This window comes from Pseudomonas sp. TH07 (assembly GCF_016651285.1).
GTDB lineage: Bacteria > Pseudomonadota > Gammaproteobacteria > Pseudomonadales > Pseudomonadaceae > Aquipseudomonas.
On record NZ_JAEKED010000001.1, the window covers coordinates 2,666,486 to 2,720,031 of the forward strand.

Here is a 53,546-nt window from a genome sequence, read left to right on the forward strand (position 1 = left end):
GAAAACCTGCGAGCTGCGGGTGGGCTGCAAGGCAACCCACCTGGTCAAGGCTTCAGCGCAGACCGCGTTGAGTCTCGTCCAGCTCGCGGATGTACTTGAAGATTTTACGGCTCGACGCCGGTGGCTTGTTATGCGCCAGTTCGTGCTGGGCCTGACGGATCAGGGAGCGCAATTGCTGGCGATCAGCCTCGGGGTAGTCGATGACAAACTTCTCCAGCACGCCGTCATCGCCTGCGATCAAGCGATCGCGCCAGCGTTCCAGGCCGTGGAAGCGTTCGTTGTACTGCCGGGTGGAGGCATCGAGTTGATCGAGCAAGACCAGAATGGCGGCAGTGTCCTGATCGCGCATCAGCTTGCCGATGAACATGAGGTGCCGTTTACGCGCGATATTCGCGGTGTGCTTGGGCGCATCGGCCAGGGCCCGGCGCATGGCGTCGGTCAAAGGCAGTTTTGCCAGCAAGTCAGGCTTGAGTGTTGTAAGGCGCTCGCCGAGGTCAACCAGAGCATGCAGCTCGCGTTTGACCTGGGATTTGCTTTTCTCCCCATCGAGGGAGTCGTCGTAAGAATCAACCATGGTGGCAGTCCGCAAAGAAACGCCGCCATGATAACCAGTCGGGGGCCGCTTGTCCGGCCCGGTCGCTCGAAGGCCTTAACCGAAAGCAGAATTTGAGTGGAGAACACCATGAGTGCAGCAGAAAGCGTCGGCCCACAAGCTTTGCCGGCACTGCAGGAACAAGTCGAGCAGATCATTGCCGAAGCCAAGCGCCAGGGCGCCAGTGCCTGTGAAGTGGCGGTGTCCCTGGAGCAGGGCCTGTCGACCTCGGTGCGCCAGCGCGAAGTCGAGACCGTGGAGTTCAACCGCGACCAGGGCTTTGGCATCACCCTCTATGTGGGGCAGCGCAAAGGCTCGGCCAGCACCTCGGCCAGTGGCCCGGATGCGATCCGCGAAACCGTGGCCGCCGCGTTGGCCATCGCCAAGCACACCTCGGAAGACGAGGCCTCGGGCCTGGCCGATGCGTCCTTGATGGCCACCAACCTGCAGGATTTCGACCTTTTCCACGCCTGGGACATCACTCCCGAACAAGCCATTGAACAGGCCCTGGCCTGCGAAGCGGCGGCCTTTGCTGCCGACAGCCGGATCAAGAATGCCGATGGCACCACCTTGAGCACCCATCAAGGCTGCCGCGTGTATGGCAACAGCCATGGGTTTGTCGGCGGTTACGCCTCGACTCGTCATAGCCTGAGCTGCGTGATGATCGCTGAAGCCGATGGCCAGATGCAGCGCGACTATTGGTACGACGTGAGCCGCCAGGGCGAATTGCTGGCTGACCCGGTCAGCATCGGTCAGCGCGCTGCACAACGGGCCGCGAGCCGCCTGGGCGCGCGCCCGGTCCCGACCTGTGAAGTGCCGGTGCTGTTCTCCGCGGAGCTGGCCGGCGGCCTGTTCGGCAGTTTCCTGGGGGCGATTTCGGGGGGCAATCTGTACCGCAAATCGTCGTTCCTCGAAGGCGCCCTGGGCCAGCAGTTGTTCCCGCAGTGGCTGACCATCGATGAGCGGCCGCACCTGATGCGCGCCATGGGCAGCTCGGCGTTCGACGGCGACGGCCTGGCCACCTATGCCAAGCCGTTCGTTCAGGACGGCGAGCTGGTGTCCTACATCCTCGGCACCTATTCCGGTCGCAAACTCGGCCTGCCCAGCACCGCCAACGCCGGCGGCGTGCACAACCTGTTCATCACCCATGGCGATGAAGACCAGGCGGCACTGCTGCGGCGCATGGGGCGCGGACTGTTGGTGACCGAGCTGATGGGACACGGCCTGAATATGGTCACTGGCGATTACTCCCGTGGCGCGGCCGGGTTCTGGGTCGAGAACGGCGAGATCCAGTTCGCAGTCCAGGAAGTGACCATTGCCGGCAATATGCGTGACATGTTCAAGCAGATCGTCGCCGTAGGTAACGATCTGGAGCTGCGTAGCAACATCCGCACCGGCTCGGTACTGATCGAACGCATGACCGTCGCCGGCAGCTAAACGCTCCTGCTGTCACCGAAACGCGCCTTCCTTTGCGGGATGGCGCGTTTTTTTTTGCTCGGGATTTACCGGTGATCTGCGCTGTGAATTCCGGCATGTGGCTGCAACCCGTCGCGGCGGATTCTGCAATGGCCGAGACGACCGCGCTTGTTTTGATTCTCAATATCATTTAATAATAAATCTCATTATTGAATGAGCCCAGGTCATGAGTTCTGCCTTGCACGAGCAGCCTTACCTCGAAAGCTGGCGCTGGATGAGTCGCCAGATCCGTTGCGCCCTCGATCCGGACGAGCCGCGTCTGATCGAGCATTACCTGGCCGAAGGGCGCTATCTGGCCTGTTGCACGGCTACCTCGCCCTGGACTGTGGCCGAAACTTCTTTGCGGCTCCTGCTCGACACCGCCGCCGATACGGCCCTGCCCTGGCATTGGCGCAGCCAGTGCATGGACCAGGCCTGGCGGCCGTTGCGCGACCTGGAGCGCCTGTCCCTGTGCAAATGCCGGCTCAAACGCTGGCAAAGCTATGCCTGGCAGTTGGCGACCTGCTCGCTGCAGCCTTCCATCCCTCTGAATGAACTGGTGCAAGGATTTCCCGATGAGTAATACCCGTATCGAACGCGACAGCATGGGCGAGTTGCAGGTCCCGGAGCAGGCGCTGTATGGCGCCCAGACCCAGCGCGCGGTGGATAACTTTCCGATCAGCCACCAACGCATGCCGGCGCAGTTCATTCGCGCCCTGATCCTGGCCAAGGCCGCAGCGGCCCGGGCCAACGTCGAGCTCGAGCAAATCAGCCCTGCCCAGGGCAAGGCCATCGTCGACGCCGCCCAGGGCTTGCTGGAAGGCGACTACATGCAGCATTTCCCGGTGGATATCTTCCAGACCGGCTCCGGCACCAGCTCCAACATGAACGCCAACGAAGTGATCGCGACGCTGGCCAGCCGCCTGCTGGGTGAGCCGGTCAACCCGAATGACCACGTGAACTGCGGACAGAGCAGCAACGACATCATCCCCACCACCATCCATGTCAGCGCGGCACTGACCCTGCATGAGCAGTTGCTGCCGGCGCTGCTACACCTGGTGCAGGTCATCGAACGCAAGGCCGTGGAGGTGCACCCGTTCATCAAGACTGGCCGCACCCACCTGATGGACGCCATGCCGGTGCGCATGAGCCAGGTCCTGGAAGGTTGGGCGCAACAACTCAAGGCCAATATCGGCCACCTGCAGGACTTGCTGCCAAGCCTGCAAGCCCTGGCCCAGGGCGGCACTGCGGTGGGCACCGGGATCAACGCTCACCCGCAATTTGCCGCGCGCTTCAGCCAGCAACTGAGCAAGCTGACCCAGGTGCAATTCACTCCAGGTAAAAACCTGTTCGCCCTGATCGGCTCCCAGGACACCGCCGTTGCGGTTTCCGGTCAGCTCAAGGCGGTTGCCGTGTCCCTGATGAAAATCGCCAACGACCTGCGCTGGATGAACTCGGGCCCCCTGGCCGGCCTCGGTGAGATCGAGCTGGAAGCCTTGCAGCCGGGCAGTTCGATCATGCCGGGCAAGGTCAATCCGGTGATTCCTGAAGCCACGGCCATGGTTGCGGCACAGGTGATCGGCAACGACTCGGTGATTACCGTCGCCGGCCAGTCGGGCAACTTCGAATTGAACGTGATGCTGCCGATCATTGCGCAAAACCTGCTGAGCAGCATCGAGTTGATGGCCAATGCCAGCCGCCTGCTGGCGGACAAGGCCATCGCCAGCTTCAAGGTCAACGAGGCCAAAATCAAAGAAGCGTTGGCGCGCAACCCGATCCTGGTCACCGCGCTGAACCCGATCATCGGTTACCAGAAGGCCGCCGAGATCGCCAAGACCGCTTACAAGCAAGGGCGCCCGGTCATCGACGTGGCGCTTGAACACACCGACCTGTCGCGCAGCCAACTGGAAGTTCTGCTGGATCCGGAAAAGCTCACCGCGGGCGGCGTTTAACTCCCCCCGTCACTGCTTTGGAGGCTCACCATGGAGCACTGGAAACGCACGATCGAAAGGGCCAATCGCTTCTTCACCCAAGGCGATCTGGTGGACGCTCGCGAGTATTACCTGCAGGCGCTGGCCCTGGCCCAGGTGTTGTTCGAGCGTTGGTCGAATGCCGACGAAGCGGTGGCGGCCTGCGTCATTTCCCATCACAACCTGGCGGATCTGCATCTGCGCCTGAACCAGCCGGAGGAGAGCGCGGAGTACCTGTGCGCCATCCATCAGCGGCTGTTGCAGACCATGCAGGATGCGCGCCTGGCCCCGGCCTTGCGCGAGGCGGCATTGCGCCAGAGCAGCAAGACCTATGTCGAGCTGCTCAATTTCATCAGCGAGCACGGCGAATACCCGCGTACCCACCGCTTGCTGGAGAGCAATGTCGCGCAACTGGCCTCCGGCCCCGCGACCTCGAACGGCCCTTATTACGGAGTACATTGATATGTCTTTTACCTTGCCTGCCTTGCCCTACGCCTATGACGCCCTGGAACCGCATATCGATGCGCAGACCATGGAAATCCACTACACCAAGCACCACCAGACCTACATCAACAACCTCAACGCGGCTGTCGAAGGCACCGAGTGGGCTGACTGGTCGGTAGAAAAGCTGGTGGCCAGCGTTCAGCAGTTGCCGGAAAAACTGCGTGCCGCGGTGATCAACCAGGGCGGCGGACATGCCAACCACTCGTTGTTCTGGGCAGTCATGGCGCCCAATGGCGGTGGCAAGCCGGAGGGCGACCTGGGGCGTGCAATCGACGAGCAGTTGGGGGGCTTCGAGAGTTTCAAGGAAGCCTTCACCAAAGCCGCACTGACCCGCTTTGGCAGCGGCTGGGCCTGGCTCAGCGTGACGCCGCAAAAGACCCTGGTGGTGGAAAGCAGCGGTAACCAGGACAGCCCGCTGATGAACGGCAATACGCCGATCCTCGGCCTGGACGTGTGGGAGCACGCCTACTACCTGCGCTACCAGAACCGTCGCCCGGAATACATCAACGCGTTCTACAACGTCGTCCATTGGCCGGAAGTCGCTCAGCGCTACCAGGCCGCGCTGGTTTGAACCCTCACCATAAAAAGATCTAAGGCCGACTATGGGCACTGAAACACTGGCGATCAGCAGCGTGCGAATGTTTCGTTATGCGTTTGGTTCGTTGTTGCTGTTGGCGGGTACCGCATTGCTGGTGGCCAAGGGCCTGAGCTGGCTGGATCTGGAGCCGAAACTGTTGCGGGCCCTGGAAGGTGGGGCGCTCTGTGCCCTGGGCACGGCATTGGGGGCGGTCCCGGTGCTGGTCATTCGCAAGATGCCCCAGGCGCTCAACGACACGCTGCTGGGTTTCGGTGCCGGGGTGATGCTTGCGGCGACGGCGTTTTCCCTGATTGTGCCGGGAATTGCCGCCGCCACGAGCCTTGGCCTGTCGCCATGGGGCTCCAGCGGACTGATCAGCCTGGGCATCATGCTCGGTGCCTTCGGCCTGTTTCTGGTGGACCGCAAGGTCTCGGGGGCCAGCCCGGAAATGCTGGTTGGCACACCGGGGCATCCGGTGATTCCTCCGCGTATCTGGCTGTTTGTGTTCGCGATCATCGCCCACAACATCCCGGAAGGCATGGCGGTGGGGGTGTCTGCCGGTGGCGGCATGCCCGACGCCGACAGCCTGGCCATGGGCATCGCATTGCAGGATGTGCCGGAAGGCCTGGTCATCGCGCTGGTGTTGGCGGGGGCCGGGATGTCGCGGGTCAAGGCATTCCTGATTGGCGCGGCCTCAGGCCTGGTCGAACCGGTGTTTGCCTTGCTCTGCGCCTGGCTGGTGAGCCTGGCCGAGATCCTGTTGCCCCTGGGCCTGGCGCTGGCCGCAGGCGCCATGTTGCTGGTGGTGACCCACGAAGTGATTCCCGAGTCGCGGCGCAACGGTCACGAGAAGCTTGCGAGCCTGGGGCTGTGCATCGGTTTCTGTCTGATGATGGTGATGGATACGGCGCTGGCCTGACGAGCTAAATAGAGGCCTGGCCTGGTGCGCGTCGGCTGGACAGTCGACGCGCCGAGGGCGTTGCTTACTCGCCTTCGTCGAAATAATTGTTGATCAATGCCACCAGCGCATCCAGCGCTTCCTGCTCTTGCTCGCCTTCGGTTTTCAGATGAATGCGGGTGCCTTTGCCTGCCGCCAACATCATCATTGCCATGATGCTTTTACCGTCGACCATGGACTCGGGAGTCCTGCCCGCCCTGATCTGGCACGGAAACTGGCCGGCCACACCGACAAATTTTGCAGAGGCCCGGGCATGCAAGCCCAGTTTGTTGATGATTTCAATTTCCAGAGCAGGCATCGCGGTGGTGGTCCTTTCAGCTAAGGTCGCGGTGGCGAACCTGGACGTTCTTCAGGGATTGTTGCAGGACCTGGCCCAGGCGTTCGGTCAGGTAGACCGAGCGGTGATGCCCGCCCGTGCAGCCAATGGCAATAGTGACGTAAGCGCGGTTGCTGGCGGCAAAGCGTGGCAACCATTTGAGCAGGTAGCTGGAGATGTCCTGGAACATGTCTTCGACATCGGGCTGTGCGGCCAGATAATCGGCTACAGGCTGGTCCAGTCCTGACTGGTCGCGCAATTCGGGCTTCCAGTAGGGGTTGGGCAGGCAGCGCACGTCGAACACCAGGTCGGCATCCACCGGCATGCCCCGCTTGAAGCCAAAGGACTCCACCAGAAACGCGGTGCCCGGCTCCGGCTGGTTCAGCAGGCGCAACTTGATGGTGTCGCGCAGCTGATACAGGTTCAGATTAGTGGTGTTGATGGTCAGGTCGGCCAGGTCGACGATCGGGCCCAGGAGTTGGGTTTCGTCCTGAATCGCCTCGGCCAGGGAGCGATTGGCGCTGCTCAGCGGGTGGCGGCGGCGGGTTTCCGAGAACCGCTTGAGCAGGGTCTCCTCGTCGGCGTCCAGGTACAGCACATCGCACTGGATGTGCCGGCTGCGCACTTCTTCCAACAGCTCGGGGAAGCGTGACAGGTGGCTTGGCAGGTTGCGCGCATCGATCGATACCGCCACCAGCGGTTGCGCCAGCTCGGTGTGGATCAACGCACGCTCGGCCAACTCCGGCAGCAGGCCTGCCGGCAAGTTGTCGATGCAGTAGTAGCCGTTATCCTCCAGGACAGCGAGGGCGGTACTTTTACCGGAGCCGGAGCGGCCGCTGACAATGATCAAGCGCATGGTTACTGACCGTTCTGCTCGTCCAGGACTACCTGATACAGGGCTTGGTTGCTGTCGGCGCTGCGCAGCCTGTCACGCACTTCCTTGCGATCAAGCATGCTGGCGATCTGCCGCAGCAGTTCCAGGTGCGCATCGGTGGCAGCTTCGGGGACCAGCAGTACGAACAGCAGGTCGACCGGAGCGCCGTCGATGGCGTCGAAATCGATGGGAGCGTCCAGGTGCATCAACGCACTGATGGGCGACTCGCAGCCTTTGAGGCGGCAATGTGGAATGGCGATGCCGTTGCCAAAACCGGTGGAACCGAGTTTTTCACGGGCAATCAGGCTCTCGAAGACATCCTGCATCTCCAGATCCGGCACTTCACGGCTGATCAGGTTGGCAATTTGTTCGAGGGCGCGTTTTTTACTGCCGCCCGGCACGTTCACGAGGGAACGGCCGGGGGTCAGGATACTTTCAAGTCGGATCATGGGAGGGGAGTGTTAGCGACCCGTGCCTTGGAGAAGGTGGAGTTGCTTTTCCTTATGCTTTTTCAGTTGGCGGTCCAGCTTATCCGTGAGCAGGTCGATCGCGGCATACATATCGTCATGTTCTGCATTGGCGACAACCTCCCCACCGTGGATGTGCAAGGTGGCTTCGATTTTCTGCTTCAGTTTCTCGACAGCCATCGTTACCTGCACATTGGTAATCTTGTCAAAGTGCCGCTCCAGTCGGTCGAGTTTTTCGCCGATGTAAGCGCGCAGGGGCTCGGTCACTTCCAGTTGGTGTCCACTGATGTTGACTTGCATACAGCTTCTCCTTCGTTGCCAGTGCATAAAGCGGCAGGCTGGGTTGCCTGCCACTGGAACGCTGTGGCGAGCCCGGCGGTTACATCAACCGCTTCCGTTCGCTGGAAGGCGCGATCCCAAGGGATTCGCGGTACTTGGCGACGGTACGACGGGCTACCTGAATGCCTTGTGCCTCCAGTAAACCAGCGATCTTGCTGTCACTCAACGGCTTTTTCTGATTTTCCGCGGCCACCAGTTTTTTGATGATCGCGCGAATCGCCGTGGACGAGCATTCACCGCCTTCGGAGGTACTTACGTGGCTGGAGAAAAAGTATTTCAGTTCATAAATACCCCGTGGGGTATGCATGAATTTTTGCGTGGTCACCCGGGAAATCGTCGATTCGTGCATGCCCACCGCTTCGGCGATGTCGTGCAGGACCAACGGCTTCATCGCTTCGTCGCCGTACTCGAGGAAGCCGCGCTGATGCTCGACGATCTGGGTCGCGACTTTCATCAGGGTTTCGTTGCGGCTTTGCAGGCTCTTGATGAACCAGCGGGCCTCTTGCAGCTGATTGCGCATGAAAGTGTTGTCGGCGCTGCTGTCGGCACGGCGCACGAAGCCTGCGTACTGCGGGTTGACCCGCAGGCGCGGTACTGATTCCTGGTTCAGCTCGACCAGCCAGCGCTCGTTGTCCTTGCGTACGATCACGTCAGGGACCACGTACTCGGCCTCGGCAGACTCGATCTGCGAGCCGGGACGCGGGTTCAGACTCTGTACCAGTTCGATAACCTGGCGCAGCTCGTCTTCCTTGAGCTTCATGCGGCGCATCAGTTGGCTGTAGTCGCGGCTGCCCAGCAGGTCGATGTAGTCGCTGACCAGGCGTTGTGCCTCGCTCAGCCAAGGCGTCTTGGCTGGCAGCTGGCGCAGTTGTAACAACAGGCACTCACCCAGGGTGCGTGCGCCGATGCCGGCCGGCTCGAATTGCTGGATGCGGTGCAGGACGGCTTCGATCTCGTCCAGCTCGATGTCCAGCTCCGGATCGAAGGCTTCGAGGATTTCCTCGAGGGTTTCGTCCAGGTAGCCCTGGTTATTGATGCAGTCGATCAGGGTTACGGCAATCAGGCGGTCGGTGTCGGACATCGGCGCCAGGTTCAGTTGCCACAGCAGGTGGCTCTGCAGGCTTTCGCCGGCCGAGGTGCGGGTGGTGAAGTCCCACTCGTCATCATCGTTGCTGGGCAGGCTGCTGGCGCTGGTCTGGTAAACGTCTTCCCAGGCGGTATCCACTGGCAATTCGTTGGGAATGCGCTCGTTCCACTCGCCGTCCTCGAGGTTGTCCACCGTGGGGGCGGTTTCCTGGTAGGAGGGTTCCTGGATGTCGGTGTTGGGTTTTTGCTCGGCGTTGTCGGCCAGAGGGTCGGTGTTGTCGAAGTCGTCGCCTTCTTCCTGGCGTTCGAGCATCGGATTGGACTCCAAGGCCTCCTGGATTTCCTGTTGCAGGTCCAGGGTCGACAATTGGAGCAGGCGGATGGCCTGTTGCAGCTGCGGTGTCATCGTCAGCTGCTGGCCCATTCTCAGGACTAGCGATGGTTTCATGGCAGGGGCTTAACACCTTATTCGCCGGCGCACATGCGCCATCCACTACAGGGCGCGTGAGCGCCAAACATAAGCAAATTATATGCCTGAAACTGAAGTGTTTGCCTAGAGCGCGGTAACAATAAAATTTGTAGGGATTTATTGAAGGTGGCGCTCTGGCGACTAGCCAAACACCTCAGTGCTTACAGGCGGAACTCATGGCCCAGATACACTTCCTTGACCAATTCGTTGGCCAGGATGGTTTCGGGCGTGCCCTCGGCGATCAGCTGACCGTCGCTGACGATGTAGGCGGTTTCGCAGATATCGAGGGTTTCCCGGACATTGTGGTCGGTGATCAGTACACCAATGCCCTTGGCCTTGAGGTGATGGATGATCTGCTTGATGTCGCCGACCGAGATCGGGTCCACGCCGGCGAAAGGTTCGTCGAGCAGGATGAATTTCGGCGATGTGGCCAGGGCGCGGGCGATTTCCACCCGGCGGCGTTCACCACCGGACAGGCTCATGCCGAGGTTGTCGCGAATGTGGTGGATGTGGAACTCCTGGAGCAGGCTTTCCAGTTCCTTGCGGCGGCCGGCCTTGTCGAGCTCCTTGCGGGTCTCGAGGATGGCCATGATGTTGTCGGCGACCGACAGCTTGCGAAAGATCGACGCTTCCTGGGGCAGGTAGCCGATGCCGGCACGGGCGCGGCCGTGCATGGGCTGGTGGCTGACGTCGAGGTCGTCGATCAGCACACGGCCCTGATCGGCCTGGACCAGGCCGACGATCATGTAGAAGCAGGTGGTCTTGCCGGCGCCGTTGGGGCCGAGCAGGCCGACGATCTGACCGCTGTCGATGGACAGGCTGACGTCACGCACGACCTGACGGCTCTTGTAGCTCTTGGCCAGATGCTGAGCTTTCAGAGTTGCCATTACTGGGCCTTTTGCTCGTCAGTTTTCTTTTTCGGCTGGATGACCATATCGATCCGCGGACGTGGCGCGGTGACCGAGCTGCCATTGGCGCGACCGGCGTTGGCGACCTGCTTGACGGTGTCGTAGACGATTTTCTCGCCTTCGGTGGTGTTGCCGTCGTTGATCACCTTGGCCTTGTCGATCAGTACGATGCGGTTTTGCGCAGCGTGGTACTGAATGGTCACGGCGTAGGCCTGTACCGGTTTGGGGTCGGTGGCTTTCTGCAACTGCTCGAAATACGCCAGGTTGCCCACCGAGGTCACCACGTCGATTTCACCGGACGCGGTGCGGGTGATGGTCACGGTATTGCCGGTGATCTTCATCGAGCCCTGGGTGATGATCACATCGCCCTTGTAGGTGGCGATGCCCTGGCGGTCATCGAGTTGCGCGTCATCGGCCTGAATACGGATAGGTTGTTGGCTATCGTTCGGCAGAGCCCAGGCGCTCACGCTTCCCAGTGCTGCGCCCAGACTGAGCAAAATAGGGAGGGTTTTAACGAGCCTCATACTGTCCTCTTACGTTCGATAGCAGGTTCATCCTGCCGTCTTTCAAATACGCTTTCATTCCCTTGGCCGTAGTCACGCCCCCGGCGCCGTCGATTCTAACGGCTTGCTCGGTCTGCGCATATTGCTTCTGCGGGAATACTGTCATGCGGGTAGTGGTAATCAGTACCGTGCGATTTTTCTCATCGGTGCGTGCGACCCGTACCGAATCGATCAGCTCGACTTCAGTGCCGTCCGGGTTGACCTCGCCGCGTTCGCTCTGGACATGCCAGGGAAAGGTGGTGCCGCGGTACATCTGCAGGTCCGGCTTGGTCAGCAGGGTAACTTCGGTGGCCTTCAGGTGCTCGACCTTGTCGGACGTCATCTCGTACTGCATTTTGCCGTCGGGCAGGTACTGCACGCTGCGGGCGTTGACCGCGTAATAGTCGATGGCGCTCTCGTCGACCTGTGCCACTGGCTTGTCGAGGAAGCGTTCCGGACTGATATTCCAGTAGCCGACGGCCGCGAACAACGCGGCAAGGACCCCGAACAGCAGAATGTTGCGAATCTTTTTGCTCAGCATAAAAGGCTCTATAAGTAGGCGGCGTTGGCCGCTTCAAGGCTGCCTTGGGCGCGCAGGATCAGCTCGCAGAATTCGCGCGCGGCACCTTCGCCGCCACGGGCCTGGGTGATGCCGTGGGCGTGTTCGCGGACGAAACTTGCAGCATTGGCCACGGCCATGCCCAGGCCGACGCGGCGGATTACCGGCAAGTCCGGCAGATCGTCACCGAGGTAGGCGACCTGGTCATAGCTTAGGCCGAGTTGGCCAAGTAGCTCGTCGAGTACCACCAGCTTGTCTTCGCGGCCTTGGTACAGATGGGGAATTCCCAGGTTCTTGGCCCGGCGCTCGACCACCGGAGTCTTGCGTCCGCTGATGATTGCGGTCTGCACGCCAGCGGCCATCAGCATCTTGATGCCCTGGCCGTCGAGGGTGTTGAAGGTCTTGAACTCGCTGCCGTCTTCGAGGAAGTACAGGCGACCGTCGGTCAGTACGCCGTCGACGTCAAAAATCGCCAGCTTGATGTTTTTGCCACGTTGCAGCAGGTCGGCACTCATCACATTACTCCGGCACGCAGCAGGTCGGACAGGTTGAAGGCGCCGATAGGTCGGTCCTCCTTGTCCACCACTACCAGTGCGTTGATTCGATGGTCTTCCATGATTTTCAGCGCTTCGGCTGCCAGCATATCGGCACGAGCGGTCTTGCCATGAAGGGTCATGACTTCATCGATGGTCGCATGGTGGATATCAATGGTGCGATCCAGGGTGCGGCGCAGGTCACCGTCCGTGAAGATCCCGGCCAGGCGCCCGTCGGCCTCGATGATCGCGGTCATGCCCAGGCCCTTGCGGGTCATTTCCATGAGCGCGTCCTTGAGCAGGGTGCCGCGTTGCACCAGGGGCAGTTCGCTGCCGGCGTGCATCACGTTCTCGACTTTCAGCAGCAGGCGACGACCCAGGGCGCCGCCCGGATGGGAAAACGCGAAGTCTTCGGCGGTAAAGCCGCGGGCTTCCAGCAGTGCCACGGCCAGGGCGTCGCCCATGACCAGGGCGGCAGTGGTGGAAGAGGTCGGCGCCAGGTTCAGCGGGCAGGCTTCGTGTTCAACGTGGACGTTGAGATTGACCTCGGCGGCCTTGGCCAGCGGTGAGTCCGGGTTGCCGGTGAGGCTGATGAGCTGGATGCCCAGGCGCTTGATCAGCGGCAACAGGGTCACGATTTCATTGGTCGAGCCCGAATTGGACAGGGCCAGGATTACGTCGTCCCGGGTAATCATGCCCATGTCGCCATGGCTGGCTTCGGCCGGGTGGACAAAAAACGCCGTGGTGCCGGTGCTGGCCAGGGTCGCGGCGATCTTGTTGCCGATATGCCCGGATTTGCCCATGCCGACCACGACTACGCGGCCTTTGCTGGCCAGAATCATCTCGCAAGCGCGTACGAAATCAGCGTCGATAAGGGGCAGCAGGGCTTCTACTGCTTCAACTTCGAGGCGGATGGTGCGTTGTGCCGATTGAATCAGGTCGCTGGATTGGCTCATGTCAGAAATCGTATAGCCTGATGAAAAGGCGGCGATTATAGCGGTAATGATCAATTCCCTCACGCAAGTTCGTCAGCCTTTCTTGGGGGTAACTAAGGAAAGGCCTGGTTTTTTGCCTGTCGTGTGGCTGAATAGCCGAGGCTTCGGCCTTGGGGGCTCCGTATCAGCAATGATATAGTTCGCCGCCAGTTCGGCCTGCCCCGGGTGAATCAACTCCCGGCAGGGAGCCTAGCGCCCGAGTGATAGGCTGCATCGCAAGGAGTTTAGATGAGTGCCGATAACGCCTACGCGGTCGAGCTGAAGGGGCTGTCCTTCAAGCGCGGTACGCGCAGCATCTTCAATAACGTGGATATTCGTATTCCGCGGGGCAAGGTCACCGGGATCATGGGGCCTTCCGGTTGCGGAAAGACCACCCTGCTGCGCCTGATGGGCGCGCAATTACGCCCCAGCGCCGGTGAAGTGTGGGTCAACGGCCAGAATCTGCCGGAGCTCTCACGCAGCGACCTGTTCGACGCACGCAAGCAAATGGGCGTGCTGTTCCAGAGTGGCGCGCTTTTTACCGATCTGGACGTGTTCGAGAACGTTGCATTCCCGCTGCGGGTCCATACCCAGCTGCCGGATGAAATGATCCGCGACATCGTCCTGCTCAAGCTGCAGGCGGTCGGGCTGCGTGGCGCCATCGAATTGATGCCCGATGAGCTGTCCGGCGGCATGAAGCGTCGCGTGGCATTGGCCCGGGCGATCGCCCTGGACCCGCAGATCCTCATGTATGACGAGCCGTTCGTGGGCCAGGACCCGATTGCCATGGGGGTTCTGGTGCGCCTGATTCGCCTGCTCAACGACGCGCTGGGCATTACCAGCATCGTTGTGTCACACGATCTTGCAGAAACCGCGAGCATTGCCGATTACATCTATGTGGTCGGCGATGGCCAGGTATTGGGGCAGGGCACGCCCGATGAGCTGATGGGGTCCGATAATCCGCGCATCCGCCAGTTTATGAAAGGCGACCCCGACGGTCCGGTACCCTTTCACTTTCCAGCGCCGGACTACCGCGCAGATCTTCTGGGGAAGCGCTGATGCGCAAGATATCTTTAGTGGAGAGGGTTCGCCTCTTCGGTCGTTCGGGCATCGATGTGGTTTCGGTGCTAGGGCGTTCCACGCTGTTTCTGTTTCACGCCTTGCTGGGGCGCGGCGGCATCGGCGGCAGTTTTGGCCTGTTGATCAAGCAACTGCATGCCGTGGGCGTGATGTCGCTGGTGATCATTGTGGTCTCCGGGGTATTCATCGGCATGGTGTTGGCGCTGCAAGGCTTCAATATCCTGTCCAGCTACGGGTCGGAGCAGGCAGTAGGGCAGATGGTCGCCCTGACGCTGTTGCGCGAACTGGGGCCGGTGGTGACTGCGCTGCTGTTCGCCGGGCGTGCCGGATCGGCGCTGACGGCGGAAATCGGCAACATGAAATCTACTGAGCAGCTGTCCAGCCTGGAAATGATTGGCGTGGACCCGCTCAAATACATCGTCGCCCCGCGTTTGTGGGCCGGCTTCATTTCCCTGCCGTTGCTGGCGATCATTTTCAGCGTGGTCGGGATCTGGGGTGGTTCGTGGGTGGCCGTCGATTGGTTGGGAGTCTATGAGGGTTCCTACTGGTCGAACATGCAAAATAGCGTGACGTTCAGCGGTGACGTGCTCAATGGTGTTATTAAAAGCATTGTCTTTGCGTTCGTCGTGACATGGATCGCCGTATTCCAAGGTTATGACTGTGAGCCCACTTCAGAAGGGATCAGTCGTGCCACTACCAAGACCGTGGTGTATGCCTCATTGGCTGTACTCGGCCTGGACTTTATTCTGACCGCCTTGATGTTTGGAGATTTCTGATGCAAAACCGCACCCTGGAAATCGGTGTCGGCCTTTTCTTGCTGGCTGGCATCCTGGCTTTGCTGTTGCTGGCGCTGCGGGTCAGTGGCCTGTCCCCGAGCGCAGCCACCGATACTTATAAACTTTATGCCTATTTCGACAATATCGCCGGTTTGACTGTCAGAGCCAAAGTGACCATGGCCGGTGTGACCATCGGCAAGGTCACGGCTATCGATCTGGATCGCGACAGTTTCACCGGTCGTGTGACGCTGCAAGTGGAAAAGCGCGTAGATAACCTGCCGACTGACTCCACTGCATCTATTCTCACGGCTGGCCTGTTGGGTGAGAAATACATCGGTATCAGCGTCGGTGGGGAAGAAGCCTTGCTCAAGGATGGCGGGACCATCCATGACACCCAGTCGTCGCTGGTACTTGAGGACCTGATCGGTAAATTCCTGCTCAATACCGTTAGCAAAGACGCCAAATGAGGAGTTTTTCCATGATCTCTACCTTGCGACGTGGCCTGTTGGTATTACTCGCGGCACTGCCGTTGATGGCTAACGCCGTGGCTGCGCCTTCCGCGCACGAACTGGTTCAGGACACCACTACCCGGTTGCTCGCCGATCTGGCGGCCAACAAAGAGAAGTACAAGCAGAGCCCAAGCGAGTTCTACCAGGCGCTCAACGGCATCGTTGGCCCGGTGGTGGATGCCGATGGCATTTCGCGCAGCATCATGACCGTGAAGTACTCGCGCAAGGCCACCCCGGAGCAGATGGCGCGCTTCCAGGAAAACTTCAAGCGCAGCCTGATGCAGTTCTATGGCAATGCGTTGCTCGAGTACAACAACCAGGGCATCACCGTATCTCCGGCCAAGGATGAAAGCGGTACCCGCACCAGCGTCGACATGCAGGTCAAGGGCAACAACGGCTCGATCTACCCTGTGTCCTACACCCTTGAGAAAATCAACGGTGAGTGGAAAGTGCGTAACGTGATCATCAACGGCATCAATATCGGCAAGCTATTCCGTGATCAGTTCGCTGATGCCATGCAGCGCAATGGCAACGACCTGGACAAAACCATCAACGGTTGGGCCGGTGAAGTGGCCAAGGCCAAGGAAGTGACCGAAGACGCCGCGCAGAAGGCCGCGCAATGAGCGAGTCGGCCGTCCGCCAGGGGAATGCTGGCGAATTGCTGCTTAGCGGAGTGCTGGATTACCGCAGCGGCCCGGGCCTGCGCAAGCAGGGTCAGTCGCTGATCAAGGCCAGCCAGGACGCCACATTGGTGCTCGATTGCTCGGCGGTGACCAAGTCCAGCAGCGTCGGTCTGGCGCTGCTGCTGGCGTTCATGCGTGATGGGCTGGCGGCTGGCAAGGCCGTCAGCGTTCGTGGATTGCCCGAAGACATGCGTGAAATTGCCCAGGTCTCCGGCCTCACCGAAATCCTGACCCATCCGTAATAACCCACCTTTATAGAAGCCCCCCGTCAGAGTCCTGCTATGCGGGGTTCGCAGGCGCGGGGCTTTTTTGTATGATGTGCGACCCGCGCGCACAGGGCGCCGATTGAGGTTGAGCATGCAGGCCACCGAAGTGAAGAGCTTTCTTGAGGGAAAGCTGTCCGAGACTCTTTTATCAGTACAGGTAGAAGTTGAGGGCGAAGGCTGCAACTTTCAGCTGAACGTGATTAGTGACGAACTGGTGGCTTTGAGCCCGGTCAAGCGTCAGCAGAGCATCTATGCCCATTTGAACCCATGGATCGCCGATGGCAGCATCCACGCGGTCACTATGAAATTTTTCAGCAGCGCGGCCTGGGCCGAGCGCACCTGAGCCCAAGGGCGTCGAGATTCTTATGGATAAATTGATTATTACCGGCGGTGTTCGTCTTGATGGCGAAATCCGCATCTCCGGGGCGAAGAACTCCGCCCTGCCGATTCTGGCTGCTACCCTGCTGTGCGATGGCCCGGTGACTGTGGCCAACCTGCCGCACTTGCACGACATCACCACCATGATCGAGCTGTTCGGTCGCATGGGCATCGAACCGGTGATCGACGAGAAGCTCAGCGTCGAAATCGACCCGCGCACCATCAAGACCCTGATCGCACCGTACGAGCTGGTGAAAACCATGCGTGCCTCGATCCTGGTACTGGGCCCGATGGTTGCCCGTTTCGGCGAAGCCGAAGTGGCCCTGCCTGGCGGTTGCGCCATCGGTTCGCGTCCGGTCGACCTGCACATCCGTGGCCTGGAAGCCATGGGCGCGGTGATTGACGTCGAAGGCGGCTACATCAAGGCCAAGGCCCCTGAGGGCGGCCTGCGCGGTGCGCACTTCTTCTTCGACACCGTCAGTGTGACCGGTACCGAAAACATCATGATGGCGGCCGCTCTGGCCAAAGGCCGCAGTGTGCTACAAAACGCCGCTCGCGAACCTGAAGTCATCGACCTGGCGAACTTCCTGATCGCCATGGGCGCCAAGATCAGCGGCGCCGGCACCGACACCATCACCATCGATGGCGTCGAGCGTCTGCACCCGGCCACCTACAAGGTGATGCCGGACCGTATCGAGACCGGCACCTACCTGGTGGCTGCAGCCGTTACCGGCGGCCGCGTCAAGGTCAAGGACACCGATCCGACCATCCTCGAAGCCGTGCTGGAAAAACTGCGCGAAGCCGGTGCTGAAATCACCTGCGGCGAAGACTGGATCGAACTGAACATGCACGGCAAGCGGCCGAAAGCCGTGAACGTGCGCACCGCTCCGTACCCGGCGTTCCCGACCGACATGCAGGCGCAGTTCATCTCCCTCAACGCGATTGCCGAAGGCACTGGCGCGGTGATCGAGACCATCTTCGAAAACCGCTTCATGCACGTTTACGAACTGCACCGCATGGGCGCCAAGATCCAGGTCGAAGGCAACACGGCCATCGTCACGGGCACCGAGAAGCTCAAGGGTGCGCCTGTCATGGCCACCGACCTGCGTGCTTCGGCCAGCCTGGTGATTTCGGCCCTGATCGCCGAAGGCGACACCCTGATCGACCGCATCTACCACATCGACCGTGGTTACGAGTGCATCGAAGAGAAACTGCAGATGCTCGGCGCCAAGATCCGCCGCGTACCGGGCTAGTTTCTGCTGCAATTGTGGCGAGGGAGCTTGCTCCCGTTGGGCTGCGCAGCAGTCCCGCTGTTGGGGCCGCTTTGCGACCCAGCGGGAGCAAGCTCCCTCGCCACAGTTTGCTGTTAACTGATTTGCTTCATCGAGGCTGTAATGGCCTCGATGCGTGTCCGGCGCCGTTTGCGACCGGGCATCAGTAGCCTGATAAGGACTGACGTTTCCCATGTTGACCATCGCACTGTCCAAGGGCCGCATTCTGGACGACACCCTGCCGCTTCTGGCTGAAGCGGGTATCGTGCCGACCGAGAATCCGGACAAGAGCCGCAAGCTGATCATCCCCACGACCCAGGCCGATGTGCGCCTGCTGATCGTGCGTGCCACCGACGTGCCGACTTACGTCGAGCATGGTGCTGCAGACCTGGGCGTGGCCGGTAAAGATGTGTTGATGGAATACGGCGGCCAGGGCCTGTATGAGCCCCTGGACCTGCGTATCGCCCTGTGCAAGCTGATGACCGCGGGCCGGGTCGGCGATGTCGAGCCCAAGGGCCGGCTGCGGGTGGCGACCAAGTTCGTCAACGTTGCCAAGCGTTACTACGCCGAGCAGGGCCGCCAGGTCGACATCATCAAGCTCTACGGCTCCATGGAGCTGGCGCCGCTGATTGGCTTGGCCGACAAGATCATCGACGTGGTCGACACCGGCAACACCTTGCGCGCCAATGGCCTGGAACCCCAGGATTTCATTGCCGACATCAGCTCCCGGCTGATCGTCAACAAGGCATCGATGAAAATGCAACACGCCCGTATCCAGGCGTTGATCGACACCCTGCGCAAAGCAGTGGAGTCGCGACACCGCGGCTGATTTACCCGCGCAACCTTGAGTTGCGCCCGTCTATCCGCCTCATAGCCAGAATTCTCAGGTGCCCAAGCGGATCGAATGGTAGCTTCGGGCGCCTGAGTTTTTGCCATTCCTATGAGGCTCTCGCTATGACCGCACCGACTGCAATTCGCCGACTCAACGCTGCTGACCCGGATTTCGCGCATCATCTGGATCATCTGCTGAGCTGGGAAAGTGTGTCTGACGACTCGGTCAATCAGCGGGTGCTGGATATCATCAAGGCCGTGCGCGAGCGTGGCGATGCGGCGCTGGTGGAGTTCACCGAAAAGTTCGATGGCCTGCAAGTGGCGTCCATGGCCGACCTGATCCTGCCGCGCGAGCGCCTGGAACTGGCCTTGACCCGCATCACCGTGGCCCAGCGCGAAGCCCTGGAAAAGGCTGCGGCTCGGGTGCGCAGCTACCACGAAAAACAGAAACAGGATTCCTGGACCTACACCGAGGCCGACGGCACGGTGCTGGGCCAGAAAGTCACCCCTCTGGACCGTGCCGGGCTCTATGTGCCGGGTGGCAAGGCGTCCTATCCGTCTTCGGTGCTGATGAACGCGATTCCGGCCAAGGTCGCCGGTGTCGCCGAAGTGGTGATGGTGGTGCCCACCCCGCGTGGCGAGCTCAATGAGCTGGTGCTGGCCGCGGCCTGCATTGCCGGGGTCGACCGGGTCTTCACCATCGGTGGCGCCCAGGCGGTAGCCGCCCTGGCCTACGGCACTGAAAGCGTGCCTCGGGTGGACAAGGTGGTGGGGCCGGGCAACATCTATGTCGCCACCGCCAAGCGCCACGTCTTTGGCCAGGTGGGGATCGACATGATCGCCGGCCCGTCGGAGATCCTGGTGGTGTGCGATGGCCAGACCGATCCGGACTGGATCGCCATGGACCTGTTCTCCCAGGCCGAGCACGACGAGGACGCCCAGGCGATCCTGGTCAGCCCGGATGCCGAGTTCCTCGACCGCGTGGCGGCGAGCATCGCCAAGCTGCTGCCGACCATGGAGCGCGCCGAAATCATCAACACCTCGATCAACGGCCGTGGCGCCCTGATCAAGGTGCGCGACATGCAGCAGGCGATCGACGTCGCCAACCGCATTGCCCCGGAACACCTGGAGCTGTCGGTGGCTGACCCGCAAGCCTGGCTGCCGCAGATTCGCCACGCTGGCGCGATCTTCATGGGACGCCACACCTCGGAGGCCCTGGGCGACTATTGCGCGGGCCCGAACCACGTGTTGCCGACCTCCGGCACCGCGCGTTTCTCGTCGCCGCTGGGGGTTTATGACTTCCAGAAACGTTCGTCGATCATCTTCTGCTCCGAGCAGGGGGCTTCCGAACTGGGCAAGACCGCTTCCGTGCTGGCCCGTGGCGAGTCGCTGACCGCCCACGCCCGCAGCGCCGAGTACCGCATCGTCGACGATCAAGAGCAGGGGCAATGAGCATGAGCAAATTCTGGAGTCCGTTCGTCAAGGATCTGGTGCCTTATGTGCCGGGCGAACAGCCGAAACTGGCCAAGCTGGTCAAACTCAACACCAACGAAAACCCCTACGGCCCATCGCCCAAGGCGCTGGCGGCGATGCGCGCCGAGCTGAACGACAACCTGCGCCTCTACCCGGACCCCAACAGCGACCTGCTCAAGCACGCCGTCGCCGAGTATTACGGGGTGCAGGCCAGCCAGGTGTTCCTTGGCAATGGTTCCGACGAAGTGCTGGCACATATCTTCCACGGTCTGTTCCAACACGAGCAGCCGCTGCTGTTTCCCGATATCAGCTACAGCTTCTACCCGGTGTATTGCGGGCTGTATGGCATCCCGTTCGAAGCGGTGGCGCTGGATGAGCAGTTCCAGATTCGCGCGGCAGACTACGCCCGGGCCAATGGCGGGATCATCTTCCCCAACCCCAACGCGCCCACCGGTTGCCTGTTGGCGCTGGAGGCGATCGAGCAGATCCTCAAGGCCAGCCCGGACTCAGTGGTGGTGGTGGATGAGGCCTATATCGACTTTGGCGGCCAGACCGCGATCAGCCTGGTGGACCGTTACCCGAACCTGCTGGTGACCCAGACCCTGTCCAAGTCTCGTTCCCTGGCGGGCCTGCGGGTCGGTCTGGCGGTGGGCCATCCGGACCTGATCGAGGCCCTGGAGCGGATCAAGAACAGCTTCAACTCCTACCCGCTGGATCGCCTGGCGATTGTCGGCGCCGCCGCGGCATTCGAGGATCGTGAGTACTTCGAGCAGACCTGCAAGCAGGTGATCGACAGTCGCGGGCACGTGGTGGCGCAGTTGCAGGCCAAGGGGTTTGAAGTCCTGCCGTCGGCGGCCAACTTCATCTTTGCCCGTCACCCGCAGCACGACGCCGCCGGCCTTGCGGCCAAGCTGCGTGAGCAGGGGGTGATCGTGCGTCACTTCAAACAGGAACGCATTGCGCAGTTCCTGCGTATCACCATCGGCACCCCGGAGCAGAACCAGGCGCTGATCGACGGCCTGGGCGAGCTGTAGAGCGCTGCCGGCCTGAGGCATCAGCCGCCGCAATGGCGGCTGATGCGGGCTGCAGGCTTATTCGTGATGGGGTTCGCCGAGGAAGGTCAGGGAACTGAACAACCCGCGTGACGCCACATCCGGGTTGTCTTTCACCGGGACTTCCACCTGCGCCGCAATCACGTTCAACCCCTCATTGCGCACAATCACCCGAGCCCGGCCTTCGGCATCGGTTTCGCTGCTCAAGGTGTTGGGCGCGTTGCGATAGTCACCTATCAGCTTGACCCCGGCCACGGGCTTGCCGTCGAGCAGCACCCGAACCGGCAGGGCGTTGCCCGGGCCGACAGTCAGCGGGTCGACTTCCGGGCGGATCAATAGCTTGATCTGCTGCAACTGGGGCAACTTGGCCCCGGGCTGGTAAATCGCCAAGCTGTACTTGAAGGTCTGGGTCGATGCCACCGCGCCGGGCACTGTGCGGCGTCCCTGGTTGACCCACTTCTGGTCCGCGGTCTGCGACCACATGCCGTTATCCAGCGCCACTGCCATGATTGCCGGCGGCTTCAGTGGCGACAGGCGTCCGTGGTCGGGCAGGCGCTGGACCGTCACCGGGATCATTTTGCCGCTGCCATCAAAGGCCCAGGCGCCACTGATTTTTTGCGCGTTGAAGGCGTTGTCTTCGGCGCCGTGGCCGTAGACGACCTCAATATTGCCGCGTCGTTGTTCGGTCCACAGACCGTGGGCCGAGGCCTGGGCAACGAACAGCAAGCCGAGCAGTCCGCAGAGGGCGCGTGAGGGGAGGGGGTGCATGGCGAATTCCTTTTACAGGTTGAGTGTCAGGCTGACGGTGAAATTGCGCGGCTCGCCGGGGTTGACCCAGTAGTTGCTGTAGGAGCGCTCGTAGTATTTTTCGTCGAACAGGTTGTTCAGGTTCAGGCCCAGGGTCAGTTCGTCGCTGGCCTTGTAGTGCGCCAGCAGGTCGACCGTGTGGTACGCCGGCAACTCGAAGTTGCCTCCGGCTTCACCCGAGCGGTCACCGACGTAGGTGAAGGCCGCGCCTGCGTCGGAGCCGCGCAGCCAGCCATTCTGGAATTCATACACCCCCAGCAGGCTGCCGCTGCGCTTGGCCACGCCCAGGATCCGGCTGCCGGCGGGAATCGCCTGGTCGCCCTTGGTGACCTCGGCATCGATGTAGGCCAGGGCGCCGATCACCCGTACCGCGTCCGTCAGTTGCCCGCTCAGTTGCAGGTCGACACCCTGGCTGCGGGCCCGGCCCATGGCGCGGCTGGAGTCGGTGCCTGGGTCCAGCGCCAGGACGTTTTTCTTTTCGATGTGGAACGCGGCGAGGGTGGCGCTCAGGCGCTCGTCGAACAGCTCGCTCTTGAGTCCGGCCTCATAGCCGACACCTTCTTCGGGGGTGAACGACTTGCCGGCCGCGTCCAGGCCATTGTTCGGCTTGAAGGAGGTCGAGGCGTTGGCAAACAGGCCCAGTTGCGGGGTCAGCTGGTAGAGCAGGCCGACTCGTTGGGTCAAGGCGTCGTGGGTCTGGCGGCTGGTCTTGCCGCTGACATGGTTATCGATGGCCTGCTCGAAATGCTCGAAACGTACGCCGATCAGGCCACGCAGGCGTTCGCTGAAGATGATCTGATCCTGCAGGTTCAGCGCCTGGCTGCGCACATGCTCGAAGAAATCGGTGCCGGAGGGCAGGCCCGCCGGTTTCGTCTGGCCGTAGACCGGGTGGTAGATATCGATGGCATAGTCGCCGCCGGCGCGGGTGGTGACGCGCTCGTTCTTGCGGTAGTCCTCGTACTCGCTGCCGATCAGCAGCTCATGCTGCCAGCTGCCAAGGTCGAAACGGCCGCGCAGTTCCAGCTGGCTGATGCTGTCGTGCCACGAGGTGTCGCGCTCGCGATAGCGGCGGTTGACGCTGTGGCCGTTGGGGTTCAGCGGACGGCTTTCCGAGGCAAAGCCCCATAGCTGGCCTTGCTTGTAGTGGCTGGCCAGGCGCAATGACCAGGCGTCATTGAGCTGATGCTCAAGGGCCGCTTGCAGCAGGTTGTTGTGGTTGTCGATGTCGCCGTCGTTGGGTTCGCCAAGAAAGGTCGAGCGCGAAACGCCACTCCAGCGATTATTGGGGGCGACGATGCCCCGATCGAAGGTGGAGCTGTGGCGAACCAACTCGCTTTCCAGGGTCAGGCGGGTGTCCGGGTCCAGTTGCCAGCTGAAGGAGGGCGCGACGAAAACCCGCTTGCTGTCGACGTGATCGCGAAAGCTGTGATTGTCCTCCACCGCCAGATTGACCCGCGACAGCAGTTTGCCTTGCTCGTCGAGCGGGGTATTGAGGTCGAGGGCGGTGCGATAGCGGTCCCAACTGCCGGCGCTGGTCTGCAGGGTGGCAAAGGCCTCGGGCTGGGGTTTCTTGGTCACGATATTCACCGTGCCCCCTGGGTCGCCACGCCCGTAAAGGCTGGCGGCAGGGCCCTTGAGCACTTCAATGCGCTCGATATTGGCCGCGTCCGGGGTGCTGGGATAACCGCGGTTGGCGCTGAAACCGTCCTTGTAGAACTCTGAAGTGGTGAAGCCGCGCACGCTGTATTCGTAGAGGGTCAGGCCGCCGAAGTTGTTCTGCTTGGAAACCCCGCCGGCGAATTCCAGGGCGCGCTCGACATGGTTGCTGCCCAGGTCCGTGAGCACGCTGGCGGGGATGACGCTGATGGATTGCGGGATGTCGCGGAGCGCGGTGTCGGTCTTGGTCGCGCCGCTGGAATAGGTGGCGCGATAACCTTTGTGCGGTTCGCTGGCCGAGGGAAATTCAGAGGTGACGCTGATGGCGTCCAGTTCAACGGTTTGCGGTTCTTCGGCGAAGACAGGATCCCCCAGCAGGCCCAGGGTCAGGCCTGCCAGGGAGACGATTTTGCGAGACGTCATGGCATCGTTCCAATAGCGATATTGAAACAATATAACATGACCAATGAGAATGCATGCTTTTAACCGGGGTCGCCCCCGGTCGGCACTTACTCTTGTTCTTTAACCGGTGCTGGCGGTGGGCGCAGGCCGATTTCGGCGGTGAGTTTGAGCTCCTTGCCATTGCGCATCACCAGGATGCTGACCTTGTCGCTGGGTTTGATCCGCGCCACCTGGTTCATCGAGCGTCGACCGTCGCCTGCCGGCTCGCCATCGATGCTCAGGATGACGTCACCCAGCTGCATGCCGGCCTTCTGCGCCGGGCCATCGCGGAAGATCCCCGCGACCACGATCCCCGGGCGTCCGGACAGGCCAAAGGATTCCGCCAGCTCCTGAGTCAAGGGCTGCACCTCGATCCCCAGCCAGCCACGGATCACCTGGCCGTGCTCGATGATCGACTTCATCACCTCCATGGCCAGTTTGATCGGGATGGCAAAGCCGATGCCCTGGGAGCCGCCGGACTTGGAGAAGATTGCGGTGTTGATGCCGGTCAGGTTGCCGTTGGCGTCCACCAGGGCGCCGCCGGAGTTGCCCGGGTTGATGGCGGCGTCGGTCTGGATGAAGTCTTCGTAGTTGTTCAGGCCCAACTGGTTGCGTCCGGTGGCGCTGATGATGCCCATAGTCACCGTCTGGCCGACCCCGAACGGGTTGCCGATGGCCAGCGCGACGTCGCCGACGCGGATATTTTCCGAGCGGCCGATGGTGATCGATGGCAGGTTCTTCAGGTCGATCTTGAGCACCGCGAGGTCGGTTTCCGGATCGCTGCCGATGACGTGGGCCAGGGTTTCGCGACCATCCTTGAGTGCCACCACAATCTGCTCGGCGCCGGTGGTTACATGGTTGTTGGTCAGCAGATAGCCTTCCGGGCTCATGATCACCCCCGAACCCAGGCTCGACTCCATGCGCTGCTGCTTGGGCAGGTTGTCGCCGAAGAAGCGCCGGAACTGCGGGTCTTCAAATAGTGGATGGGCGGTTTTGTTGATCACCTTGGTGGTGTAGAGGTTGACCACCGCCGGTGCGGCGATGACCACTGCATCGGCATAGGACACCGGGCCTTGCTGGGTGCTGGTGGTCTGCGGCGCCTGCTGCAGGTTGACGTCCAGGCTGGGCAGCCCGACCCATTGCGGGTAACGCTGGATAATCAGCAGCGCGATAAGCACGCCGGCCAGCAGCGGCCAGCCAAAAAAACGCAGAGCCTTGAGCATTGAGCAAGTCCTGGGTGGTTACGAAGGACCGCACACGGCCCATAATGTCGCGCATTATACGAGGCCACGCGCGCCTCTGAACGGGATATTTAGGAGTCTTTTATGGCCGTTGCCCTGAGCACCCTGGTAGAAGAAGCGGACCGATATCTGGGCAGTTCGCGGATCGCCGATTATTGCCCCAACGGCCTGCAGGTCGAAGGCCGGCCGCAGGTGATGCGCATTGTCAGCGGGGTCACCGCAAGCCAGGCGCTGCTCGACGCCGCGGTCGAGGCCAAGGCTGACCTGGTGCTGGTGCACCATGGTTATTTCTGGAAAGGCGAGAACCCCTGCATCACCGGTATGAAGCAGCGTAGGTTGAAAACCCTGCTCAAGCACGACATCAGCTTGCTGGCCTATCACCTGCCGCTGGACCTGCACCCGGAGGTCGGCAACAACGTGCAACTGGCGCGGCAGCTGGACATCACCGTCGAAGGCCCGCTGGACCCGGAAAACCCGAAAATCGTCGGCCTGGTGGGCTCCTTGAACGAGCCGATGACCGCCCGTGACTTTGCCCGTCGCGTGCAGGAAGCCATGGGCCGCGAGCCGTTGCTGATCGAAGGCAGCGAGATGATCCGCCGCGTGGGCTGGTGCACCGGTGGTGGCCAGGGTTACATCGACCAGGCGGTGCTGGCCGGGGTCGACCTGTACCTGAGCGGCGAAGCCTCGGAGCAGACCTTCCACAGCGCCCGGGAAAACGACATCAGCTTTATCGCCGCCGGCCACCATGCCACTGAACGCTACGGGGTACAGGCACTGGGCGACTACCTGGCGCGGCGTTTTGCCCTGGAGCATCTGTTTATCGACTGCCCGAATCCGATCTGATCCTCGGCGGTGAAAGGCTCGGTCGAGCCCTAACGAGGCGATATATTCATATATCGTTTCGTTCTATCTGGCGGCCTGATTAGAAGATGACGCTGTGCTAGCATGCCCCGCTCGAACACGGCCCGATGGCCGTCCATAAGAAAGCTTTCGTGAGTAGCCATGGTCGACAAACTGACGCATCTGAAACAGCTGGAGGCGGAAAGCATCCACATCATCCGCGAGGTGGCCGCCGAGTTCGATAACCCGGTGATGCTGTACTCCATCGGTAAAGACTCCGCCGTGATGTTGCATCTGGCCCGCAAGGCGTTCTTCCCCGGCAAACTGCCGTTCCCGGTGATGCACGTCGACACCCAGTGGAAATTCCAGGAGATGTACAGGTTCCGCGACAAGATGGTCGAGGAACTGGGCCTGGACCTGATCACCCACGTCAACCCGGACGGTGTGGCGCAGGGCATCAACCCTTTCACCCACGGCAGTGCCAAGCACACCGATATCATGAAGACCGAAGGCCTGAAACAGGCCCTCGACAAGTACGGCTTCGATGCCGCCTTCGGTGGTGCCCGTCGCGATGAAGAGAAATCCCGTGCCAAAGAGCGCGTGTACTCGTTCCGCGACAGCAAGCACCGCTGGGACCCGAAGAACCAGCGCCCCGAGTTGTGGAATGTCTACAACGGCAAGGTCAACAAGGGCGAATCGATCCGCGTGTTCCCGTTGTCGAACTGGACCGAGCTGGATATCTGGCAGTACATCTACCTCGAAGGCATCCCGATCGTGCCGCTGTACTTCGCCGCCGAACGCGAAGTGATCGAGAAGAACGGCACCCTGATCATGATTGACGACGAGCGGATCCTCGAACACCTGTCCGATGAAGACAAAGCCCGTATCGTCAAAAAGAAAGTACGTTTCCGTACCCTTGGCTGCTACCCGTTGACGGGCGCGGTGGAGTCCGAGGCCGAAAGCCTGACGGACATCATCCAGGAAATGCTCCTGACGCGAACTTCCGAGCGCCAGGGCCGGGTCATCGACCACGATGGCGCAGGCTCGATGGAAGACAAAAAACGTCAAGGTTATTTCTAAGGGGCTGTCATGTCGCATCAATCTGATTTGATCAGCGAGGACATCCTCGCTTACCTGGGCCAGCACGAACGTAAAGAGCTGCTGCGCTTTCTGACCTGCGGTAACGTCGACGACGGCAAGAGCACGCTGATCGGGCGCTTGCTGCACGACTCGAAGATGATCTACGAAGATCACCTGGAAGCCATTACCCGCGACTCGAAGAAAGTCGGTACCACCGGTGACGACATCGACCTGGCGTTGCTGGTCGACGGCCTGCAGGCCGAGCGTGAGCAGGGCATCACCATTGATGTCGCTTACCGTTATTTCTCCACCGCCAAGCGCAAATTCATCATTGCCGACACCCCCGGCCATGAGCAGTACACCCGCAACATGGCGACCGGCGCGTCCACCTGCGACCTGGCGATCATCCTGGTGGATGCTCGCTACGGCGTGCAGACCCAGACCCGCCGCCACAGCTTCATCGCCTCGTTGCTGGGCATCAAGCACATCGTTGTGGCCATCAACAAGATGGACCTCAAGGGCTTTGCCCAAGGTGTGTTCGAGTCGATCAAGGCCGACTACCTGAAGTTCGCCGAAGGCCTGAAGATGCAGCCCACCAGCATGCATTTCGTGCCGATGTCGGCCCTCAAGGGCGACAACGTGGTGAACAAGTCCGAGCGTTCGCCGTGGTACACCGGCCAGTCGCTGATGGAAATCCTCGAAACCGTGGAAGTGGCCGGCGATCGCAACTTCACCGACCTGCGCTTCCCGGTGCAGTACGTGAATCGTCCGAACCTTAACTTCCGTGGTTTTGCCGGCACCCTGGCCAGTGGCATTGTGCACAAGGGCGACGAGATCGTCGTGCTGCCGTCGGGCAAGAGCAGCCGGGTCAAGTCCATCGTCACCTTCGAAGGTGAGCTGGAGCATGCAGGTCCGGGTCAGGCGGTGACGCTGACCATGGAAGACGAAATTGATATCTCCCGTGGCGACCTGCTGGTACACGCCGACAACGTGCCGCCGGTGACCGACAGCTTTGAAGCCATGCTGGTGTGGATGGCTGAAGAGCCGATGCTGCCGGGCAAGAAGTACGACATCAAGCGCGCCACCAGTTACGTGCCGGGCTCGATTGCCAGCATCGTCAACAAGGTCGACGTCAACACCCTGGAAGAAGGCCCGGCCAGTGCCTTGCAGCTGAACGAGATCGGCAAGGTCAAGATCAGTCTCGACGCGCCGATCGCTCTCGACGGCTACGAAAGCAACCGCACCACTGGTGCCTTTATCATCATCGACCGCTTGACCAACGGCACTGTGGGCGCCGGCATGATTGTCGCCCAGCCGCTGGCCCATGGCAGCGCCACGCACCATGGCAAGCTGGCCCATGTAGCGACCGAAGAACGCGCCCAGCGCTTTGGCCAGCAGCCGGCCACCGTGCTGTTCAGCGGCCTGTCGGGCGCAGGCAAGAGCACCCTGGCCTATGCGGTTGAACGCAAGTTGTTCGACATGGGCCGTGCGGTGTTTGTCCTGGATGGCCAGAACCTGCGTCATGACCTGAACAAGGGCTTGCCGCAGGACCGTGCCGGGCGTACCGAGAACTGGCGTCGTGCGGCGCACGTTGCCCGTCAGTTCAACGAAGCCGGCCTGCTGACCCTGGCCGCCTTTGTCGCTCCGGACGCCGAAGGGCGTGAGCAGGCCAAGGCGCTGATCGGCAAGGAGCGTTTGCTGACCATCTACGTGCAGGCGTCGCCAGCGGTGTGTGCCGAGCGTGATCCACAAGGTCTGTACGCTGCCGGTGGCGACAACATCCCGGGTGAGTCCTTCCCGTACGATGTGCCGTGGAATGCCGACCTGGTGATCGACACCCAAGCACTGTCGCTGGAAGAAAGCGTCAAGCAGGTGCTGGATCTGTTGCGCCAGCGCGGCGCGATTTGAAGCAGTAGCCGCTACGAGCTTCACGCTTGAAGCGGCAAGAAAAAGCCCGCAGCCGATCACTCGACTGCGGGCTTTTTTGTGGGCAGGTGATTAGTGACTGGCCGGGTATTGGCGGTGCATTTTTTCCAGCAACGCATCCTTGTCCAGCCACAGCTGGTTGATCCAGCTCTGGAATTGCTGGCGGTACTCGGCGTCCTGTTCGTAGTTCTTGCCAATGAACTGGGGCGGGATCGGCAGTTCTTCGAAATGCACGACCACCTCTTTCACCCTGCCGCACAGCAGGTCCCAGTAACCCGGACGACCGCCGGGGTAGTGGATGGTGACGTTGACGATCGATTTCAGTTGTTCGCCCATGGCATCCAGCACAAAGGCGATGCCGCCGGCCTTGGGCTTGAGCAAGTAGCGAAAGGGCGATTGCTGCTGTGCGTGTTTGCCCTCGGTAAAGCGCGTGCCCTCGGCAAAATTGAACATTCCCACCGGGTTGTTGCGAAACTTCGCACAGGTCTTGCGGGTGGTTTCCAGATCCTGGCCTTTTTTCTCCGGGTGCTTTTCCAGGTAGGCCTTGGTGTAGCGCTTCATGAACGGGAAACCCAGGGCCCACCAGGCCAGGCCAATGACCGGGACCCAGATCAGTTCCTGCTTGAGAAAGAACTTCAGCGGACGGATGCGCCGGTTGAGTACGTATTGCAGGACCATGATGTCGACCCAGCTCTGGTGGTTGCTGGTGACCAGGTAGGAGTGCTGGTAGTCCAGGCCCTCAAGCCCGCTGAGGTGCCAGCGGGTGCGGCAGATGAGTTTCATCCAGGCATTGTTGTTGCTGATCCAGGCTTCGTGGGTATGGCTCATCAGCCAATCGGTGAAGCGCTGGGTGAGGGCGAACGGCAGCAGCTTGAAGATCGCCACGCAGAACAGGAACGAGCACAGCAGGATGGTGTTCAACGCCAGTAACAACGACGCGATCACCCCGCGCACGGCGGCAGGCAGGAATTCCAGCATTTAGATATCCACAGGTCGGTTGGCGGCTTGAATCGCGGTCAGGGCGATGGTGTAGACGATGTCGTCCACCTGCGCCCCACGGGGCAGGTCGTTTACCGGTTTGCGCAGGCCTTGCAGCATCGGCCCCAGGCTGACGCAGTCGGCACTGCGTTGCACCGCCTTGTGGGTGGTGTTGCCGGTGTTCAGGTCGGGGAACACAAACACCGTGGCCTTGCCCGCCACCTGGCTGTTGGGCGCCAGTTGATGGGCAACCGCTTCGTTGGCCGCGGCATCGTATTGCAGCGGTCCGTCGATCAGCAGGGTGCTTTGGGCTTCGTGGGCGAGCAGGGTGGCTTCGCGGACTTTTTCCACTTCCTCACCGCTGGCCGAGTCGCCGCTGGAGTAGCTGATCATCGCCACCCGTGGGGTGATCCCGAAGGCCGCCGCCGAGTCGGCGCTTTGCAGGGCGATCTCGGCCAGTTCGCTAGCGCTTGGGTGCGGATTCATCACGCAGTCGCCGTAGACCAGCACCTGCTCGGGGAACAGCATGAAGAACACCGAGGACACCAGGGTGCAGCCCGGGGCGGTCTTGATCAGTTGCAGCGCCGGGCGAATGGTGTTGGCAGTGGAGTGAATGACCCCGGACACCAGGCCATCGACTTCATCCAGGGCCAGCATCATGGTGCCGATGACCACTGGGTCTTCCAGTTGCTGTTCGGCCATCGGTGCGTTGAGGTTTTTGCTCTTGCGCAGCGCCACCATCGGCTCGACGTAGCGTTCGCGAATCAGGTCCGGGTCGAGAATCTCCAGGCCTTCGGGCAGTTCGATGCCGTGGGCACGGGCCACGGCTTGGACATCTTCCGGCTTGGCCAGCAACACGCAACGCGCAATGCCACGGGCCTGGCAGATGGCCGCCGCCTGCACGGTCAGGGGTTCGCTGCCTTCAGGCAGGACGATGCGCTTGTTGGCTTCCTGGGCACGCTGGATCAACTGATAGCGGAACACCGCCGGGGACAGGCGCATTTCCCGTGGGGTGCCGCAGCGTTGGTGCAGCCAGCGGGCATCGAGGTGGCTGGCGACGAAGTCGGTGATGATTTCCGCGCGCTCGCGGTCGTCGATGGGGATTTCCTTGTTCAGCCCGTTGAGCTGATTGGCGGTGTCGTAGGAGCCGGAACTCACCGACAGCACCGGCAGGCCAGCGTTGAGGGCGCCGCGGCACAGCTCCATGATCCGTGGGTCGGGCAGGGTATCGCTGGTCAGCAGCAGGCCGGCCAGGGGGACGCCGTTGATGGCGGCCAGGCTTACCGCGAGGATGATGTCGTCGCGATCGCCGGGAGTCACCACCAGCACGCCGGGCTTGAGCAGTTCCACGGTGTTGCGCATGGTGCGCGCGCAAATGATGATTTTGGTCATGCGCCGGGTTTCATAGTCGCCGGCGTTGAGTACCTGGGCGCCCATCAGGTCGGCCACGTCACGGGTGCGCGGGGCGTTCAGCTCCGGTTGGAACGGAATGCAGCCCAGCAGGCGGAAATCACCGCTGCGCAAGAGCGGCGAGTGTTCCTTCAGGCGGGCGGCGAAGGCCTCCATGCTTTCGTCGGTACGCACCTTGTTGAGGATCACCCCCAGCACTTTCGGGTCGCGCGGGCCGCCAAACAGTTGGGCCTGCAACTCGACACGCCCGGAGAGCTCGGTGAGCACTTCGTTTTCCGGGGCGGAGACCAGGATCACCTCGGCATCCAGGCTTTTCGCCAGGTGCAGGTTGACCCGAGCCGCGTAGCTGGCGCTGCGGGTCGGCACCATGCCTTCGACGATCAGCACGTCTTTGCCGACGGCCGCTTCCTGGTAGAGGGTGATGATTTCTTCGAGCAGCTCATCCAGCTGGCCGTCGCCCAGCATGCGCTCGACATGGGCCAGGCCCAGGGGTTGCGGGGGCTTGAGGCCGTGGGTGCGGGCTATCAGTTCGGTGGAGCGCTCGGGGCCGGTGTCGCCCGGATGGGGCTGGGCAATGGGTTTGAAAAAGCCGACTTTGAGCCCGGCCCGTTCCAGCGTACGCACCAGCCCGAGGCTGATGGAGGTCAGACCCACACCAAAATCGGTGGGTGCGATAAAAAAAGTTTGCATGCGGGTTCTCGAAGGGTGCATGGCAAAGGTGGCGGTCTATGTCTGGCCGCCTACCTGATAGTCAGACGCTAAGGTTATCGTTATCCAGGCCCTGAGCACACCAGCCGCAGGCAAAGGGTTGGCCTATTTTTTTCTGCCGTTGCGCGGCGTCGGTGACCCAGGCCCGTGATTGCCAGGGTGGCTGGTGGCGCAGATGCTGGGTGTGGCCGCAGGAAAGCTCGGCGACCCAGTGCTGATCTTCGTCCTGATGAAAACCAGTGACCGTCGGCGGCTTCGTTCGAGCCCGTCCGTCCGGGTTCTGTTCGCTTTCGGGCAAATCCTTGTTTAGACTTGTCCGTTCTTCATTCTTATGCAAAAGGTCTCGCCCCCATGCTGATCGCCGCCAACAAGGCTGTCTCCATCGACTATACCCTGACCAACGACGCTGGTGAGGTCATCGACAGCTCAGCCGGCGGCGCGCCGCTGGTCTACCTGCAAGGTGCAGGCAACATCATTCCAGGCCTGGAAAAAGCCCTGGAAGGCAAGAAAGTCGGTGATGAACTGACCGTTGCCGTAGAACCTGAAGATGCCTACGGCGAATACGCTGCCGAACTGGTCAGCACCCTGAGCCGCAGCATGTTCGAAGGCGTAGACGAGCTGGAAGTGGGCATGCAGTTCCACGCTTCCGCTCCGGACGGCCAGATGCAGATCGTGACCATCCGTGATCTGGACGGCGACGATGTGACCGTTGACGGCAACCACCCGTTGGCCGGCCAGCGTCTGAACTTCCAGGTGAAAATCGTCGACATCCGTGACGCCAGCCAGGAAGAAATCGCCCATGGTCACGTCCATGGCGAAGGTGGTCATCACCACTGATTTTCTGCGCTAAGCTCAAGTTGACTGGAGAGGCGCCCGAGGGCGCCTTTTTAGTCCGCGACGGTTGTTGCCGGCGAGTGAGTGTGACTGTCGGGTGCTGTTTTTCTGCAAGAACACGGGAATCTGGAGTTCGTCATGAGTGCTTTTCACGACCTTAAATTGAAAGCCCTGGATGGTCAGGAGCTACCGCTCGCGCCCTTCAAGGGGCACGTCGTGCTGGTGGTCAACGTCGCCTCCAAGTGTGGTCTGACACCACAGTATGCGGCGTTGGAAAACCTCTACCAGCAATACAAAGACCAGGGTTTCAGCGTGCTGGGCCTGCCGTGCAATCAGTTTGCCGGCCAGGAACCAGGCACCGAGCAGGAAATCCAGGAGTTCTGCAGCCTCAACTATGGCGTGACCTTTCCACTGAGCAGCAAGCTGGAGGTGAACGGTCCGGAACGTCATCAGCTGTACCGTCTGCTGGCGGGTGAGGGGGCTGAGTTTCCGGGAGATATCACCTGGAATTTCGAGAAGTTCCTGCTGGGCAAGGACGGCCGCGTCCTGGCGCGTTTCTCGCCGCGCACCGCACCGGATGACCCCACCGTGATTCAGGCGATTGAAAAAGCCTTGAGCTGATAGACACTGCCGGGCCTCGCTGCCCGGCTGGTTTCCTGCCTTGCAACGACACGTCGTGTGTCGATCCCCTCTCGCACTTTTGCACCTTAATCACCCTGATCAATAGTGCTGTGCGGCGCTTTGATCGAAGAATATTATCCCCATCATAAGCTCGCCGCTGCCTGGCTCTGGCCAACGGCTGCCCGCCGAATTGAATCCGCTTATCCATGGAGTGCCGCATGTCCGCTCAAGCCCTGTTCAAACCGTTTCAGCTCGGCTCCCTGGAGCTGCCGACCCGCGTGGTGATGGCGCCCATGACCCGTTCGTTCTCCCCGGGCGGCGTGCCGAACTCGAAAGTCATCGAGTACTACCGGCGCCGTGCGGCGGCCGGTGTGGGCCTGATCATCACCGAAGGCACCACGGTCGACCACAAGGCTTCCAACGGTTACCCCAACGTGCCGCACTTCTACGGCGAAGCGGCGCTGGCCGGCTGGAAGAAAGTCGTGGACGCGGTGCACGCCGAAGGCGGAAAAATCGTCCCGCAGCTGTGGCATGTGGGCAGCGTACGGCGCATCGGCACCGAGCCGGATGCCAGCGTGCCGGGTTATGGCCCGACGGAAAAACTCAAGGACGGCCAGGTCGTGGTCCACGGCATGACTCACCAGGATATCCAGGAGGTGATCGCAGCCTTCGCCCAGGCCGCCAAGGATGCCCAGAGCATCGGCATGGACGGCGTAGAGATCCACGGCGCCCACGGTTACCTGGTGGACCAGTTTTTCTGGGAGGGCAGCAACCAGCGTACCGACGAATACGGTGGCAGCCTGGCCAAGCGCTCGCGGTTTGCCATTGAGTTGATTCAAGCCGTGCGGGCCGCAGTGGGGCCGGGCTTCCCGATCATTCTGCGTTTTTCGCAATGGAAGCAGCAGGACTACAGCGCTCGCCTGGTACAAACCCCGGAGGCCCTGGGTGAGTTCCTGCAACCGTTGGCGGACGCGGGTGTGGATATCTTTCACTGCTCGACGCGGCGCTTCTGGGAGCCGGAGTTCGACGGCTCGCCACTGAACCTGGCCGGCTGGACTCGCAAGCTCACCGGCAAGCCGACCATCACCGTGGGCAGCGTGGGCCTGGATGGCGAGTTCCTGCAATTCATGGTCAACACCGACAAGATCGCGCAGCCGGCCAGTCTGGAGAAGCTGCTGGAGCGCCTGAACAACGACGAATTCGACCTGGTCGCCGTGGGCCGCGCTTTGCTGGTCGACCCGGATTGGGCGCAAAAAGTCCGCGAAGGACGTGAACAGGACATCCTGCCGTTCAGCCGCGAGGCCCTGACCACCCTGGTCTAGGCGACGCGCTGATCACCGGCCTGCGCAAGGCCGGCCGGTGAGGCTTCACGTCAGGGTCGAACCCTTCACCACCACCGGTTCCTCAAGGCAGGCCCCACGCAGTTGGCTTTCAAACTGCTCGATAATTGCCGGCCATCCCTGGCGGCTGGCGTGTTGTCGGGCGTTGAGCCGCACCCGGCGCAGGCTCTCTGCCTCCTCCAGCAGCCAATTGGCCGCATCGCAAAACGCCCCTTCATCGCCCGGCATCGCCAGCACCCCGTTATAGCCGTGACGGATATGGGCCGCCGCTGCCGCCTGGTCGTAGGCCACCACGCCCAGCCCCGAGGCCAGGGCCTCCAGCACCACGTTGCCGAAGGTTTCAGTGAGGCTGGGGAATAGAAACAGGTCGCCGGACGCATAGTGGCTGGCCAGGGCTTCACCGCGCTGGGCGCCGCAGAAAATGGCTTCGGGCAACTCCTTTTCCAGGGCCGCCCGTTGTGGGCCATCGCCGACCACGATCAATTTCATCCGCCGTTGTGGATAAGTCGTCTTCAAACTGTCGAAGCAGCGCCTGAGCAGGCCGAGGTTTTTCTCCGGGGCCAGGCGCCCGACATGAATCACCGCGAGCTCGTCATTGCCCAGGCCCCAGCTTTCACGCAGGCCGTTGAGGCGCTTGCTCGGGTGGAACAGTTGGCTGTCGACGCCTCGGGACAGCAACTCCAGGCGTTCGAAATGGCGACGCTCCAGTTCCAGGCGCTGGCTGGCGCTGGGCACCAGAGTCAACTTGGAGCGGTTGTGAAACCAGCGCAGGTAATGGGTCAATAGCCGTGTCAGCAAGCTCAGGCCGTATTGGCTGGAGTATTGCTGAAAGTTGGTGTGAAAGCCGCTGACGACGCTGATCCCCAGGCGCCGTGCGGCGCGCAGGGCCGATAAACCCAAGGGACCTTCGGTGGCGATGTACAGCACGTCCGGGCGCTGGCGTTTCCAGCGCCGCAACAGCTTGTGCATCGACGACTGGCCCCATTGCAGCCCCGGGTAACCCGGCAGCGGCCAGCCGCGGCAGAGCAGCAGGCCATCGTCGCTGAGGCGGCTCTGGTCGCAGCCCTGGCGTGGGCGGATCAGATCGACCTGATGCCCGCGCGCGCGCAAACCATCACACAGGCGGCCCAGGGTATTGGCCACGCCATTGATTTCCGGAGGGAAGGTTTCGGTGATGAGGGTGATATGCAGAGCTGTCGTCATGACCTCAGTGTCGGCTGAGGCCATGTCTTCATTGTGACGTTGCGATGATGGATTTGTGACCCGCTCAGCCTTTCTGGGTCAGCAGATTCTCGGCGCCGCGCTCGCGGACCCAGAACAACGTGGCTCCGGCCACTGCCGCCGGCATCATCAGGATATTGACGAACGGGATCAGCAGCGCCAGGTAGACGATGCCGCCGAAGCTCATGCTCTGCCAGCGCTTCTGCCGCAGCCAGGCGAGCATTTCGTTCCAGCCCAGCTTGTGGTTGTCCGCCGGGTAGTCGATGTACTGGATGGCCATCATCCAGATGCCGAAGATCAGCCACAGCGGGGCGGCGATCAGGTTGACCACGGGGATGAACGAAAGGATGAACAGGCCCAGGGCCCGCGGCAGGAAATAACCCAGTTTGCGCATTTCCCGGGACAAGGTGCGCGGCACCATGGCGATCAGTTCCCCCCAACTGAAGGGCGGGAAGTCATCGGTGCCGCGCACCACCACTTCGACCTTCTCGGCCAGAAAGCCGTTGAACGGTGCGGCAATGATGTTGGCGAGCATGGTGAAGCTGAAAAACACCATCAGCGCTACCAGCACCACAAACAATGGCCAGATGACATAACTGAGAAAACTCAGCCAGTCCGGCAGCGACGGCATCAGGCCATCGACCCAGATGCTGAAGTAATGGCCGGCCAGGTAGATCAATCCGACGAGCAGCACCAGATTGATCATCAGGGGCAGCAGGACGAACAAACGCAGGCCGGGGCTTAGGACCAGCTTCAGGCCTTCGCGCAGGTATTGCGGGCCGGACAGAACAGGGGCGGGCATAAGGAGCTCCGAGCAGTGTGGAAACGCGCCGACCTTACCGGCTTTGCCAGGCGGGCGAAAGCGGGGTGATCAGGTCGACATCAGCTGTAACAAAGGCGCCGTCAAATACGCAGGCACCGGATAGAGACCGCCTATGAGCTGGATTGTTAATCCGTATTTCCTTAATCTTCGCCCCCTCTATACGCTTCACCCATTATTTTTCGGACTTGCGAGCCCAAGCCTTCCCCAAGTGCTTTCGCGGTCCTTTTTTATTCCAGCCGGTCATCCGGCGTTCCGCGCCCGGTTATCCGGCCCGGTTGATAGGAGTGAGTCATGTCTGATGTACGTCATTCGCGTGTGATTATTCTGGGTTCCGGCCCTGCCGGTTACAGCGCCGCGGTCTACGCTGCCCGTGCCAACCTGAAGCCGCTGCTGATCACCGGCATGCAGGCCGGCGGCCAGCTGACCACCACCACCGAAGTCGACAACTGGCCGGGCGACGTCCACGGCCTGACCGGCCCGGCGCTGATGGAGCGGATGAAAGAGCACGCCGAGCGTTTCGAGACTGAAATCGTTTTCGACCACATCAATGCCGTCGACTTCGCTTCCAAGCCTTACAGCCTGACCGGCGACAGCGCCACCTACACCTGCGACGCGCTGATCATCGCCACTGGCGCCAGCGCCCGTTACCTGGGCCTGCCGTCGGAAGAAGCGTTCATGGGCAAGGGCGTTTCCGCTTGCGCCACCTGCGACGGTTTCTTCTACCGCAACAAGCCGGTGGCTGTGGTCGGCGGTGGCAACACTGCGGTTGAAGAGGCCCTGTACCTGGCCAACATCGCCAGCACTGTGACCCTGATCCACCGTCGCGAAACCTTCCGCGCCGAGAAGATCCTGATCGACAAGCTCAACGCCCGGGTGGCCGAGGGCAAGATCATCCTCAAGCTCAACGCCAACCTCGACGAGGTGCTGGGCGACAACATGGGCGTGACCGGTGCGCGCCTGAAGAACAACGACGGCAGCTTCGACGAGCTGAAGGTCGACGGCGTGTTCATCGCCATCGGCCACACCCCGAACACCTCGTTGTTCGAAGGTCAGCTGACACTCAAGGATGGCTACCTGGTGGTGCAGGGCGGTCGTGACGGCAACGCCACTGCCACCAGCGTTGAAGGCATCTTCGCGGCCGGCGACGTGGCTGACCACGTGTACCGTCAGGCGATCACCTCGGCTGGCGCCGGCTGCATGGCGGCCCTGGATACCGAGCGCTACCTGGACGGCCTGCAGAACGCTTCGTTCTAAGGCCGTTGCCATAAAAAAACCGGCGCAAGCCGGTTTTTTTATGGACGATTCAACGGTCGCCGTTGCGGGTCAGGCTTTGCGCGTCAGCGGCGCGCTGGCGAATTTGACCCCGGCCAGGCCGTGGGCGATCAGCGCGCGGATATTGCCGTGATCGCTGCCTTCAGGGGTGGCCAGCACCGCACGGTAATGCTCACCGAAGGCCAGCAGGGCCTCTTCATCGCTCAAACCTTCAAGCAACGCCAGGCCCAGGGTCTTGCACGAACCTTCATTCTGCCCGGCGCTGCTTTCCAGGCCTCCATTGTCGAAGGCCTGGGGCTGATAGTCGTAATGCGCAGCGATAAAGCCCAGAGTGTCGGCGAAGGCGTGTTCGCCGCTGTTGAGGCTGGTGCGCAGGGTGTTCAGGTCAGTCATGCTGTTTTCCTTTGGCAAACGCCGCTTGCTGCTCGGCGCTGGCTTCTTTCTGGTATTTGGCTTTGTACTCGGCGTAGGGCATGCCATACACCACTTCACGGGCGTCATCGAGGCTGAGCTCGATCTGACGTTCATCAGCCTCGGCCTTGTACCACTTGGACAGGCAATTGCGGCAGAAGCCGGCGAGGTTCATCAGGTCGATGTTCTGCACGTCCTTGCGGCTGTCCAGGTGGGCAACCAGGCGGCGAAAGGCGGCGGCTTCAAGTTCCAGGCGTTCTTGGGAAGTCATGGGATTCACTGGCAGAAGAAGTGGGGGAAAGCTTCAAGCGGCAAGCTGCACGTTGAAGCCGGTCCGTTTTGAACGTGCCGCTTGCGGCTAGCGGCTTGCCGCCAAGGTTATGGACACCGATTCGGCAAAGCGCAGAGCGTGGGGCTTGTCGACTTCGACCTCGGCATAGAGCACCGATTCGTTGGCCATGACCAGGTCCAGCAATTCCTGGGTCAGGCGCTCAAGCAGGGCGAAACGGTTGCCCTCCACGTGGGCGATGATCGCCTTGGTGATGGTGCGGTAGTTCAGGGCGTGGTCGATATCGTTATCGCGCACGGCGTCCTGAGCGGCATAGAGGATGGTCAGGTTGATCAACACATCCTGCTTGTTGAGGATCTCTTCCTCATTGATGCCGATAAAGGTCCGCAGGCACAGGTCCTTGACCCGGATGCGTGCCATTCCTGGCTGAAGTTGTGGCATTGCTACTTGCTCCGTCCAATCAATTGCAGGAATTCCTGGCGCGTGGTGCTCGATTCGCGAAACGCGCCGAGCATCACCGAGGTGTGCATGGTCGAATTCTGTTTCTCGACGCCGCGCATCATCATGCACATGTGCTTGGCTTCGATCACCACCGCGACGCCGGCGGCCTGGGTCACCTGTTGCACGGCGTCGGCGATTTCCCGGGTGAGATTTTCCTGGATCTGCAGGCGTCGGGCAAACATGTCGACGATCCGCGCGATTTTCGACAGCCCCAGCACCTTGCCGGTCGGAATGTAAGCAACATGGGCCTTGCCGATGAAGGGCAGCAGGTGATGCTCACACAGGGAATACAGCTCGATATCGGCGACGATCACCATTTCATCGCTGTCGGAGGCGAACAGGGCGCCGTTGACGATCTCGTCCACCGACTGCGCATAGCCATGACACAGATACTGCATGGCCTTGGCCGCGCGCTTGGGGGTGTCCAGCAAGCCCTCGCGGTCCGGGTTTTCGCCGATGCCCTTGAGTATCTCGCGGTAGTGCTGGGGCAGGGATAAAGTCATACAACATCCTCGAAGGAAGGCTTATTTGACATGCCGTCCGCCGTTGACGGTCAGGGTCGTGCCGGTGACGTAAGGGTTGTCCAGCAGGTAGCGCAGGCTCTGGTAGATCACTTCACTGCCGGGCTCGATGCCCAGCGCGGACTTGGCCAGGGCTTTGGCGCGGTACGCCGCGTCGTCGTCGGGGTTGAACAATAACAGGGCCGGGGCGATGCCGTTGACCTTGATCTGCGGCGCGTACTTGGCCGCGAACGACAAGGTCAGGCTTTCCAGCCCGGCTTTGCTGGCGCAGTAAGCGATGTGCTTGCTGCTGCCCTTGCGCGTCACGTCATCGCTGATGTGCACGATGTCTGCAACCGTCGAGCGCTGCAGCAGCTCGGCGCAATGCAGGTTGATCAGGTAGGGCGCCAGCATGTGCACGCCGAACATCCGGGTGAAGGCCTCGGCCTCGTCGCCGGCGCTTTCTGCCAGCCACTCGGAAGCGTTGTGCACGATGGCGCGCAGGCGGTCGGTGTGGGTTTTCAGCTGGTTGATGAAGGCGAGGATGCCGGCTTCGTCGGACAGGTCGGCAAACAGCACGGTCGCGCCCTGGTTGCGCAGGACGTCGACCCCCGGGCGTTCGGTGCGGTAGGTGACGATCACCGGGTGGCCGTCTTCCAGCAGCCGCCGTGCGCAATGCAAGCCGACTCGCTGGCTGGCGCCAGTGATCAGGATCGGGGCAGGGGAAGCATTCATGAACGGCTCGCGTCGCGGGTGGAGCAAAACTATACCAGCGACGGCCGGGCAATGCAGGCGACCGCTCGGCGGCCGCCGGGGCTCAAGGGTTCTGGGTCGAGGCTGCGGCAGGCAGCGGACGCGGCGCGCTGCTGTTGAGCCAGCCGGACAGCAGGTGAGTCGACAGCGGAATAAACAGATAAACCATCAGTGGCGTCAGGGCCAGGGTGCTGACGAATACCCGGCTCAACAGCCCCAGGTCGGCAAGCAGCGGGCCGAGGACGAAATTGAACAGCAGGGACACCGGAAAGAACGCCAGCCAGATGGCCACTGCCTGTTTCCAGCGTGGCGGACGCTGGCCGATGGCGCCGAACCAGCCATCGATGCCGCTGACCCGATGTTCCGACGGGTGCGCGAACAGGTCGCCGCCACGTCCCAGCCAGGCCGTACGCGAAGCGGAATGCTCCCAGGCATGCAGGGTCTGTTCGTCGGCGAAACGGAAGATGATCTGGAATTCGTCATCGTCGGGCGGCGGGGCGAGCACGCCGGAGCCCAGGTAGCCGGGGAAGTCGGTGGCCAGTTGTTCGCCTTCGCGCAGCCAGGCGATCAGGTCCTGATAGCGACCATTGGCGACGCGACGCGCAACCATGAGGGTGACGGGTGAGGTAGACATTATGTATCTCCGTAAAACCAATGCGTTGCCTGGGTAAGGCAAACACCAGATACGGCCCGGGGTGGTGGGCGCGCCTGGCTCTTCACAAAAACAAGCAAGGATTATTCCTGATTGCGTCAAATACGCCAGCGTCAGCGGTCGATTTTCTGTTTATTGAGGCGCAAGCACTCAGGGGGAGTAGAATGGCCGCCACTTTGTTGATCGGTGTTTCTGCCCAGATGCCCGTTACTACTGAACTTGCCCGTGCTCACCAGCCCGCCAGCGCAGTCGCGCAGGAGGACCTGTTTCCGATTCGTGAAGTCTCGCGGCGTACCGGTATCAACCCGGTCACCTTGCGGGCATGGGAGCGGCGCTATGGCCTGATCCAGCCGACACGCACCGAAAGTGGGCACCGCCTGTATTCCACGGCCGATGTCGAGACAGTGCGTGAAATCCTCAGTTGGATCGAACGCGGCGTCGCGGTGAGCAAGGTCGGCAAGATCCTGGCCAAGACCCAGGCTGCCCAGTCCCTGCCCAGCGTGTTGGCGGACACCAGCCTGGCCGGCGAGTACAAGCAGTGGTGCAGCCAGCTGAAAGTAGCGGTGAGCGCTTTTGACGAGGCCCAGTTGGAGCGGCTTTATGGGCAGATTTTTTCCAGTTATGCGCTGCCGGTGGTGTTCCAGGACATCCTGATGCCGTTCTGGAAGCAGCTGTTACAGCATCAGGAGCCCTTCGGCCACACCAGCGAGTGGCTGTTTCTGGATGGGTTTCTGCGTTCGCGCATGACCCAGCGCCTGCTGCTGCAACGCGGCAGCCAGACGCGTCGGGTGCTGTTGACGGCCCTCGGCGAGCACTGCCACGAGCTGGAGTTGCTGGTGGCGGCGCTGATACTGGGCAACGACGAGATTGGCGTCAGCGTGTTGGGCCTGGGCGTGCCCTTCGACGAGTTGACCCTGGTCTGTGAAAAAATCCAACCGGCGGCGCTGGTGCTGTTCTCCAGCCGGGCGCCGACCACCGAGTTGCCACGCCGCCTGGTCCGCTTGGCCATGACCCTCAACTGCCCGGTGCTGCTGGCGGGTGATACCGCAGAGCTGGCCCAGGAAAGCCTGCAGGCGTCGGCGGTGGGCTGTCTGGGCAATGACGGACGCTTGATGCCGCAGCGCTTGCGGCAGTTTCTCGGCGGCAAGCTGGACACCTGAGGCGTCCGCGACGGGTTCAAATATGCAGGTCGGGGTGGGTCAGGCGGTGCTGTTGCAGGATGTATTGGCGCAGGCGCTCGGTCTGATCCTTGTCGGACTGGTTCAGGCGATAGGCATAGCAGCCCTTGGCGGTCTGGCGTTCGAAGGTGCCGCGCAGGGCGATGCGTTCATAGCCTGAGGGGCTGAACCACAAGGCAAACTGCCGAGGCGGCTTGCTGCGACCGCGCACTTCCAGCAACACACCCTTGAACGAAACCTCACGCACCCAGAGCGCGCCGGGCTGGCCGCGCACATTCTGCAGCGCCACCGGCTGCTCCAGGTTCAGGCGCCAGGGCCGGACCATGGGCCCGTCTTCAAAGATGCTGGGCACGCCCAGACGCAAATGCAGCGCATGAAATTCATCCTCCACCAATTGCAGGGGGAAGGTCATTTGCTGGTTGTCGAAATGGGCCTGGATCGTCACCTGTTCATTGGCTGCCAGGTGCGTGAGCAGGTCGCGGATCTGTGCTCCGCCATTGACCAGCAGGCTGGACGTCGCATCCCGCGTGTTGAGTTGCGGGTTGTGCTGCATGGTCTGAATGAAGTCCAGTTCATCCTGGGTCAGGAGGGCGTCACGCTGCATGATGCTGCTCGGAAGGGAAAGGTTACGAAATCACTGCGGATTCGATGAATAAGAACATTAAATCTTCAGCCCGTTGGTGCCATTCGTCGCTTTCAACCCCGCCAGCTCAGCCTGGACTTCAGCCAACTGGCCTTCGACCTGGGCTAGGCGTTGTTGCGCCTTGACCTGCACCGTCACATCTTTCTGCACGCCAATGAAATAGGTCAGTTGATCGTGTTCATTGAACACCGGGGTAATCGACAGCTCATTCCAGAAATGGCTGCCGTCCTTGCGGTAGTTGCGCAGCACCTGGCGACATGGCCGGCCCTGGCCCAGGGCTTGGCGGATCGCCTCCAGCCCGGGCTGGTCACGGTCTCCGGACTGCAGGAAGCGGCAGTCCTGATACAGCACTTCATCGGCGCTGTAGCCGGTCAGCTTCTCGAACGCCGGGTTGACGTAAATAACGATGTTGTCTTCGCCTTCCTGTTCGGCGACCACAATCCCGTCATTGGAGGCGTTGATCACCAGTTGCAGCAGGTGGGCGTTGATCATTACAGGTGTCCGCATTTATCGGCAGTGCCGGCATTCTAAGACATGCCGGCAAGCTGTCCACTGGCCATGAGTGCTAAAGGATCGGATTGTACCGTTCAGCTGGTAATATCCCAGGCTTTTACTCAGTTACAGGATCAGATTGATGAAAGTCGCCATCCTTTCCGGCTCGGTGTACGGCACCGCTGAAGAAGTCGCCCGGCACGCCGCCAAGCTGCTCAACGCCGCAGGTTTCGAGGCCTGGCACAACCCGCGTGCGACCCTGGCGGACGTCCAGGCCTTCGCGCCCGAGGCATTTCTTGCCGTGACTTCGACCACCGGCATGGGCGAGTTGCCGGACAACCTGCAACCTTTGTATTCGGCAATCCGTGATCAATTGCCGGCCGCCTGGCGCGGTCTGCCCGGCGCGGTGATCGGCCTGGGCGACGCCTGCTATGGCGATACCTATTGCGGCGGCGGGGAACAACTGCGTGAGCTGTTCGCCGAGCTTGGAGTGCGCGAAGTGCTGGAGATGCTGCGCCTGGACGCCAGCGAAAGCGTGACCCCGGAAACCGACGCCGAGCCCTGGCTGGCCGAGCTGGTCAACGTACTGCGCGGTTGACCGAGCGCTCGCGCAGCAGCGCCAGCCAGGCCTGGGCGGCCTTGGACAGGTACGCTCCCTGACGCCAGATAAAGGCGATGTCCCAGCGCAGATAGTCGGGCGCCTGCAACGTCAGGCGCACCAGGCCCGGGCGCACCAGGCCACGGGCCACGACGCTGGGCAGCAGCACCACGCCCTGGCCGGCCACCACCAGTGCAGCGAGAAAGTCGGCCTGGCCGCTGCGCCCCCCTTCGCGCGGGGTAAAGCCCACTTGCTGGCAGGCCTGCAGCAGGCGGTCGTTAAGCACGAAGCTGCGCTGATAGAGCAGAAACGGCGTATCGGCCAACTCTTCCAGGCGTACCTGGGCATTCATCGCCAGTGGGTGATCGGCCGGCAGCAGCGCGTCCAGCGGTTCGTCGCAGAACGGCTGATAGGCAAACAGCGGGTCCTTGGGCGTGAGGCTGCCGCCGATCTCCAGTTCTCCATTGAGCACGGCCTGCTCGATGTTCAGGCTGCCGCCTTCGAGCAACTGCACGTTGATGTTCGGGTAGCGCCGCCGGTATTCGGCAAACAGGCTGGCGAACAGCGCATCGCTGCCCAGCAGCGGCAAGCCCAGGCGCAATTCGCCCCGTGCCAGCTGGCTCAAGTCATCCAGTTCGCTGAGCAACTCGTTGCGCAGGCGCAGCATGCCTTCGGCCCGTTGCAGCACCACGGTGCCGGCCGCCGTCAGGTGGATATGGGAACCGAGACGATCCAGCAGCGGCGTGCCCAGGCTCTGTTCCAGCTGGGCGATCTGCTTGCTGACCGCCGATTGGCTGATGTGCAAGGTCTTGGCGGCCTGGGTGAAGCCACCCTGATGAATCACTTCGACGAAGCTGCGCAGTTGTTTGAAGTCCATGGTCTTGATTCCATATTGGAATGGCTTCCAGTCTAACAATTCGCTTCGGTGATGGCAGGTGCTTGCCTAAAATACAGGCCTGCGAGGACCGAATTCCATGAACGCTGCACTGTTGAAACACCTGGGGCGCCTGCTCGGCGAATTGGCGGTATTGCTGGGTATTTATCTGCTGGGCTGCCAGTTGGCCCTGTGGCTGGCGTGGCCGATACCCGGTGGCGTCATCGGCCTGGCCTTGTTGCTGCTGTGCTTTGCCCTGGGCTGGGTCAAGCCGGCGGCGCTGCAACTGGGCGCCGGCCTACTGATGGCCGAGATGCTGCTGTTTTTCATTCCGGCACTGATGAGCCTGCTCGACTATGGCGGCCTGCTGCGCGATGACGGCTGGCGGATCCTGCTGGTGATCGCGGTTAGCACCTTGATGGTGATGCTGGTCACGGCCTTTACCGTCGAGTGGGTGTGCCGTTGGAGGATGCGCCATGAAGCTTGAGCTGATGCCGATGTTCTGGCTGGCGCTGACCCTGGGCGCCTACCTGTTCAGTCGCTGGCTGTACAAGCGTACCGGTCGCTACCTGTTGTCGCCGCTAATCCTGGTACCGGTGTTGTTGCTGGCGATCGCCGTGCCGTTGCACACCGCCTATGCCGAGTATTCCGCCAACACCCATTGGCTGATGCTGGTGCTGGGACCGGTGACGGTGGCGTTCGCCGTGCCGATCTGGCAGCAGCGGCAGCTGTTGATACGCCACTGGTCGGCGCTGCTGCTGGGTATGCTGGCGGGCAGCGCGGCCTCGATTGCCAGCTCTTACGGCCTGGCCCATGCCCTGGCCCTGGACAGTTCGGTGACCCTGTCGCTGGTGCCGCGTTCGATCACCACGCCCTTTGCCATGCCCCTGGCCCGGGACCTGGGTGGGGTGCCGGAACTGACGGCGGTGTTCGTGATGTTCACCGGGGTGTTCGGGGCGATGCTCGGGGGTGTGCTGCTGCGCTGGTTACCCCTGCGCAGCGCCCTGGCCCGTGGCGCATTGTTTGGCGTCGGTGCCCATGGCGCCGGTGTCAGCCGGGCCCATGAGGTAGGGGGAGAGGAAGGCTCTGTGGCGGGGCTGGTGATGGTCCTGACCGGCTTGCTCAACCTGTTTGCCGCACCCTTATTGGCGTCGTTGCTTTGACGCCGATTTGTACCGATTGGTACCAAAACGAACACTGACTCGCTCGGCCAGTAAGCTGGCTGCCAATGCAACTACCTGAAGCCGGGTGCCTGACTAGACTGCTTCCACGTTCACACAATAATAAGAACATCCCATCGAGGAGCTTGCCGTGAGTCTAGCCACCGTTCAAACGTCCCAGAGTGTGAAAGACCAGGTCAGCGCCGCCGAATGGCAGACCCGCGTCGACCTGGCTGCCTGCTATCGGTTGGTGGCGATGCATGGTTGGGATGACCTGATCTTCACCCACATTTCAGCCAAGGTGCCCGGCACCGAAGATTTCCTGATCAACCCCTTCGGCTTGATGTTTCACGAGATCACCGCCTCCAGCCTGGTGAAGGTCGATCAGGCCGGCAACAAGCTGATGGACAGCCCCTACGAGATCAACCCGGCCGGTTACACCATCCACAGCGCGGTGCACGAAGTGCGTCACGACGTGGTGTGTGTGCTGCACACCCACACCGCGGCGGGCGTCGCGGTCTCGGCGCAGAAGCAGGGCGTACTGCCCATCAGCCAGCAGTCGCTGTTCGTGTTGTCGAGCCTGGCCTATCACGCCTATGAAGGGGTGGCGCTGAACCCTGAGGAGAAGGCGCGGTTGCAGGCGGACCTGGGCGAAAACAACTTTCTGATGCTGCATAACCACGGCCTGCTGACCTGTGGCGGCACCATCGCCGACACCTTCCTGATGATGTTCACCTTCCAGCGCGCCTGCGATATCCAGGTGCTGGCGCAGAACGGCGGCGCGGAGCTGATTGCCATCGAGCCGCAGATTCTCGCGGGGGCCAAGGCGATGCTCGCCGGGGTCACCAAAAGCGCTCAGGGCATGGGCGGCCTGCTGGCCTGGCCGGCGCTGCTGCGCAAACTCGATAAACAAGACCCGGGTTACAAACTCTAATGCCACTGGCCGAGATCCCTCTGTGCGTCTGGCGCAAACGCGGGCATAGCTTCGTGTTTCGCGGTCAGACCATTCGTTACTGGACGGCAGGCCAGGGAGAGCCGCTGCTTTTGATCCACGGGTTTCCTACGGCCAGCTGGGATTGGCATTACCTGTGGCAACCCCTGGCTCAACGCTACCGGGTGATCGCCTGCGACATGTTGGGTTTTGGCGACTCGGACAAGCCGCTGGACCATGAATACAGCCTGCTGGAACAGGCCGACCTGCAGCTGGCGCTGTTGCAACACCTGAAGATCACGGCGCCCGTGCACCTGCTGGCCCACGACTACGGCGACAGCGTGGCCCAGGAGCTCCTGGCCCGGCACTACGAAACCCGGGCCAATATCGCCAGTTGCGTGTTCCTCAACGGCGGCCTGTTTCCCGAAACCCATCGCCCGGTGTTGATGCAGAAGCTGCTGCTCAGCCCCGTGGGTTGGATGATCGGCCGGGCGTTCAGTCGCGATGCGCTGGTCAAGAGCTTGACCCAGATTTTCGGGCCGCACACGTGGCCCAGCGAAAGCGCCCTGGATGATTTCTGGAGCCTGGTGCAAAGCAATCAGGGGCCCCGAATCCTGCACAAGCTGATCGGCTACATCCCCGAGCGGCGGGTGCAGCGCGACCGCTGGGTCAGGGCCATGCAGCGCGGTGAAGTGCCCCTGCGGCTGATTGACGGCGGCTTCGATCCGGTCTCCGGGGCGCACATGCTGGAGCTCTATCGTCGACTGATTCCCGACCCGGACACCGTGCTGCTGCCCGAGATCGGCCATTACCCGCAGACCGAGGCCCCGGTGCAGGTGCTCAAGCACTACCTGGCCTTTCGCGAGAACCTGGTGCTGCCGCCGCGCCAGTTTGCCTGTTCCTGAACCCTGGTGCCCCGGGCCTGGCGCCTGGGGTATTTCGGCCAATCATCCCCCAGCCTTATTGCCCACCATTCAGCCCTGGCCGGGTTTGTTGTGGGCACCGTCTGGCTGCCGGACACTCGTGCCCATTGTCCATGGGTCCTGCTGGAGTTCGGTATGAGTGAGTCTGTGCGCTTCGAAGATAAAGTCGTGATCGTCACCGGGGCCGGCGGCGGCCTGGGCCAGGCCCATGCGCTGCTGTTCGCCAGGCACGGGGCGAAAGTGCTGGTCAACGACCTCGGCGGTTCGGCCCAGGGCGAGGGGGCCAATGCTTCGGCGGCGGACCGCGTCGTGGCGCAGATTCGCGAAGCCGGCGGGATTGCCGAAGCCAACCATGACTCGGTGACCGATGGCGACAAGATCGTGCAGAACGCTCTGGATGTGTTCGGCCGGGTCGATGTGGTGGTGAACAACGCCGGCATCCTGCGCGACAAGACCTTCCACAAAATGGAGGACGCCGACTGGGATCTGGTATACCGCGTGCACGTCGAGGGCGCCTACAAGGTGACCCGCGCCGCCTGGCCCCATTTGCGCGAGCAGGCTTACGGGCGGGTGATTTTCACCGCGTCCACCTCGGGCATCTATGGCAACTTCGGCCAGTCCAACTACGGCATGGCCAAGCTGGGGCTCTACGGCCTGACCCGGACCCTGGCCATTGAAGGCCGCAAGAACAACATCCTGGTCAATGCCATCGCGCCCACTGGCGGTACACGCATGACCGAGGGCCTGATTCCGCCGCAAGTCTTCGAGCAGCTCAAGCCGGAGCTGGTCAGCCCGCTGGTGGTGTACCTGGCCAGCGAAAACTGCCAGGAGACCTCGGGGTTGTTCGAGGTCGGCGGCGGCTGGATCGGCAAGGTGCGCTGGGAGCGCAGCCTGGGGGCCGGCTTCGATCCGCGGGTCGGTTTTTCGCCTGAAGATGTGGCGGCCCACTGGCAGCAGATCTGCGATTTCGAAGGCGCAGCCCACCCCCAGGACAACATCGAGGCGCTGAAGGAGATGATGCAGAATCTGCAAAAGTACGCGATCTGATGCACCGCGCCGCCCGCGCCCGGCCTCGCCCATGGGGCGGTGCCCGGCCGGCGGTTGTACTCCTGAGGCATTCGTCTCTATGCTCGTCGAGCATTGAATGCACAAGGAGTGGTGTTTATGTACGAGTCAAAAGATCAGCCTGTGTTATCCCGCCTGTTGTTTTTGCGTCGGTTGCTGCTTCACGCCCTGATGGTGATGGCCTTGATCGGGTTCTCGATTGGCCTGGGCATCGGCGGCCATTTGTATTTCGAAGAGGGCATGTCGATCCATGACGCCCTGATCAACGCCGCCATGATGCTCGGCGGAATTGGCCCCGCCAACATGCCGCTGACCCCCGGCGGCAAGCTGTTTCTCGCCAGTTACGGGCTCTACGCCAACATCGTCTTCGCCGCCGCCATCGGCCTGATGCTGACCCCGGTGGCGCATCGTCTGCTGCACAAGTTTCATTACGACGGCGACGACGCCGCTTGACCCGACCCGTGTTCGCCCTTTTATTGCGCGCATAAAAAAGGCCGCTGCAAGAGCAGCGGCCGAAGTCAGACGTTAGATCAAGGAGCTACAAATCAACGTCAGTGAACCCGGGGTAACGGTCTGAAACTGAGCTTCAAACCCGTTGAAAACTGTCGATTCAAACGTGCCGAACTCACACGTTGAAGGGGCTTCAGAAGGCGCTTTGCCTTGAGAGCGAGGCCATAGTAAGGGGTGTCTCGGCGGGGAAAAATAGCGAATCAGGACAAGGACTGTTACAGCCTGAGCAACAGTGGTGCAGACGGGCCGACCGCGCCCCGTGATGGCGCAATCCATGTTCCTGATGGGGCGCCATCCAGCCCGTGGATACGCCGCGCAAAGCCCCGTGCGGTGGGTGCTGTCATCCTTTCGAGCGACAACACGAATACCTCCTTGGTGCGCTTATCGCTCTCCTGTGGCGGCAGTAGGGTGAGGCCTTCTGTCACTCACCGGGGAAGACGCATGACAAAAACAACAATGCGCGCCATCTTCACGCCGCAGGCCCTGGCCGTCGCGGTGGCCATGGGCTGCTGCGGTCAGGCGCAAGCGGTCGCGTTCAATATCGGCGAGATCGAAGGGCACTTCGATTCATCGCTGTCCGTCGGCGCCAGCTGGGGCATGCGCAATGCCGACAAGGATTACGTGGGGACCGTCAATGGCGGCACCGCCCAGTCGTCCACCGGTGATGACGGACGCCTGAACTTCAAAAAGGGCGAGACCTTCTCGAAAATCTTCAAGGGCCTGCATGACCTGGAGCTCAAGTACGGCGACAGCGGCGTGTTTGTGCGCGGCAAGTACTGGTACGACTTCGAACTCAAGGACGAAGACCGAGAGTTCAAGCCCATCAGCGACCACAACCGCAAGGAGGGCGCCAAGTCGTCCGGGGCGCAGATCCTCGACGCCTTTGTCTACCACAACTATTCCATTGCCGACCTGCCGGGCACCGTGCGCGCCGGCAAGCAGGTGGTCAGCTGGGGCGAGAGCACCTTTATCGGCAACTCCATCAACAGCATCAACCCGGTGGACGTTTCGGCATTCCGCCGACCGGGGGCCGAGATCAAGGAAGGGCTGGTCCCGGTCAATATGCTGTTTGCGTCCCAGGGGCTGACCAACCAGCTGACGGTCGAAGGGTTTTACCAGCTGGAGTGGGACCAGACCGTGGTCGACAACTGCGGCACCTTCTTCGGCAACGATGTGGTGGCGGATGGCTGCACCACCGGCTACACCGTCGGCAGCCCGGGGGTGGCGGGTTTGCAACCGGTGGCGGCTGCGTTTGGCCAGGGCTTCCAGGTCACCCGTGAGGGGGTGATCCTGCCCCGTGGCGGCGACCGTGATGCCCGTGACTCCGGGCAATGGGGCGCAGCCCTGCGCTGGCTCGGCGATGACACCGAGTACGGCCTGTACTTCATGAACTATCACTCGCGGGGCCCGGTGGTCAGCACCACCACGGCCAATGTCAGCCCGACGACCCTGGCCGCCATTGGTGCCGCCGGCGCCGCCGCCGCGCCCACGGTCCCCGGCGCGGGCGCGGGCCTGGTGCAAAGCGTGATGCTCGGGCGCGGCCAGTATTACCTGGAGTACCCGGAAGACATTCGCCTGTACGGCGCGAGCTTCTCCACCACCTTGCCCACCGGCACCGCCTGGAGCGGGGAAATCAGCTACCGGCCCAACGCACCGGTGCAAATCAATACCAATGACGTGACCCTGGCCCTGCTCAACCCGATTGCCGGTGGTGCGGCATCGCCGATCCAGACCACCTTCGGTGCCGACAACACCGGTTACCGGCGTAAGGAAATCACCCAGCTGCAAAGCAGCATGACCCAGTTTTTTGACAACGTGATAGGCGCCGATCGCCTGACCCTGGTGGGTGAGGCCGCCATTGTGCGGGTCGGCGGCCTGGAGTCGAAAACCAAGCTGCGCTACGGGCGCGATTCGGTCTACGGCCAGTACGGGTTCAACGGCGACACCGACGGTTTCGTGACTGCCACGTCCTGGGGTTATCGCGCGCGGGCGATTCTCGATTACAGCAACGTGATCGCCGGGATCAACCTCAAGCCCAACCTGTCGTGGTCCCACGACGTCAAGGGCTACGGCCCCAACGGCCTGTTCAACGAAGGCGCCAAGGCCGTCAGCCTCGGGGTCGATGCCGATTATCGCAACACCTATACCGCCAGCCTCAGCTACACCGATTTTTTTGGCGGTGACTACAACACCCTCACCGACCGCGACTTCCTCGCGTTGAGCTTCGGCGTGAACTTCTGATCAAGCATGAGAAGGACAACTTTATGCGCAAGATGATTTTGCAATGCGGGGCCCTGGCCTTGAGCCTGCTGGCAGCCAACGTGATGGCGGCCGTCACGCCGCAGGAAGCCGACAAACTCGGCACCAGCCTGACCCCGCTGGGAGCGGAGAAGGCCGGCAATGCCGACGGCTCGATTCCGGCCTGGACCGGCGGCATTCCGAAAAACGCCGGGGCGGTGGACAGCAAGGGCTTTCTCGCCGACCCGTTCGCCAATGAAAAACCGCTGTTCGTGATCACTGCGGCCACGGTCGACAAGTACAAGGACAAGCTGTCGGACGGTCAGGTGGCGATGTTCAAGCGCTACCCGGAAACCTACAAGATCCCGGTCTACCCGAGCCATCGCACCGTGGGCCTGCCGCCGGATATCTACGAGTCAGCCAAGCGCAGCGCGCTGAATGTGACCACGATCAATGAGGGCAACGGCCTGGCCAATTTCACCGGCAACCGTTACTACGCCTTTCCGATTCCGAAGAACGGCGTCGAGGTGCTGTGGAACCACATCACCCGTTACCACGGCGGCAACCTCAAACGCATCATCACCCAGGCCACCCCGCAGACCAACGGCAGCTACACGCCGATCCGCTTCGAGGAAGAAGTGGCAGTGCCGCAGCAGATTCCCGACCTGGACCCGGAAAAAGGCGCCAACGTGCTGACCTTCTTCAAGCAGTCGGTGACGGCCCCGGCGCGCCTGGCCGGTAACGTGCTGCTGGTGCACGAGACCCTGGACCAGGTCAAGGAACCGCGCTCGGCCTGGATCTACAACGCTGGCCAGCGTCGGGTGCGGCGTGCCCCGCAAGTGGCCTATGACGGGCCGGGTACGGCCTCCGACGGGCTGCGCACCTCGGACAACTTCGACATGTTCTCCGGCGCGCCGGATCGCTACGACTGGAAGCTGGTGGGCAAGAAGGAGATGTACATCCCCTACAACAGCTACAAGCTGGATTCGCCAAGCCTCAAGTACGACGACATCATCAAGGCCGGGCATATTAACCAGGACCTGACCCGCTATGAGCTGCACCGGGTATGGGAGGTGGTCGGCACGGTCAAGCCCAACGAACGGCATATCTACGCCAAGCGCCATATGTACCTCGACGAGGACAGCTGGCAGGTGGCGCTGGTCGACCATTACGACGGTCGCGGCCAAC

General features: G+C 61.7%; 61 protein-coding genes (1 of these 61 cut by a window edge). 33 read left to right on the forward strand and 28 right to left on the reverse strand.

Going from position 1 to position 53,546, the window contains the following annotated elements:
* Nucleotides 1–52 precede the first annotated feature (52 nt).
* Complete coding sequence (yjgA, locus tag JFU57_RS12380) at nt 53–574, reverse strand: ribosome biogenesis factor YjgA (protein ID WP_020297131.1); 522 nt, start codon at nt 572–574, stop codon at nt 53–55.
* 108 nt (nt 575–682) lie between these two features.
* Here yjgA and pmbA point away from each other — a divergent pair, with 108 nt between their 5' ends.
* From pmbA to JFU57_RS12410, 6 genes are all read left to right on the forward strand, one after another.
* Entirely contained in the window at nt 683–2,029 is a 1,347-nt protein-coding gene (gene pmbA / locus JFU57_RS12385; RefSeq protein ID WP_020297132.1) for a metalloprotease PmbA, read from the forward strand.
* A gap of 205 nt (nt 2,030–2,234) precedes the next feature.
* Nucleotides 2,235–2,630, forward strand: coding sequence for a hypothetical protein (locus JFU57_RS12390; protein ID WP_020297133.1), 396 nt, complete (start codon nt 2,235–2,237; stop codon nt 2,628–2,630).
* On the forward strand, nt 2,623–3,999 hold the full coding sequence (locus JFU57_RS12395; RefSeq protein WP_201129463.1) for a class II fumarate hydratase: 1,377 nt from the start codon (nt 2,623–2,625) through the stop codon (nt 3,997–3,999). The genes JFU57_RS12390 and JFU57_RS12395 overlap by 8 nt, the downstream gene beginning before the upstream one ends.
* Nucleotides 4,000–4,029: 30 nt before the next feature.
* The gene (locus tag JFU57_RS12400; RefSeq protein WP_020297135.1) at nt 4,030–4,479 is read left to right on the forward strand and encodes a hypothetical protein; all 450 of its coding nucleotides are present in this window, start codon (nt 4,030–4,032) and stop codon (nt 4,477–4,479) included.
* Nucleotide 4,480: 1 nt separating this feature from the next.
* On the forward strand, nt 4,481–5,092 hold the full coding sequence (locus JFU57_RS12405; RefSeq protein ID WP_020297136.1) for a superoxide dismutase: 612 nt from the start codon (nt 4,481–4,483) through the stop codon (nt 5,090–5,092).
* Nucleotides 5,093–5,123: 31 nt separating this feature from the next.
* The gene (locus tag JFU57_RS12410; RefSeq protein ID WP_201129465.1) at nt 5,124–6,017 is read left to right on the forward strand and encodes a ZIP family metal transporter; all 894 of its coding nucleotides are present in this window, start codon (nt 5,124–5,126) and stop codon (nt 6,015–6,017) included.
* Nucleotides 6,018–6,081: 64 nt separating this feature from the next.
* Here JFU57_RS12410 and JFU57_RS12415 read toward each other — a convergent pair whose 3' ends face one another.
* The 10 genes from JFU57_RS12415 to JFU57_RS12460 all read right to left on the reverse strand — a co-directional run bounded on the left by JFU57_RS12415 (nt 6,082) and on the right by JFU57_RS12460 (nt 13,105).
* A complete protein-coding gene (locus tag JFU57_RS12415; protein ID WP_201129467.1) occupies nt 6,082–6,354 on the reverse strand; it encodes an HPr family phosphocarrier protein in 273 nt (90 codons plus the stop codon).
* A gap of 16 nt (nt 6,355–6,370) precedes the next feature.
* Entirely contained in the window at nt 6,371–7,228 is an 858-nt protein-coding gene (rapZ, locus tag JFU57_RS12420; protein ID WP_020297139.1) for an RNase adapter RapZ, read from the reverse strand.
* Between the two features lie 2 nt (nt 7,229–7,230).
* The gene (ptsN, locus tag JFU57_RS12425; protein WP_020297140.1) at nt 7,231–7,695 is read right to left on the reverse strand and encodes a PTS IIA-like nitrogen regulatory protein PtsN; all 465 of its coding nucleotides are present in this window, start codon (nt 7,693–7,695) and stop codon (nt 7,231–7,233) included.
* 12 nt (nt 7,696–7,707) lie between these two features.
* Nucleotides 7,708–8,013 carry a ribosome hibernation-promoting factor, HPF/YfiA family gene (gene hpf / locus JFU57_RS12430; RefSeq protein WP_016966642.1) on the reverse strand — a complete coding sequence of 102 codons (306 nt, stop codon included), beginning with the start codon at nt 8,011–8,013 and terminating at the stop codon, nt 7,708–7,710.
* A 79-nt stretch (nt 8,014–8,092) separates the two neighbouring features.
* Entirely contained in the window at nt 8,093–9,586 is a 1,494-nt protein-coding gene (locus JFU57_RS12435) for an RNA polymerase factor sigma-54 (protein WP_020297141.1), read from the reverse strand.
* 182 nt (nt 9,587–9,768) lie between these two features.
* Nucleotides 9,769–10,494: an LPS export ABC transporter ATP-binding protein gene (gene lptB, locus JFU57_RS12440; protein WP_078469843.1), complete on the reverse strand. Its 726-nt coding sequence runs from the start codon at nt 10,492–10,494 to the stop codon at nt 9,769–9,771.
* Nucleotides 10,494–11,039, reverse strand: coding sequence for a lipopolysaccharide transport periplasmic protein LptA (lptA, locus tag JFU57_RS12445; protein ID WP_043229373.1), 546 nt, complete (start codon nt 11,037–11,039; stop codon nt 10,494–10,496). Before lptA ends, lptB begins: the two co-directional genes overlap by 1 nt.
* Nucleotides 11,026–11,598 carry an LPS export ABC transporter periplasmic protein LptC gene (lptC, locus tag JFU57_RS12450; RefSeq protein ID WP_078469844.1) on the reverse strand — a complete coding sequence of 191 codons (573 nt, stop codon included), beginning with the start codon at nt 11,596–11,598 and terminating at the stop codon, nt 11,026–11,028. The genes lptA and lptC overlap by 14 nt, the downstream gene beginning before the upstream one ends.
* Nucleotides 11,599–11,606: 8 nt before the next feature.
* Nucleotides 11,607–12,131, reverse strand: coding sequence for a KdsC family phosphatase (locus JFU57_RS12455; RefSeq protein WP_020297145.1), 525 nt, complete (start codon nt 12,129–12,131; stop codon nt 11,607–11,609).
* Nucleotides 12,131–13,105, reverse strand: coding sequence for a KpsF/GutQ family sugar-phosphate isomerase (locus JFU57_RS12460; protein WP_020297146.1), 975 nt, complete (start codon nt 13,103–13,105; stop codon nt 12,131–12,133). Before JFU57_RS12460 ends, JFU57_RS12455 begins: the two co-directional genes overlap by 1 nt.
* A 267-nt stretch (nt 13,106–13,372) precedes the next feature.
* Here JFU57_RS12460 and JFU57_RS12465 point away from each other — a divergent pair, with 267 nt between their 5' ends.
* The 10 genes from JFU57_RS12465 to hisC all read left to right on the forward strand — a co-directional run bounded on the left by JFU57_RS12465 (nt 13,373) and on the right by hisC (nt 21,424).
* Complete coding sequence (locus JFU57_RS12465) at nt 13,373–14,182, forward strand: ATP-binding cassette domain-containing protein (protein WP_020297147.1); 810 nt, start codon at nt 13,373–13,375, stop codon at nt 14,180–14,182.
* Nucleotides 14,182–14,979: a lipid asymmetry maintenance ABC transporter permease subunit MlaE gene (mlaE, locus tag JFU57_RS12470; protein ID WP_020297148.1), complete on the forward strand. Its 798-nt coding sequence runs from the start codon at nt 14,182–14,184 to the stop codon at nt 14,977–14,979. The genes JFU57_RS12465 and mlaE overlap by 1 nt, the downstream gene beginning before the upstream one ends.
* Nucleotides 14,979–15,446: an outer membrane lipid asymmetry maintenance protein MlaD gene (mlaD, locus tag JFU57_RS12475; protein ID WP_020297149.1), complete on the forward strand. Its 468-nt coding sequence runs from the start codon at nt 14,979–14,981 to the stop codon at nt 15,444–15,446. The genes mlaE and mlaD overlap by 1 nt, the downstream gene beginning before the upstream one ends.
* 11 nt (nt 15,447–15,457) lie before the next feature.
* A complete protein-coding gene (locus tag JFU57_RS12480) occupies nt 15,458–16,111 on the forward strand; it encodes an MlaC/ttg2D family ABC transporter substrate-binding protein (RefSeq protein ID WP_020297150.1) in 654 nt (217 codons plus the stop codon).
* Nucleotides 16,108–16,413, forward strand: coding sequence for an STAS domain-containing protein (locus tag JFU57_RS12485; RefSeq protein WP_078469845.1), 306 nt, complete (start codon nt 16,108–16,110; stop codon nt 16,411–16,413). Before JFU57_RS12480 ends, JFU57_RS12485 begins: the two co-directional genes overlap by 4 nt.
* Nucleotides 16,414–16,528: 115 nt before the next feature.
* Nucleotides 16,529–16,780 (forward strand): BolA family protein, encoded by a 252-nt coding sequence (locus JFU57_RS12490; RefSeq protein WP_020297152.1) that lies wholly within the window; start codon nt 16,529–16,531, stop codon nt 16,778–16,780.
* Nucleotides 16,781–16,802: 22 nt separating this feature from the next.
* On the forward strand, nt 16,803–18,068 hold the full coding sequence (gene murA / locus JFU57_RS12495) for a UDP-N-acetylglucosamine 1-carboxyvinyltransferase (RefSeq protein WP_020297153.1): 1,266 nt from the start codon (nt 16,803–16,805) through the stop codon (nt 18,066–18,068).
* Between the two features lie 211 nt (nt 18,069–18,279).
* A complete protein-coding gene (hisG, locus tag JFU57_RS12500; protein ID WP_007901570.1) occupies nt 18,280–18,915 on the forward strand; it encodes an ATP phosphoribosyltransferase in 636 nt (211 codons plus the stop codon).
* Between the two features lie 125 nt (nt 18,916–19,040).
* Nucleotides 19,041–20,369: a histidinol dehydrogenase gene (hisD, locus tag JFU57_RS12505; RefSeq protein WP_020297154.1), complete on the forward strand. Its 1,329-nt coding sequence runs from the start codon at nt 19,041–19,043 to the stop codon at nt 20,367–20,369.
* A 2-nt stretch (nt 20,370–20,371) separates the two neighbouring features.
* Nucleotides 20,372–21,424, forward strand: coding sequence for a histidinol-phosphate transaminase (hisC, locus tag JFU57_RS12510; RefSeq protein ID WP_201129469.1), 1,053 nt, complete (start codon nt 20,372–20,374; stop codon nt 21,422–21,424).
* A gap of 57 nt (nt 21,425–21,481) precedes the next feature.
* Here the strand turns inward: hisC and JFU57_RS12515 are convergent, their stop codons facing one another.
* The 3 genes from JFU57_RS12515 to algW form a co-directional block, all read right to left on the reverse strand.
* Entirely contained in the window at nt 21,482–22,210 is a 729-nt protein-coding gene (locus JFU57_RS12515) for a DUF4198 domain-containing protein (RefSeq protein WP_201129471.1), read from the reverse strand.
* 12 nt (nt 22,211–22,222) lie between these two features.
* A complete protein-coding gene (locus JFU57_RS12520; protein ID WP_201129473.1) occupies nt 22,223–24,328 on the reverse strand; it encodes a TonB-dependent siderophore receptor in 2,106 nt (701 codons plus the stop codon).
* A gap of 86 nt (nt 24,329–24,414) precedes the next feature.
* On the reverse strand, nt 24,415–25,569 hold the full coding sequence (gene algW, locus JFU57_RS12525) for a Do family serine endopeptidase AlgW (RefSeq protein WP_020297158.1): 1,155 nt from the start codon (nt 25,567–25,569) through the stop codon (nt 24,415–24,417).
* A gap of 102 nt (nt 25,570–25,671) precedes the next feature.
* Between algW and JFU57_RS12530 the strand changes: the two genes are divergently transcribed.
* The 3 genes from JFU57_RS12530 to cysN all read left to right on the forward strand — a co-directional run bounded on the left by JFU57_RS12530 (nt 25,672) and on the right by cysN (nt 29,415).
* Entirely contained in the window at nt 25,672–26,430 is a 759-nt protein-coding gene (locus JFU57_RS12530; protein ID WP_201129479.1) for a Nif3-like dinuclear metal center hexameric protein, read from the forward strand.
* A 159-nt stretch (nt 26,431–26,589) separates the two neighbouring features.
* Nucleotides 26,590–27,507 carry a sulfate adenylyltransferase subunit CysD gene (gene cysD, locus JFU57_RS12535; RefSeq protein ID WP_020297160.1) on the forward strand — a complete coding sequence of 306 codons (918 nt, stop codon included), beginning with the start codon at nt 26,590–26,592 and terminating at the stop codon, nt 27,505–27,507.
* Between the two features lie 9 nt (nt 27,508–27,516).
* A complete protein-coding gene (gene cysN / locus JFU57_RS12540; RefSeq protein ID WP_201129480.1) occupies nt 27,517–29,415 on the forward strand; it encodes a sulfate adenylyltransferase subunit CysN in 1,899 nt (632 codons plus the stop codon).
* 90 nt (nt 29,416–29,505) lie between these two features.
* Here the strand turns inward: cysN and JFU57_RS12545 are convergent, their stop codons facing one another.
* The 3 genes from JFU57_RS12545 to JFU57_RS12555 all read right to left on the reverse strand — a co-directional run bounded on the left by JFU57_RS12545 (nt 29,506) and on the right by JFU57_RS12555 (nt 32,827).
* A complete protein-coding gene (locus JFU57_RS12545) occupies nt 29,506–30,411 on the reverse strand; it encodes an acyltransferase (protein ID WP_078469850.1) in 906 nt (301 codons plus the stop codon).
* Nucleotides 30,412–32,511: a phosphate acetyltransferase gene (gene pta, locus JFU57_RS12550; protein ID WP_201129481.1), complete on the reverse strand. Its 2,100-nt coding sequence runs from the start codon at nt 32,509–32,511 to the stop codon at nt 30,412–30,414.
* 61 nt (nt 32,512–32,572) lie between these two features.
* Nucleotides 32,573–32,827 carry a DUF3565 domain-containing protein gene (locus JFU57_RS12555; RefSeq protein ID WP_078469852.1) on the reverse strand — a complete coding sequence of 85 codons (255 nt, stop codon included), beginning with the start codon at nt 32,825–32,827 and terminating at the stop codon, nt 32,573–32,575.
* A gap of 53 nt (nt 32,828–32,880) precedes the next feature.
* Here JFU57_RS12555 and JFU57_RS12560 point away from each other — a divergent pair, with 53 nt between their 5' ends.
* The 3 genes from JFU57_RS12560 to JFU57_RS12570 all read left to right on the forward strand — a co-directional run bounded on the left by JFU57_RS12560 (nt 32,881) and on the right by JFU57_RS12570 (nt 35,306).
* Nucleotides 32,881–33,366 (forward strand): FKBP-type peptidyl-prolyl cis-trans isomerase, encoded by a 486-nt coding sequence (locus tag JFU57_RS12560; RefSeq protein WP_020297166.1) that lies wholly within the window; start codon nt 32,881–32,883, stop codon nt 33,364–33,366.
* 135 nt (nt 33,367–33,501) lie between these two features.
* Nucleotides 33,502–33,984: a glutathione peroxidase gene (locus JFU57_RS12565; RefSeq protein WP_078469853.1), complete on the forward strand. Its 483-nt coding sequence runs from the start codon at nt 33,502–33,504 to the stop codon at nt 33,982–33,984.
* A 218-nt stretch (nt 33,985–34,202) separates the two neighbouring features.
* Complete coding sequence (locus tag JFU57_RS12570; protein ID WP_201129483.1) at nt 34,203–35,306, forward strand: NADH:flavin oxidoreductase; 1,104 nt, start codon at nt 34,203–34,205, stop codon at nt 35,304–35,306.
* A 45-nt stretch (nt 35,307–35,351) separates the two neighbouring features.
* Here the strand turns inward: JFU57_RS12570 and JFU57_RS12575 are convergent, their stop codons facing one another.
* Together JFU57_RS12575 and cysZ are read right to left on the reverse strand one after the other, a co-directional pair.
* The gene (locus JFU57_RS12575) at nt 35,352–36,551 is read right to left on the reverse strand and encodes a glycosyltransferase family 4 protein (protein WP_078469855.1); all 1,200 of its coding nucleotides are present in this window, start codon (nt 36,549–36,551) and stop codon (nt 35,352–35,354) included.
* Between the two features lie 40 nt (nt 36,552–36,591).
* Nucleotides 36,592–37,347 carry a sulfate transporter CysZ gene (cysZ, locus tag JFU57_RS12580; RefSeq protein ID WP_078469856.1) on the reverse strand — a complete coding sequence of 252 codons (756 nt, stop codon included), beginning with the start codon at nt 37,345–37,347 and terminating at the stop codon, nt 36,592–36,594.
* A gap of 312 nt (nt 37,348–37,659) precedes the next feature.
* Here cysZ and trxB point away from each other — a divergent pair, with 312 nt between their 5' ends.
* On the forward strand, nt 37,660–38,622 hold the full coding sequence (trxB, locus tag JFU57_RS12585; protein ID WP_078469857.1) for a thioredoxin-disulfide reductase: 963 nt from the start codon (nt 37,660–37,662) through the stop codon (nt 38,620–38,622).
* A 69-nt stretch (nt 38,623–38,691) separates the two neighbouring features.
* Here the strand turns inward: trxB and JFU57_RS12590 are convergent, their stop codons facing one another.
* The 6 genes from JFU57_RS12590 to JFU57_RS12615 form a co-directional block, all read right to left on the reverse strand.
* Complete coding sequence (locus JFU57_RS12590; protein ID WP_201129485.1) at nt 38,692–39,033, reverse strand: HopJ type III effector protein; 342 nt, start codon at nt 39,031–39,033, stop codon at nt 38,692–38,694.
* Complete coding sequence (locus JFU57_RS12595; protein WP_020297173.1) at nt 39,026–39,322, reverse strand: DUF1244 domain-containing protein; 297 nt, start codon at nt 39,320–39,322, stop codon at nt 39,026–39,028. Before JFU57_RS12595 ends, JFU57_RS12590 begins: the two co-directional genes overlap by 8 nt.
* Nucleotides 39,323–39,409: 87 nt before the next feature.
* Entirely contained in the window at nt 39,410–39,781 is a 372-nt protein-coding gene (gene folX / locus JFU57_RS12600) for a dihydroneopterin triphosphate 2'-epimerase (protein ID WP_020297174.1), read from the reverse strand.
* Between the two features lie 2 nt (nt 39,782–39,783).
* The gene (gene folE / locus JFU57_RS12605; RefSeq protein ID WP_078469859.1) at nt 39,784–40,344 is read right to left on the reverse strand and encodes a GTP cyclohydrolase I FolE; all 561 of its coding nucleotides are present in this window, start codon (nt 40,342–40,344) and stop codon (nt 39,784–39,786) included.
* 21 nt (nt 40,345–40,365) lie between these two features.
* Nucleotides 40,366–41,076, reverse strand: a complete 711-nt coding sequence (folM, locus tag JFU57_RS12610) for a dihydromonapterin reductase (protein WP_201129487.1) — start codon at nt 41,074–41,076, stop codon at nt 40,366–40,368.
* Nucleotides 41,077–41,158: 82 nt separating this feature from the next.
* On the reverse strand, nt 41,159–41,728 hold the full coding sequence (locus JFU57_RS12615) for an antibiotic biosynthesis monooxygenase (protein ID WP_078469861.1): 570 nt from the start codon (nt 41,726–41,728) through the stop codon (nt 41,159–41,161).
* A 218-nt stretch (nt 41,729–41,946) separates the two neighbouring features.
* On the opposite strand from JFU57_RS12615, the gene JFU57_RS12620 reads away from it, so the two are divergent.
* Entirely contained in the window at nt 41,947–42,906 is a 960-nt protein-coding gene (locus JFU57_RS12620) for a MerR family transcriptional regulator (RefSeq protein WP_201132105.1), read from the forward strand.
* Nucleotides 42,907–42,922: 16 nt separating this feature from the next.
* On the opposite strand, the gene JFU57_RS12625 is transcribed toward JFU57_RS12620, so the two are convergent.
* Together JFU57_RS12625 and JFU57_RS12630 are read right to left on the reverse strand one after the other, a co-directional pair.
* A complete protein-coding gene (locus tag JFU57_RS12625; protein ID WP_078469862.1) occupies nt 42,923–43,528 on the reverse strand; it encodes a hypothetical protein in 606 nt (201 codons plus the stop codon).
* A gap of 57 nt (nt 43,529–43,585) precedes the next feature.
* Nucleotides 43,586–44,059 (reverse strand): PAS domain-containing protein, encoded by a 474-nt coding sequence (locus tag JFU57_RS12630; RefSeq protein WP_201129489.1) that lies wholly within the window; start codon nt 44,057–44,059, stop codon nt 43,586–43,588.
* A gap of 142 nt (nt 44,060–44,201) precedes the next feature.
* On the opposite strand from JFU57_RS12630, the gene JFU57_RS12635 reads away from it, so the two are divergent.
* Complete coding sequence (locus JFU57_RS12635; protein WP_078469864.1) at nt 44,202–44,657, forward strand: flavodoxin; 456 nt, start codon at nt 44,202–44,204, stop codon at nt 44,655–44,657.
* Here JFU57_RS12635 and JFU57_RS12640 read toward each other — a convergent pair.
* Nucleotides 44,638–45,534 carry a LysR family transcriptional regulator gene (locus JFU57_RS12640; protein ID WP_201129490.1) on the reverse strand — a complete coding sequence of 299 codons (897 nt, stop codon included), beginning with the start codon at nt 45,532–45,534 and terminating at the stop codon, nt 44,638–44,640. The two genes, JFU57_RS12635 and JFU57_RS12640, sit on opposite strands and share 20 nt — an antisense overlap.
* A 97-nt stretch (nt 45,535–45,631) precedes the next feature.
* Here JFU57_RS12640 and JFU57_RS12645 point away from each other — a divergent pair, with 97 nt between their 5' ends.
* From JFU57_RS12645 to JFU57_RS12680, 8 genes are all read left to right on the forward strand, one after another.
* Nucleotides 45,632–46,018, forward strand: coding sequence for a CidA/LrgA family protein (locus tag JFU57_RS12645; RefSeq protein ID WP_078469866.1), 387 nt, complete (start codon nt 45,632–45,634; stop codon nt 46,016–46,018).
* The gene (locus JFU57_RS12650; protein ID WP_078469867.1) at nt 46,008–46,694 is read left to right on the forward strand and encodes an LrgB family protein; all 687 of its coding nucleotides are present in this window, start codon (nt 46,008–46,010) and stop codon (nt 46,692–46,694) included. The genes JFU57_RS12645 and JFU57_RS12650 overlap by 11 nt, the downstream gene beginning before the upstream one ends.
* A gap of 148 nt (nt 46,695–46,842) precedes the next feature.
* On the forward strand, nt 46,843–47,625 hold the full coding sequence (locus tag JFU57_RS12655) for a class II aldolase/adducin family protein (RefSeq protein WP_078469868.1): 783 nt from the start codon (nt 46,843–46,845) through the stop codon (nt 47,623–47,625).
* Nucleotides 47,625–48,527: an alpha/beta fold hydrolase gene (locus tag JFU57_RS12660; protein ID WP_078469869.1), complete on the forward strand. Its 903-nt coding sequence runs from the start codon at nt 47,625–47,627 to the stop codon at nt 48,525–48,527. Before JFU57_RS12655 ends, JFU57_RS12660 begins: the two co-directional genes overlap by 1 nt.
* A 153-nt stretch (nt 48,528–48,680) precedes the next feature.
* Nucleotides 48,681–49,592 (forward strand): SDR family oxidoreductase, encoded by a 912-nt coding sequence (locus JFU57_RS12665; RefSeq protein WP_020297187.1) that lies wholly within the window; start codon nt 48,681–48,683, stop codon nt 49,590–49,592.
* A 117-nt stretch (nt 49,593–49,709) separates the two neighbouring features.
* Nucleotides 49,710–50,063: a hypothetical protein gene (locus tag JFU57_RS12670; protein ID WP_020297188.1), complete on the forward strand. Its 354-nt coding sequence runs from the start codon at nt 49,710–49,712 to the stop codon at nt 50,061–50,063.
* 498 nt (nt 50,064–50,561) lie between these two features.
* Nucleotides 50,562–52,361: a DUF1302 domain-containing protein gene (locus JFU57_RS12675; RefSeq protein WP_201129492.1), complete on the forward strand. Its 1,800-nt coding sequence runs from the start codon at nt 50,562–50,564 to the stop codon at nt 52,359–52,361.
* A 23-nt stretch (nt 52,362–52,384) separates the two neighbouring features.
* A protein-coding gene (locus JFU57_RS12680) for a DUF1329 domain-containing protein (protein ID WP_201129494.1) crosses the window boundary here: on the forward strand, nt 52,385–53,546 show its 5' portion. It continues 206 nt past the right edge of the window; only the first 1,162 of its 1,368 coding nucleotides appear in the window; its start codon is at nt 52,385–52,387; its stop codon lies beyond the right edge, outside the window.

Excerpts from the sequence above, each read along its gene's own strand:
- yjgA (WP_020297131.1), bottom strand. The coding sequence starts at position 574 with ATGGTTGATTCTTACGACGACTCCCTCGATGGGGAGAAAAGCAAATCC.
- pmbA (WP_020297132.1), top strand. The coding sequence starts at position 683 with ATGAGTGCAGCAGAAAGCGTCGGCCCACAAGCTTTGCCGGCACTGCAG.
- JFU57_RS12390 (WP_020297133.1), top strand. The coding sequence starts at position 2,235 with ATGAGTTCTGCCTTGCACGAGCAGCCTTACCTCGAAAGCTGGCGCTGG.
- JFU57_RS12395 (WP_201129463.1), top strand. The coding sequence starts at position 2,623 with ATGAGTAATACCCGTATCGAACGCGACAGCATGGGCGAGTTGCAGGTC.
- JFU57_RS12400 (WP_020297135.1), top strand. The coding sequence starts at position 4,030 with ATGGAGCACTGGAAACGCACGATCGAAAGGGCCAATCGCTTCTTCACC.
- JFU57_RS12405 (WP_020297136.1), top strand. The coding sequence starts at position 4,481 with ATGTCTTTTACCTTGCCTGCCTTGCCCTACGCCTATGACGCCCTGGAA.
- JFU57_RS12410 (WP_201129465.1), top strand. The coding sequence starts at position 5,124 with ATGGGCACTGAAACACTGGCGATCAGCAGCGTGCGAATGTTTCGTTAT.
- JFU57_RS12415 (WP_201129467.1), bottom strand. The coding sequence starts at position 6,354 with ATGCCTGCTCTGGAAATTGAAATCATCAACAAACTGGGCTTGCATGCC.
- rapZ (WP_020297139.1), bottom strand. The coding sequence starts at position 7,228 with ATGCGCTTGATCATTGTCAGCGGCCGCTCCGGCTCCGGTAAAAGTACC.
- ptsN (WP_020297140.1), bottom strand. The coding sequence starts at position 7,695 with ATGATCCGACTTGAAAGTATCCTGACCCCCGGCCGTTCCCTCGTGAAC.
- hpf (WP_016966642.1), bottom strand. The coding sequence starts at position 8,013 with ATGCAAGTCAACATCAGTGGACACCAACTGGAAGTGACCGAGCCCCTG.
- JFU57_RS12435 (WP_020297141.1), bottom strand. The coding sequence starts at position 9,586 with ATGAAACCATCGCTAGTCCTGAGAATGGGCCAGCAGCTGACGATGACA.
- lptB (WP_078469843.1), bottom strand. The coding sequence starts at position 10,494 with ATGGCAACTCTGAAAGCTCAGCATCTGGCCAAGAGCTACAAGAGCCGT.
- lptA (WP_043229373.1), bottom strand. The coding sequence starts at position 11,039 with ATGAGGCTCGTTAAAACCCTCCCTATTTTGCTCAGTCTGGGCGCAGCA.
- lptC (WP_078469844.1), bottom strand. The coding sequence starts at position 11,598 with ATGCTGAGCAAAAAGATTCGCAACATTCTGCTGTTCGGGGTCCTTGCC.
- JFU57_RS12455 (WP_020297145.1), bottom strand. The coding sequence starts at position 12,131 with ATGAGTGCCGACCTGCTGCAACGTGGCAAAAACATCAAGCTGGCGATT.
- JFU57_RS12460 (WP_020297146.1), bottom strand. The coding sequence starts at position 13,105 with ATGAGCCAATCCAGCGACCTGATTCAATCGGCACAACGCACCATCCGC.
- JFU57_RS12465 (WP_020297147.1), top strand. The coding sequence starts at position 13,373 with ATGAGTGCCGATAACGCCTACGCGGTCGAGCTGAAGGGGCTGTCCTTC.
- mlaE (WP_020297148.1), top strand. The coding sequence starts at position 14,182 with ATGCGCAAGATATCTTTAGTGGAGAGGGTTCGCCTCTTCGGTCGTTCG.
- mlaD (WP_020297149.1), top strand. The coding sequence starts at position 14,979 with ATGCAAAACCGCACCCTGGAAATCGGTGTCGGCCTTTTCTTGCTGGCT.
- JFU57_RS12480 (WP_020297150.1), top strand. The coding sequence starts at position 15,458 with ATGATCTCTACCTTGCGACGTGGCCTGTTGGTATTACTCGCGGCACTG.
- JFU57_RS12485 (WP_078469845.1), top strand. The coding sequence starts at position 16,108 with ATGAGCGAGTCGGCCGTCCGCCAGGGGAATGCTGGCGAATTGCTGCTT.
- JFU57_RS12490 (WP_020297152.1), top strand. The coding sequence starts at position 16,529 with ATGCAGGCCACCGAAGTGAAGAGCTTTCTTGAGGGAAAGCTGTCCGAG.
- murA (WP_020297153.1), top strand. The coding sequence starts at position 16,803 with ATGGATAAATTGATTATTACCGGCGGTGTTCGTCTTGATGGCGAAATC.
- hisG (WP_007901570.1), top strand. The coding sequence starts at position 18,280 with ATGTTGACCATCGCACTGTCCAAGGGCCGCATTCTGGACGACACCCTG.
- hisD (WP_020297154.1), top strand. The coding sequence starts at position 19,041 with ATGACCGCACCGACTGCAATTCGCCGACTCAACGCTGCTGACCCGGAT.
- hisC (WP_201129469.1), top strand. The coding sequence starts at position 20,372 with ATGAGCAAATTCTGGAGTCCGTTCGTCAAGGATCTGGTGCCTTATGTG.
- JFU57_RS12515 (WP_201129471.1), bottom strand. The coding sequence starts at position 22,210 with ATGCACCCCCTCCCCTCACGCGCCCTCTGCGGACTGCTCGGCTTGCTG.
- JFU57_RS12520 (WP_201129473.1), bottom strand. The coding sequence starts at position 24,328 with ATGACGTCTCGCAAAATCGTCTCCCTGGCAGGCCTGACCCTGGGCCTG.
- algW (WP_020297158.1), bottom strand. The coding sequence starts at position 25,569 with ATGCTCAAGGCTCTGCGTTTTTTTGGCTGGCCGCTGCTGGCCGGCGTG.
- JFU57_RS12530 (WP_201129479.1), top strand. The coding sequence starts at position 25,672 with ATGGCCGTTGCCCTGAGCACCCTGGTAGAAGAAGCGGACCGATATCTG.
- cysD (WP_020297160.1), top strand. The coding sequence starts at position 26,590 with ATGGTCGACAAACTGACGCATCTGAAACAGCTGGAGGCGGAAAGCATC.
- cysN (WP_201129480.1), top strand. The coding sequence starts at position 27,517 with ATGTCGCATCAATCTGATTTGATCAGCGAGGACATCCTCGCTTACCTG.
- JFU57_RS12545 (WP_078469850.1), bottom strand. The coding sequence starts at position 30,411 with ATGCTGGAATTCCTGCCTGCCGCCGTGCGCGGGGTGATCGCGTCGTTG.
- pta (WP_201129481.1), bottom strand. The coding sequence starts at position 32,511 with ATGCAAACTTTTTTTATCGCACCCACCGATTTTGGTGTGGGTCTGACC.
- JFU57_RS12560 (WP_020297166.1), top strand. The coding sequence starts at position 32,881 with ATGCTGATCGCCGCCAACAAGGCTGTCTCCATCGACTATACCCTGACC.
- JFU57_RS12565 (WP_078469853.1), top strand. The coding sequence starts at position 33,502 with ATGAGTGCTTTTCACGACCTTAAATTGAAAGCCCTGGATGGTCAGGAG.
- JFU57_RS12570 (WP_201129483.1), top strand. The coding sequence starts at position 34,203 with ATGTCCGCTCAAGCCCTGTTCAAACCGTTTCAGCTCGGCTCCCTGGAG.
- JFU57_RS12575 (WP_078469855.1), bottom strand. The coding sequence starts at position 36,551 with ATGGCCTCAGCCGACACTGAGGTCATGACGACAGCTCTGCATATCACC.
- cysZ (WP_078469856.1), bottom strand. The coding sequence starts at position 37,347 with ATGCCCGCCCCTGTTCTGTCCGGCCCGCAATACCTGCGCGAAGGCCTG.
- trxB (WP_078469857.1), top strand. The coding sequence starts at position 37,660 with ATGTCTGATGTACGTCATTCGCGTGTGATTATTCTGGGTTCCGGCCCT.
- JFU57_RS12590 (WP_201129485.1), bottom strand. The coding sequence starts at position 39,033 with ATGACTGACCTGAACACCCTGCGCACCAGCCTCAACAGCGGCGAACAC.
- JFU57_RS12595 (WP_020297173.1), bottom strand. The coding sequence starts at position 39,322 with ATGACTTCCCAAGAACGCCTGGAACTTGAAGCCGCCGCCTTTCGCCGC.
- folX (WP_020297174.1), bottom strand. The coding sequence starts at position 39,781 with ATGCCACAACTTCAGCCAGGAATGGCACGCATCCGGGTCAAGGACCTG.
- folE (WP_078469859.1), bottom strand. The coding sequence starts at position 40,344 with ATGACTTTATCCCTGCCCCAGCACTACCGCGAGATACTCAAGGGCATC.
- folM (WP_201129487.1), bottom strand. The coding sequence starts at position 41,076 with ATGAATGCTTCCCCTGCCCCGATCCTGATCACTGGCGCCAGCCAGCGA.
- JFU57_RS12615 (WP_078469861.1), bottom strand. The coding sequence starts at position 41,728 with ATGTCTACCTCACCCGTCACCCTCATGGTTGCGCGTCGCGTCGCCAAT.
- JFU57_RS12620 (WP_201132105.1), top strand. The coding sequence starts at position 41,947 with ATGCCCGTTACTACTGAACTTGCCCGTGCTCACCAGCCCGCCAGCGCA.
- JFU57_RS12625 (WP_078469862.1), bottom strand. The coding sequence starts at position 43,528 with ATGCAGCGTGACGCCCTCCTGACCCAGGATGAACTGGACTTCATTCAG.
- JFU57_RS12630 (WP_201129489.1), bottom strand. The coding sequence starts at position 44,059 with ATGATCAACGCCCACCTGCTGCAACTGGTGATCAACGCCTCCAATGAC.
- JFU57_RS12635 (WP_078469864.1), top strand. The coding sequence starts at position 44,202 with ATGAAAGTCGCCATCCTTTCCGGCTCGGTGTACGGCACCGCTGAAGAA.
- JFU57_RS12640 (WP_201129490.1), bottom strand. The coding sequence starts at position 45,534 with ATGGACTTCAAACAACTGCGCAGCTTCGTCGAAGTGATTCATCAGGGT.
- JFU57_RS12645 (WP_078469866.1), top strand. The coding sequence starts at position 45,632 with ATGAACGCTGCACTGTTGAAACACCTGGGGCGCCTGCTCGGCGAATTG.
- JFU57_RS12650 (WP_078469867.1), top strand. The coding sequence starts at position 46,008 with ATGAAGCTTGAGCTGATGCCGATGTTCTGGCTGGCGCTGACCCTGGGC.
- JFU57_RS12660 (WP_078469869.1), top strand. The coding sequence starts at position 47,625 with ATGCCACTGGCCGAGATCCCTCTGTGCGTCTGGCGCAAACGCGGGCAT.
- JFU57_RS12665 (WP_020297187.1), top strand. The coding sequence starts at position 48,681 with ATGAGTGAGTCTGTGCGCTTCGAAGATAAAGTCGTGATCGTCACCGGG.
- JFU57_RS12670 (WP_020297188.1), top strand. The coding sequence starts at position 49,710 with ATGTACGAGTCAAAAGATCAGCCTGTGTTATCCCGCCTGTTGTTTTTG.
- JFU57_RS12675 (WP_201129492.1), top strand. The coding sequence starts at position 50,562 with ATGACAAAAACAACAATGCGCGCCATCTTCACGCCGCAGGCCCTGGCC.